Below are 57671 nucleotides of genomic sequence, written 5' to 3'. Positions count from 1 at the left end.
TGATTTGCAAGATGTTCATGGTAATGCTCCTTTGGGTTTGGACTACATTGTTCGGTGAAGATGTGCGTACTTTATATGTTCCAAATTCAGAGCGGAAGAGCGTAAAATGGATATGATTGTTCCATTTTTGAACCAATAGTATGCCCAATCAGCTTTTCAACCAGGTATTTGCAGGGCTTTATTAAAGACATCTCACTATGAATCTCGATCCTAATGATCTTTTGTTGTTTGCCCGTGTCGTCGCGGAGGGCAGCTTTAGCCGTGCCGCAGAGCGTTTGAGCATGCCCAAGTCCACCTTATCTCGCCGTATCACGGCGTTGGAAGCGCAATTGGGCGAGCGCTTACTCTTGCGCACAACCAGGAAGCTCGTCGTTACGGATTTTGGCAATGTGGTTTTGGCACATGCGCAACAGGTCACTGCCGAGGTCGAAGCAACGCTGGCTCTGACGCAACAAAGGCAGGTGCAACCCAGTGGTCGCTTGCGCGTGTCTATGCCGGCGGACTTTGCCAACGAAACGATGACCGCGTTAATCACGCGCTTTTTGCGTCAATATCCGGCCATTACTTTGGAGTTAGATTTATCCCCACGACGGGTCGATATCATTGGAGAAAATTTTGATTTAGCGATACGCATGGGCAGCTTACCCGACGATGCCTCGCTGGCAGCGCGCCAATTGGCGATGTTTTCTGCCGCCATGTATGCGGCACCCAGCTATCTGGAACAACATGGTGAACCGCAAGAGCCAGAAGCCTTAATGGAGCATCAGACCTTGCGCTTATTGGCACGTAATGCCGAGCCAGCGATGTGGCGCTTAAAAAATGGAACACAAAGTTGGGAAGGCGTGCCGCCCGGCATCGCCACTGCAAATTCGCCCGAAATGTTACGACGTCTGGCCTTAGCCGGACTTGGCATCACCTTGATTTCGGAACATTTTGCACAATGCCATTTGCATGACGGTAGCTTGATTCGGGTATTACCTGACTGGCATTCGCCTGAATTCAATGCCTGGGCGGTCTTTCCCGGTCGACGCCTGATGCCGGCCCGGACCCGGGTTTTTATTGATGCGATGGTAGAGGAATTTGCTAGTGCTAAGGATACTAAATCCTGCCGCTAAGTTTTTACGTGGGAGCACAAATGCGCACAGAGAAAGTGATTCTATGTTCGCATTCTTTATTTATACTCCCGCGCCCTACATCAGACAATAATCTTCAAAGGACTAGTCGCTTTCCAATCGCCTCGCGTGAAATCAGGGAAGACTTGAGAATTGCCCTCTTCTGCCACCGATTTTTCACTCAAAGGTCCAACCGCTGACCACAGGCAGCCTTCGTAGACATTTTGATCCAGCGGCTCCGCTTTGCGCAGGCACTCGATAATGCGGTACAACATCAAGAAATCCATGCCGCCATGGCCGCCCATTTTTTTGGACAGTTCGCCTAGGCGCACATACAAAGGATGTTCGTATTTTGCAGCAATCTCTTCCCACTCTTTGCCTTCGGCCCATTTGTGATAATTGCTGGTGATACCTTCAACTGATATCCGGTTCGGAAAGCCAGCCAATACCCCATTCACACCCATGATCATATTGTGACGCGAGTAAGGGCGTGGCGTGGTTTCATCCCACTGCACCATGATGGTTCGGCCCATCGCGGTTTTAATGATAGAGGTGTTTTGATCACCACCTTTAAAGTCCAGTTCTTTAAATTTTGGGCTGGTCAACTTCGTTGACTTTTGCGCATAGGCGGCGCGACCTTTGGCCGGTGTGGAGAAAGAAGAAATTCGTCCGAAGGTATCTTCACCACGCGCCAAATTCATATACTGTGCGACCGGTCCTAAGCCATGCGTCGGGTACAAATTACCATTGCGTTTAGCATATTCAAAAGTACGCCATGATCCCGTCGAATCACCATTCTCCATCTGGAAACGCAAAGCATGAATATACGAAGCTTCACCGTGCAACAAATCACCAAGTACGCCTTGGCGCACCATGTTCAAGTACAACAACTCTTCCCGTCCGTAATTAACGTTTTCCAGCATCATGCAATGACGCCCAGTCGCTTCGGAGGCGTCGACGATATCCCACATCTCTTTTAGCGTGGTTGCAATCGGTACTTCGACAAAAGCGTGCGCCCCGGCTTTCATAGAGGTGATCGCCATGGGTGCGTGTGTGCTCCACGGCGTCGCGATAAACACTGCGTCCGGCTTGGTTTCTGCGAGCATAGTACGCCAGCCATTTTCATCGCCGAAGTAGACTTTGGGTGTATGCCCAAATTTGACCACAGCGGCTTCGGATTTTTTAGCACGTGCCTCAACGACATCGGCAATGCCCACAAATTGCACACCTTCGATTGAAGCTAATTGTGCGGCATGACCAGCGCCACGTGCGCCGACACCAATGATGGCGACCTTTACTTTATCGAGTTTGGGGGCGACGAAGTCGCCCATGTATTTTGCGCCGCTTGCACGCTTTATTGCGCTTGTCTTATTAGACTTAGTTTGCGCATGAGCTTGCAGACTTCCCAAACTCACCAAGCCTGCTGTGAGTCCACTTAAAGTTTGTAAAAAGCCGCGACGCGCTGAGTTATTCGTTAATGTCATGGTGATATCGCATTCGTAAAGTTAACGCCAATTGGACGACACGGTATTTTTACCTTGTCTCAATACTATTAATACAGTCAGTCAATTTCTGGTACCCGCATATTCAAAATTCGTCCTTAGAAAAAATCATCCCGACTCAAACATAGCCACGCCGTAGACTTAAACTTGGCAGCATGAGCGCACGCTAACCGCCGTTTTACATAAGGACTAAATAAATTTTGTTATGATCGCTATAAATTCTACCGAAACAGGTGGCGTCGAACAGCGATTAATATTCAAGGCTACCTTTAGATAAATTTAAGGAGTAGGTATTCATTAATGCTAACCTCGATAATGCAGACTCTAATGCACTCATACTCACACATTTTTAGCCATTGATGGGACCTCCTATGCCACTCCTTAGTACCGGGCAAATCCAGGCATTCTTGCAACAAGAATTCCCACAGAGTAGTGTCATGGTCGAATCTTTAAGCGACATGGGTGCTTGTGTACGGCAACAAATTAACCAGAGTCATCTCAGGCCGGGCGGCACGGTGTCGGGCCCGGTATTAATGGCCGTGGCAGATGTCGCAATGTACGTGGCATTACTAGGGGAAATTGGCATCGTGCCCTTAGCGGTGACCACCAATCTGACGATCAATTTTTTACGTAAGCCAGCGGCCGATGCCGACATTCTGGCGCATTGTCGTTTACTCAAAGTAGGCAAAACGCTGGCGATGGGCGAGGTTAGCTTATACTCAGAAGGTCAGACTGAAGCGGTAGCACATGTGGTGACCACTTACGCGATTCCACCTAAAAAGTAGTGTCTCCGACACGCCATTTTGCAAAGTAAGCAATTGATTAAAACAATAATGCACACTGTTTTTTGACAAGCCTGTGCTGAGTTCGTATGCTCTGAGTAGCTAGCAACAATAAACAAGAACTCAGCTGCGAAGTCAGTCTCTTTTGTCATTCTAAATACTTCATCATGAAACATGTTTGCGCCGGACTCTTGCTACTCTTCATTCAGACAGGTCTATCCCAAACGACCCGGGCAAACGACGCGCTAAAACTAATGTATGAAGTACGGCAACCGATGTCATATCGGGATAGCGAGGGAAAATTAACCGGGCTATTGATCACGCCGGTGGCGCAAGCGATGACAAAAGCCGGAATCTCTTTTGTATGGGTCGAAACGCCGTTTAAACGCCAGCTCAATTTGCTAGAAGCGAATGCTGAAGCTCTGTGTGCGGTAGGCATGTTTAAGAATAAGGAACGGCAAAAAATAGCCAAGTTCTCGCATGTAGTAATACGTGATACCGCGCGTCCCTCGGTCATGTTAGCGCATCGCGACTTTAAACCAGACAAATCTATGGATTTAGTGGAAGCGCTAAGTATTCCAGGTGTCAAAATGCTGAAAAAAGAAATCGCCTCCTATGGCAGTGCAATTGATGAAGCAATTGAACGTTCACACGTCACTATCGTTCCTACCACAGCAGAATCTCTGAATATGGCAAAAATGGTTGCGGCGCACCGGGCTGATTTCATCTTTGTACCGGAAGATGAAGCAATCAATATGATCAAAACCATAGAAGATGGCGACAAGCTACATATCTTCAAACCTCGGAATATGCCGCAAGGACCTGAACGTTTTTTAATGTGCAGTCATGCGGTTCCTGATGAACTGATACAAAAATTTAATCGGGCAATTGCCAACTAAGCGCCCACCTTTTTACACTTTACACTTTACACTTTACCCCACAGCATCATGACCAGATTACGCATCAGCTCAGGCTCATCATTCGAGGAACAAATCGGCTATTCACGCGCTATCGTGCAAGATAATTGGGTCTTTGTCTCCGGCACGACAGGATTTGATTACAGTACGATGACGATCTCCGACGACATCGTCGCGCAAACCGAGCAATGTTTCAAAAATATCGCAGCCGCATTAGCGCAGGCGGGCTCTAGTCTAGCGGACGTGGTGCGCGTGACTTACGTTGTACCCGAGGCCAGCGAATTCGAAGCTTGCTGGCCCGTGTTGCGCCAGTATCTGGGCGAAACACGTCCAGCGGCCATGATGATTTCTGCGGGCTTGGCTGATCCACGCATGAAAATTGAAATTGAAGTGACCGCAATAAAAAATAGTAAATAAGGCTCTCGGCTATCACCACTTCCTGAAGACAGCTAGGGCCTGTTAACATTTAAATTGGGAGTGCGAATGCGGAAAAACGGGCACAGGGCTAGGCGTCAAGGCGCGCCGCAGTGCGAGCACTGTAAGCGACTTGCAACAACGCCATGTGCCCGTTTTACCCATTCCCGAAGGGTTCAAGCCAAAAGGCGCGATGGACAGCGTTGCAGCTCTTGCCGAGGCATCAGCCTCGGCGGCGAACTACGCCTTGCCATCCCACCTTTTGGCTTGAACGCATCTCCCGATTTAAATGTTAACAGGCCCTAGATCGCATAAGGAAAATTCCACGGCAAATGATAAAAAGAGCAAACTTGCTTTTTGCCTTTCTCTGCGTTCTCTGCGCCTCTGCGGCTAACACTTTCGACTTTCGTTTGATTTGCAATTTCATCAGATTGCCCTATTCCAGAAAGCACAGTCAGACCCCGAAGCAGTGTAAACTGTCGTCATTCAACCCAGAATTTCCGTTAAGATTTGCGATGATGACGGATGCACTTTTCGAGACAGTTTTGATGCGAATGAGGGGTCAATAGCTAGCTATTGACACGGAAGAGCAGCAAAAATGGCCGAAAATGCGCCGTCAGCACGCAAATTGCACCGTAGGTGCGCCTAATGGAAAACCTGGGTTCAACAAGGACTTGCTATGAAATTTGAACATCTGGTTGAAATCAATGATTTTAACAATCCTCTAATGACTGAAATCAGCCGCGAACAACTGTGGTGTGGACTCATCATGCGCGCTGAAATGCCCAAGCTGTTCATGCCCTACATCGACGATTGCGATATCAGTGAACGAACCGAAGTGAGCATGCAACGCAGCTTGCGTTATGGCGAATTGGTCGTGATAGATCAAGTCAGTCTGGTGCATCTACAACATGTGCATTATCAAGTGCCCGCACAAAATGATATCCCTGAATCGTCTCTACGCATGAGCATAGAAGAGCCATCGCCGGGAAGTCTATTCGTGCGTTTTGTGTACGACGATGGCCAAAGCGCTGAACAAGATGCTGCGAATGAAATGCTTAACGAATACCGTAGTTCCGCGTATCATCAGGCCGATATTGATACCATTAGTATGATTCGTGAATTAGCGGAAGCGGGACGTTTAGATGCTTTGCCTTCTTAATTTACGCCCCTCTGCCGCCCATCTATCGACCATTTTCCATTCGTATTTTTAATTGAAGTTCTCACCGGAAGCAAACACTATGTCTACTCCTGCCCCCATCCCCTTCCTCGCAAAAAAACTCAAACGCAAACAATTTGCCAGCACCGGTGACGCGCATATCCAAGGCGACTTACAAATTACCAATCAAGTCATCATCGGCGGCGACCTCTTAGTAGATGGCAATCTGGAAGCTGAAGAAGTTTTTTGTCTGGGCAAATTAACGGTGACCGGTGATATTCGCGTGCAATCATTGTATGTTGGTCAGGCGCTCGATTGCGCTGGCGATATCGAAGTTGAATTCATGCTCAAAACCGGCTGCAACGCCGAATGGATGGCGCGTTTGTTAGAACTAGACCAGGCAAAACCAGCCAAAGATGGCAGTGCCTATATGGATAAGCTGGTGCATCCAGCGATCTTAAAACGCGATGCTCATCACGAGACTTTTGGTGGTTATGGCGATATTCAGGTACTCGGTTATTTATCATGTGATGTACTCGACTGCCACGGCAATCTACAATTAGACGATGTCTTAGATGTGGGTGAAGTACAGTATGTCGGTGGTCATTTAAGCGCCATCGCGATTGCGGCTGACGGCGATGTGAATGTCAAAGGTGAAGTATTTAGCGAAACTGATATCGCCATCAATGGCGGACTGTTTGCGGGTGATGTGATTTGCCAAGGCAATCTGAGTATAGGTTCTTTACATAGCCACGGCGACATCAGCGCTTGGGGCACAATCCGCGCCACTGGTCAGATCACTAGCCTGAATGGTGAGATTCACAGCGGACGCTGGATCGCTACTAAAGGCACGATCTATGCAGCAAAATACATCAAAGCTGGCGAAGCCGTCGTCGCTGAAAAGGGGATTACTTGCGGCGCCGATTACGGCATTCTGGCGGCCACGACTTTGAAACGTTCGTTGTGGGAAGTACGCGGCTATGTGTCCGCACCAACCAAGCCCAAGTTTTTATTATCCGGCAAATTTGTCGAAGATAAAAAACTCAAACATATCGATGCCTTAGAAAAGAAACGCGATTGGGAACTCGATTGGGAAGTACCACGTCGCTTGCAGCGCGATATGATTAATTGAGGATTAACTGAGGATCAATTGAGCTAGGCATCAATACGCAAAAAGCACCGCAAATTCGCGGTGCTTTTTTTCGTCAATAGCTTAGGCCAAGCCAAACTTAGGTGCTCAATACCGCATTGCCAACTTGCGCTAAGTCAGACTCTATTGTCCTCAAGGCTGTGCAATCTCGCTCTAAACAAAACGACGTGAGCTTTTGGCCAAAACAATAAGCAGGCGCTGAGCGTACTTGCAGCGCATCGAAGTTATACGATAAGACTGCGATATTCAAGCGATTCACATAAAACCAATTGTGATTCAATAAGCTGTATTGGTGCTCGCGATAAATTGCGTGGTACAGCGTCATGGACTCAGCAAAGCAGCCAAACACACTATTCGGCGCCAGATTCAGCATGTCCGACGAAATACGTCCCATCACAAAATGTAATTCGGGTGACCAGGCATTGCCTGCATCCTGACGCACCACCACGTGTTCACAACGGGCATAGGTCGTGGCATCCAAATTAGCTGGCTCAGCGACGTCAATCACCAGCAATTTTTTATCCGCATGTCGCAAAGTTTCTATCGCATCGACGGTCAATTTTGACTGCTGACTATGGGTACAAGCAATCACCGCATCCACCTTGCCAACATGACGGATATCACTATGCAATGCAATCGGAAAGTTCGAAGAAAATTCATTCAGTAAAGTCGGGTTAGTGCCAAAACCCACCACCTCAAAACCCTGTTGCAATAAGAATTTGGTCACTTCTGTACCCAAAATTCCGTAAGGTCCAATCACCAAGATACGACTGGCGCTATTCAACTTTGCTTTCCGTAAGGCCTGCGCAATATCCTGGCACAACAACAAAGCGGTACCGTTATCACCTATCGTGAACAAAATATGCGGGAACATGGCCTTTAATTCCGCGCCATCACGACCGAATAGTCGCTTGGTCGATGCCGCCAGCAACACCACTTTAGCGCCGCGCTGATCAGCCCATTTCACTGCATTGATAAATTGTTGCTTGGCTAACTGGCGACCTGATTTGCTGAGCAATTCTTCCGCCGTAACATAGATGCCACGGATGCGACCCGCTACGCCGTTCAGGTAAATGCGAGCGCCATCGGAATGTCCCTCTTTAGGGCGTAAATTCCCCCAAAACAAATGCCGTTCCTGCTCGTCACGAATATTAGTGATGATCACCACGTCGACCGTCGCACGACCGGTCAATACACGCCAATGACAACGCCAATCCAGCACTGCCATAGTCCAACGCCATAAAGTCACTAACACTGCTGCCCACATACATCCCCCTAAATTTGTCATGTCTACGCAGCGCTGGCGCTACGTCATGCAACACAGTGTAGAGATTGGGGACAGACAAAGACATACGGAAAACACCGTATTCGTGATGAATTTACTCCAGATTCAGCTTAAATGCGGCAGCGACACTACAGCGGGATTCGCACACAAAACCCACTACCTTTACCTAATTCAGAGTGGATGCGCAATTGATAGCCGCATTGCCTGCAAAGTGTATGCACGATGAATAAGCCTAGGCCATAGCCCTGCGTGCTTTGCTGTGCTTGTGCGCCCTGTTGAAATGCTTGCGTCAAACTGGCAACGGTAGGCGCGGGAATACCCGGGCCGGTATCCCAGACCTGAATTTCTATCGCAGAGGATAGTCGTCGGACACCTAACACGATGCGTCCACGCTCGGTATAGCGAATCGCATTAGCTAATAGATTGCTCAATATTCGGTATAACAAGACACTGGAGCCGGGCAAAGTGAGCCGACAACGATGTATCGCCAGATTCAAGGCTTTTTGCTGCGCCAACATATCGAACTCTTGCGCTAACTGTGAAAAAACATCGTGCAGATCGATTTCATCAGCATTACTGGCAGCGTCGGCGGCATGCTCGTGACGAGTTTGTACAATCAATTCTTTCAACAGGCTTTGTGCGTAGTTCAGGGTATTTTCTACATGCTCGGCAATCGCTTTATTTTCAGGTTTTTGCCCTAAGGCGGCCAAGGCAAAACGCAGAGACGCCAGCGGCTGAGCGATGTCGTGACTGGCAGAGGCCAATTGCAATTGCTGCTGTCTGGCCTTATCCAAGGCTTGTAATTTACTTTGTTCTGCGTGCAGCAACTGTTCAGTTTCGGCTAAACGACGTTGGCGCAATTCAGCCTGTCGTTCGCCGAACAAACGAATCTGTTGTACCACCGCGGCGGCAAAGAACATGGCTTCTGCCAGATAACCTATCTTAGGATAAGTAAGCACCGCAAACTGAGGAAAGGGATTGCCAAAAGTGAGACTAATAAAAAGCAAACCAACGATGAAGATGACTTGCATCAAGGTGCCAATGAAATAGAAACGCGCCGCCGGTATTTGCTGTCGCAAACCACAGTAAGCGGTATACATTGCCAAGGCCGCATAGCAAGCCGACAAAGCGAGTATAACGACTTCGATATCCCAAAATAATTCCAGAAAAAATGCGGGGATAATGATCCACAAGGAGGCTATGTGCCACAAATATAAAGACAACAAGCGTTGGCGCATTTGCAAAAACTGAATCGCAAACAAGACATGCCAAAACATGACATTGCAGGCGATCAGATTAGGCATACGCATATTCCAGTCCGGCGAATCTGGCCACAAAAACTGAAAGCTATAACCTTCTATCTGCAATAAGAAAGCTAAATTTGTGATCACCAGCGCGGCATAAATCCGGTAATTGCGATTCTGTACCGATTGAAATCCCATCACCAACAAAGGAATCACTACTAGCAAAAAACCTATCACTATGCCATTCAGCAGATTGTCTATCGTATCGCGCTGCAGAAAAATTTCTCGTGGAAACAGGCGCATGAATAAGGGAGTCTTACCGTGCGTTCTATAGTGCACCAATACTTCCTGCCCACTTTCTTGTCCACCGTCTTGCGCTAATTCTTGGATGGTGAGCGGCACTAATAGTAGGCGGTGGGCCAGCAGGCGATCTTGGAACCTCGATTGCGAATTCAAGCGCATCAAATTTTGTAAATTTGCCTGCTGCAAACCAAACACCTGCACATGATAGGCATCAGGAATACCAAGATCGAGTAGATAGTCACCTGCCTTGGCATGAAATTTCACTGCGACCCATGTGCCTGGCTCGGTAATACGTGGCGCTCGCGGAAACTCTTGTGCAACTTGGGCATCGCTCAAGACTCTGGTACAGGATTGCAGTGCCAAAACCGTCGATGAATTTTCCAAGCGGCATGCGGATTGTGTCTGTGCCAGCGCTGGTGCGTAGTGCGCGAACTGCAAGCTTAAAAACAGTAATAGGAGAGAAAAATATCGCATGCGAATTTGCGCTTAAATAGAGAGTGGCAGCAGCAAGTTAGCTAAAAATAAAACCTTTTAGATCAATACCAAAGCTGCCTGTACCAAGCTAATAATCCTAGAAACCTCAGTTGACCGCTTATTGTTGTCTTGGAAGGCGCATGAGCATTTAATTTTACGGTACTTTTTCTGTTCACCAATTGGGTGGCAGCGCTACGAATTCGATTGCACACTTTTCCGCGTCTCTGGACATCGTTGCTCCAACTATCAACATGGAGCTTGCTTCGTCGTCACGCCTTGCCAGAAACACGGAAAAATGCACACTCGAACTCGTCCAACTAAGGTTTCTAGGATAATGTCGGCTACCATTCTAACATTCCGAGTCCACCAACACTTACACAATAAAGAGCCTACTGTGCCAGTAACCACTATCAAAATCTTGCTCGCTGACGACCATGCGATTTTCCGACAGGGCTTAAAACTTTTATTACAGACACAAAGTCATTATCACATCGTGGCGGAATTAGGCAATTTGGGGCAAGTGCTACCTTACTTACAAAGTGAAACGGTGGACTTGTGTATCTTGGATTACCACATGCCCGGCGGAGAATCGAGCGCGGTGCTGGCATATTGTAAACAACGCTATCCAGACATGAAAATCATCGCTTTGACGGGTGCCAATTCGGGTCTGATTTTCAAACAATTACGCGATGCAAAAGCCGATGCGATTTTGCAGAAAGAAGGATCAGCCAATCAGCTCTTAGATTGTATTGAGCAGGTTTTGGCAGGCAAACAAGTCATTCCCGAAGAAGTCCAAACACAAATTGATGCCTGTGAGACCGATCTTACGCCGCGTGAATTACAGATTCTGGCGCTGATTTACCAAGGCTTGGCCACCATAGAAATCGCCGAACAATTAAGCCTGTCGGCGAAGACGGTTGATAAGCACAGAGAAAATATCATGCGAAAATTACAGGTGAATAATGTGGTGCAGTTGATTCACAAGGTTCAACTGTTAAAGTTACTGTAAATGAAAATTTAGCCTTAGGTATAAAAATCAATAGCCGCTACTTAAGCTGAAAAAAATCTGTCTAGGCGCAATCGGAAAGCTGTTGTAGGTTCCAGCGGCAGCACCGACCACCAAAGTAGAAGTACCGCGACGATTTGCCAGATTCGTGATTTGCAAACCGACATAATTGACGCCGCCATTCCATGCAGTAGCTAAGCGATATCGCATGCCCAAGTTCATTAAAACATACGCAGGTACGCTGAGATCATTGGTATAAGTCGCATAGCGTTTGCCTACATAATCAACGGTGAATTGCCCTTCAACTTCTCGCCAATTCGCTTTCAGCATCGTTTTATTCAACCACGCTGGACTGGCGGGTACTTGTTTACCCGCCGTATTCACACGAGTTCCGCCATTCGAATAATCGTCCAGATAAGTCGAGCGATTATAGGACAGCGCGTTGAATAAGGCGTAACGAGATCCGAATTGTAGCGTCATCGCCATATCGATGCCTTGTGTTTTAACACCGCCTACATTGGCCAGTATGGGATTGCCGTTCACGATGGATGAGATCACCGGCGTTGGGCTGATTTGCAATAAACGATTGTGAAAATTCACCCGATATAAGCTCACTTGCGCGTCCAGGGTGGTCAAACCTGGGACGGGCGTGGTCTCAAGCGAAAACTGACGGCGGCTACGAATTCCGGTTTCAAAATGTATCGCCGTTTCTGGCTCAGCCGTCCGTTTAAATAGATCGAAAGCACTTTGATTATTCAAACTCCAAGGCGACGCGCCCACTGCGCCATAGGTGATAAATTGACGTACATTTTTTTGTAAATTGACATAGAGCTGATCGCCCGCCGACACGCGCCAAAGCAAGCCTAGCTGCGGCAAAAACCATTTTTTGGTGGTGATGTTTCCTTCCGGCAGTGCAGTTGATCCCCCATTAATAGCACCCACTTTGGGCTGCACCGGAAAACGGCCATCGGCGAATTGCAAACTTGACTTAAATCCGGCTTGCAAACTAAAGTCGGGCTGCAATTGCCATTCATCTTGCACATGAAATTGCAGCACTTGATTGTCGATTTCGCTGCCATATTGAGTAATCAGCGGATTTTGCGGTTGCTGATAGGGACTCAAAGGCTGCGCGGCATCAAGTGCATACCAGCGACGATAGGCGCTAGAGCGATTGCGCTCTATCCATAGTCCGGTTTGCCATTGATGCGCCCCAGTCTTTTCCTGCCAAGTCGAGATAAAACCAAGGCGATTGATGTTGTACTCTGTCGTTCTAACCGCATAGCCAGAACCGCCAAACGTTTGCTTCAAATCTTGCGTAGGAAAATACACTTTAAACAGCGCTGGCAATCCCGCGACACCGATAGGTCCTGCCACCGCACCCAAACCCTCATCGTGATGGGCATAGAGTTGATTGACCCATAGGCTATTGATCGCGATCTGATTCTCCAGCTTAAGATAAGCCAAGTGATCGCGGCGCTGGGCTACACCAAAGTAGTTGCGATAATTCGCACCATCCTGTCGTGGCGGCTCGCCTTGCGGCGTCAGGTAGGCTTGCGCAAAGCGGAAATCCGGGTAGGTCGTGGGACGGGTGTAAGGGGTAAAAGATTCAAGCGTACTATGTACCACGCTGTCTTCATTGGGCTCGGTCTTGTCCGAAAAATTATAATAGGCGGTCATCTTCGCCCTTGTCAGATGTTTGACCCACTTAGCGTTGAATTGTTCACCGCCTTGTACCGCATCAAAGTCCCAGGCACGTGCGCGTTGCCTGACTGCCGCCAGATAATAGGACTGCGATTCGTCGCCACTAGCATCGGTCGCGAACTCACCGCTGTCATATCTCAGATAACTACGACTCGCACCATAACTGCCAAAAGTCTGTGCCATTGCCCAGTTTGACTTTACCCGCGGGTCACTGGAATAACTTTCTATCGTGCCACCCAGATTGCTGGTCGATGCGGTGGACAAATCGCCCGCGCCTGAATTCATCAGCACACTACGCAGGTTTTCGCTGATCACCGCGCGCTGCGGTGACAAGCCATTGTAATTGCCATACTGCTGATCACCGAGTGGCACACCATCTAAGGTGTAACCTAATTGTTGCGCACTGAATCCATGTATGAATAAGGAGAAATTTTGTTCGTTATTACCCCAAGGATCGGCCGATTGAAATGTGACACCCGCGAGTTGATGTAAACCCTTCAAAGGGTTCATCCCGGGTAACAAACTTTGGAGTGTGCTGGCAGGTAAGCTAAGTGTGGAGCGGCTTTTTTGCGTTTGAATCAAAACCGTAGGAACTTGCTCTGCCGCTGTGTTTTGTGCACTTAATTTCGCAGCCTGATCTATCTTGACTGGCAGCTGATCGGATTGTGCTTGCGCGCCATTACTTACGAGTACAGCCACACCGCATAGCAATACGGCCTTAATTCGCTTTTGTTCAAACACGCTGGCTGAAGCAAACATAGTATCTTCAATTTAGCTTGGGTCGAAACCACAACGAGGCATCATTGAGTGGCGTTTCTTTTGGCAATAAATGATTTTTAATATGAATAATGCGACGCTTATTAAAATTCACCGACTCTATCGCCTTTCCATTATATTTCCAAAATATAGCATCGAAAGAACCGTCTTTGATCATCTTATGCAAACCCAGTTCCAGACGTTTTTGCAATTGAGGATTCGATTTTGAAACGAAAAAATAGTAAGGCCAGGGATATTGTATTAATAGATTTTCATCGATGACCAGGTCAGGATTTTGCGCTGATTCCTTATCCAATTCTGCAAAAATCTCATTGATACCGCGAGGGAAAAAGTCGAAGCGTTTGTAACTGAGCATACGAAACAAATTACTATATTTGGCCTCGACAACCTCAATACCATTGGCTTCATATAGTTTCACATCATCCCAGCCCACACCTTGTCCCACGCTGAATTTTCTCAGGTCTTGCAAGGTTTTCACATTTTTTAGCAATGCTTGTTTGTCCTTGTGTACCAACAATAAGCGATAACCCAATATGCCCTTACGCAGAGGAATACGGATAGGCAAATAATTACGCTCTTTTTCTTCGCTAGTCGAACTCCAGACCACGTTCAGATCGCTATCGTTAGCCAGGTTACTTAAATAGCGCAAACCATTGGTGTGCTGCTTCGAAGCGCGCAACTCAAACGGCCCAAATTCGGCCACGGTTTTTTCCAAGGCCAGGCGCAAAATCTCTTTCACATCATTAAAACGCGGATCACCTTTTTCTTCATCAGCAGGATGTATTACCTGAGTCACAAGGACGGGTTGCGACCGCACTGGATCACCCGCCCAAAAAAGCAATATGCAAATACCAGTAATAATTTTTGTGTGCCGGAATATGCGCATTGGATTAGTAAAGTGGTTCGATCTTGGCGAGTCAGGTATATTTAATTTTTTATCCGATAAGCACGAAAATTAATTTCATCTGAGCAAATTTAAATGTAGCACATCTATACGCACACAATTAGTCTTTGCCTAAACGCCATGATAAAAAGCCTAAATCAACCGAGTATCAAATGACTCTAAAATTAGACAATTTAGATCAACATAAGTCTTACTACATTCAATTTAAGTTGATTGATAAAAATCGTGCTTCGTCAGAGTGTGCAACAAATTTGCACACACTTGGTGCATGCGAAGCAACACGTCCACCAGTTTAGTCAATATTAGCCTAGGCATATGACGGTGACATGAAGCAAATCAAACTAGGCCAAGATGAGTTTGGCTTGCATCAAGGAACAACGATATACTCGCGCTCGTACACCTTATGAAGGAGAATAAATTGTTTAAAAAACTAGCAATACCAGTAGCTATGCTCGCGATCAGCGCCTATGCATCAGCGGATGAAGGCCAATGGCAACCCTATCAATTGCCGCAACTAAAAGCCGAACTCAAAAAAGTTGGCATCACCATACCGGCCGAAAAGTTAGCCGATTTATCCAAGCATCCAATGAGCGCGATCGTCTCGACCGGTGGCTGCTCGGCCTCTTTCGTTTCACCAGAAGGCCTAATCGTCACCAATCATCATTGCGCCTACGATGCGATACAACGTAATTCCAGCGCCAAGAAAAATTACATCACCGATGGCTTTTTAGCTAAAACGCGCGCCGAAGAATTACCTGCCGGTGCCAGCACACGCGTATATATCACCGATAAAGTGGAAAATGTGACTGCTGAAGTCACGGCTGGCTTAAACGACAAAATGTCAGGTCGTGAACGTCGCGAACTGATACAAAGTAGAGTGAAAAAAATCATCGCCGATTGCGAACAAGATAAGGCCTATCGTTGCTCCGTGCCTAGCTTCCATCGTGGTCTGGAATACTATCGCATACGCCAAATGATGATACGCGATGTGCGTCTGGTGTATGCGCCAGCCGACATGATAGGTAACTACGGTGGCGATATTGATAATTTCGAATGGCCACGTCACACTGGTGACTTCTCATTCTTGCGCGCTTATGTCGGCAAAGACGGTCGTCCGGCTGATCCATCGCCAGACAATGTGCCGTATAAATCCAAAGACTTCTTGGTGGTTTCCGCCGAAGGCTTAAAAAATGGTGATCCTATTTTGTTGGCGGGTTATCCAGGACGTACTAGCCGTTATAAATTACCTTCAGAAATCCGTTTCGCTCGTGATACTGATTACCCATTACGCGCAGCTGAAATGTTGGCCGATATCGCGACCATCGAAGCCGCAACCAAGGGCAATGCGGATGATGAAGTGCGTTACGCCAGCGTGGTCAAAGGCATCAATAATCGCTTGAAAAAGACCCAAGGTTTGATCGATGGTTTTGCCCGTAAAGACATCGCCGCGATTAAAGATGCGCAAGATGCTGAATTCCGTAATTGGTTGATCAGTTCTGGCAAAAATTCTGCCGAGGCCAAAGCCTTGCTAGCGAAACTTGATGCCGTGATTGCCCAAGACATGGCCTTGTCGCAAGAGGAATTGGCGTACGCCGTGGCGACCAATAGCGATTTGTTCTCCAGCGCACGCAGTCTGTATCGTTTGGCTTTAGAAAAAGAGAAGCCCAACGCGCAGCGCGAAAGTGGATATCAAGAGCGTGATTTAGCTTTTATCAAAGGCCGTCTCACGCGTTTGGAGCAATCCTTTGTGACCAAGGTCGATCGCGCTCGATTGACTGCAGGCCTGTCCCGCTATGCGAAGTTGGCAGTACACCCGGCGGGTTTAGATGCCTTGTTACCTTCAGCTGAAACTGCCGCTGCTTTGTACGAAAAAACACAATTGACGGATACCGCAAAACGTTTGGCTTGGTTGGACAGAGATAAGACGGCGTTTGCCCAGTCTGACGATGCCTTTATCCAGCTCGCAGTGAAATTGCACGATGTCGGCATGTCTTTAGAAAACCGCCGTAAAGAAGTCGACGGCAATCTTGATTTCATCATTCCGCAATACATGCAAGCCGTGATTAATTGGAAAAAATCGCAAGGCAAACCAGTCTATCCGGACGCCAATTCCACCTTGCGCGTGACCTTCGGCAATGTCGGTGCGTATTCACCAAGAGATGGCTTGACCAAGGGACCTTTCACTACGGTCGAAGGTATCGTTGAGAAACACACGGGCAAAGATCCTTTCATTGCACCAGCACCTTTACTGCAAGCGATCAAAGAAAAACGCTATGGTGTGTTTAAAGACAAGGTGCTGGGCACAGTACCCGTCGATTTCCTATCTAGTGCAGATACCACGGGCGGCAATTCTGGCTCGGCGGTAATGAATAAACGTGGTGAATTAGTCGGCTTAAATTTTGATTCCACTTATGAGTCGATTACTAAGGACTGGTACTTTGATACGGCGATTACTAAGGCAATTCACGTCGATATTCGCTACATGTTATGGGTCATGAAAGAAGTCGATCATGCGGATAATGTGTTGAAAGAGATGACGATTAAGTATCCGAAATAGAGCTACGCACGCTTAGAAAATAGCGGCTGCCCCGTGGTCAGCCGCTATTTTTTTGTGCGTGATTTTTTGATTGGTGAATTGATCATCGCCAAAGGCCTGGCCTGACTAATCGCCAACACTGCTGGGTGAGTAATCTTACGCTGTACAGAAATAGCATAGAACTGTTCTTGAATATCATCTGTACTACCGACCAATTCCAAATCATATTGACGCATCACCATATCGGCAATTGCACTAGGCTTGGCAAAGAAGCCCACCCCGGCTTCGCCAAATGCACTCATCAAAGCGCTATCGTCAAATTCGCCAGCGATGCGTGGGCGTACTCCTTGTAATTCAAACCAATGCATCAAACGTGAACGCAAAGCAGAATCTTCTCCTGGTAACAGAACGGGAGCGCCGTCTAAACATGCGGGAAAAGTCTGCGGATACTGTTCACGTAAAGCCTTAGTGGCGAAAAAACTGAGACCGCATTCTCCTAATGGATGATTAAAGCCACGCACATTAGCACTTGGGGGCATAGGCGTATCGGTGATCACGATATCGAGCTTATGTCGCGCTAATTCCGCTAGCAAATCTTCAAGCTTACCTTCGCGGCAATTAATCCTAAGTGTTTGCGGCAAACTAAGTGCCGGCTCGAGCAATTTGTAGGCCACCGCTTTGGCCACAGCATCCGAAACGCCAACCCGTAATTGCACCGTGCGTTCTGTAGGGTGATGTTGCAATACTTGTTCTAACTCTTGACCGAGTAGAAAAATTTCCTCAGCGTATGCCAACACCAAACGACCGGCTTCAGTTAATTCTAAATTACGCCCAGATTTTTCAAATAAGGCTTCGCCCTGCAAATCTTCAAACAAACTGAGTTGCCCGCTAATGGTTTGTGGCGTGACGTGTAATTGTTCACTGGCACGGGCAATACTACCGGTTTTCGCCACCACCCAGAAATAGTGTAAATGCTTGTAATTTAAACTTGCCATAACTTAGCCCATTGATAGCTCATCGTTTGCGCACTGTTAGCTAACCGATAGGCACGCTAACCTCTGTCAATACATCGTGTTTTTCGATCTATATTGCAATTATATTCGACTTTTCTTTATAAATAATGTGGCCTACACTTGCCGCACCCAAATTGGGACAAGATTCAATATTGAATTTAGGAGAGAACCATGAGTATCTTAGACCGTAGCACGATGCGCGATGCGCAAACAGTTGATTATGTAGATAGCAACGCGATCAGCGGACATAAAGTACTACGCAACACCTATATGTTGCTGTCTATGACTTTATTATTTTCTGCTTTCGCCGCCGGCCTCAGCGTCGTTTTTGCGTTGCCGAGTATGGGCATAATTGTGACCTTGATCGGCTATTTCGGCTTATTATTTTTAACGACTAAATTACGTAACAGCGCTTGGGGCATCGCTTCCGTGTTTGCCTTGACAGGCTTCATGGGTTTAACGCTAGGCCCTATCATCAGCCGTTATTTAGGCATGCCAGGCGGTAGTGGCATCGTCATGAGTGCCATGGGTTTGACCGCGGTGATCTTCTTAGGCTTATCAGCTTATGTATTGGTCAGCAAGCGTGATTTTAGCTTCATGGGTGGATTCTTGACAGTGGGTATCTTAGTTGCATTCGTCGCAGGCTTGGGTGCATTCTTCTTCGAGGTACCAGCTCTGTCCATCGCTGTCTCTGCCGCCTTTGTGCTGTTGATGTCTGGTCTGATTTTATTCGAGACCAGTAATATTATTCGTGGCGGCGAAACCAACTACATCATGGCGACTGTGACTTTATACATCGCTATTTTCAATCTCTTCACCAGCTTGTTGCAAATTCTCGGCTTTATTGAAAAAGAATAAAACGAGAAATGCTAATGGCTTGTCAGTAAAAGCAGCGTAGTCATCGTAGTAATAGCGGATTGGTGAGATGTACCGGCATCTCACCAAGAAGCTTCAATAAGAATCATAAAACAGAAAGAATTCCATGTTAGAAACAGTCGCACAACCCTGGATGTGGGCCGCGTTTATTGCCTTCGTTCTTAGCATGCTAGCACTCGATATTTTTGCGCTCGGTGGTTCCAAATCGCATAAAGTCGGCGTCAAAGAAGCCGCGATCTGGTCCTTGGTGTGGGTGTCTTTGGCCTTACTATTTAACGCCGGGATGTATTTCTATTTAAAAGACATCATCGGTGAAACAGCCGCGATGACTAAGTCTATGGAGTTTCTCACTGGCTATGTGATAGAAAAATCACTGTCCGTAGATAACGTCTTCGTCTTCTTATTGATCTTCGGTCACTTCGCAGTACCAGAACAATATCAGCGCAAAGTTTTACTGTACGGTGTGCTTGGTGCCATCGTGATGCGCATCATTATGATTTTGGCGGGCAGTTGGGTGGTTTCTCAGTTCGCCTGGGTTCTGTATGTGTTCGGTGTTTTCTTGGTAATTACCGGTTTGCGTATGTTGGTCGCAGCGGAGAAAGAGCCTGACTTAGAGGCGAATCCGGTATTGAAATTCGCGAAGAAATTACTGCCATTCACCAAAGATTTTCACGAAGAAAAATTCAGCATCATCGACAACGGCAAACGTGTTTTCACACCGCTCTTGTTGGTATTGATCTTGATTGAGATTTCTGATGTGGTGTTTGCAGTCGATTCGATACCCGCGATTTTCGCGGTGACGACCGATCCTTTCATCGTCTTCACTTCAAATATTTTTGCCATCATGGGCTTGCGTGCTTTGTATTTCTTGCTGGCCGATATGGCAAATCGTTTCCATTTATTGAAATTCGGTCTGGCTTTTGTCTTGATGTTCGTCGGTACCAAAATGTTGATCGTGAAATGGGTACATGTTCCGACCAATATTTCTTTGATGGTAATCGGCACGATTTTGGTCAGCTCAGTGGCGGCTAGCTTGATCGCGACCCGCAAAAAAGCCAGTTAAGCATTACAAAGTTTTTTTAGATTGGTCGTGTCTTTCTAGGCTAATCGTCTCAGTTCCCTCCTTGGGGCGCATCGCTGTTATGGCATGCGCCCTTTTTTTTTGCAAATTCTGGAAAAAGTGGCCAGTCTATAGAGCGATCATTCTTAGATTCAGATTAAAATTCTCTGATCGCGATACCTGATTTGATCGAGTTAGAAACTAAAACCCCACAACGCCGAGGCGCTGAGACGCAGAAAAAACGAAAAAAGAGGAAGCTAGGACTCATCAAGCTTTTCTCAGCGCTCCTCTGCGCCTCTGCGCCTCGGCGTTTAGGGATTTTGACTTTTGGGTAGCCAGAGAAACCCAATAATTTCCTTATATCTTTTTTCTATTAACAAATAAGACAAGTCAAAACCAGACAGAGCTAAGCAGCTGTTCATGGGGAACTTCATAGGGAGTTTCAGAACTTACTAACGAACAACAATAGCAATTACGCAACAATACCCGCCTTAGGTGCTTCTATCGAAATAAAGTATAATTTCAGCTTGTTTTCCTGCGCCGATTTGAGACTCAGATTGCGGGCGCGTAATAAGTGCAGCTAAAGGTAGTAATTTTTTACCAAATCGCACACTCATTACCCGATCCGCTTTTGTCAGCCTGATCGGGTTTTTTGTTTTTAGCGATTCATCAATCCACATACTATGTCCACCGTTCTGAAATCTTCCGCCATCGAAGCGCGTTTGCGCGAGCTACTTCAACAACGCATCCTGATTCTCGATGGTGCGATGGGAACGATGATACAACGCTACAAACTTGACGAAGCCGACTATCGCGGCGAACGCTTTAAAGATTTCACGGGGCCAGCAGGTGTGCGTGAACTCTTCGTCAAAGGCAATAATGAATTGCTGTCTTTAACGCAGCCGCACGTGATTCAAGAAATCCACGAGCAATACTTAGCGGCGGGTGCAGATTTAATCGAAACGAATACTTTCGGTGCCACCACGGTCGCACAAGACGATTACCACATGGCGCATCTGGCGTATGAGATGAATGTCGCGTCTGCCAAAATCGCGCGTGCCGCTTGTGATAAATATTCCAGCGCTGATAAACCACGTTTCGTCGCCGGTGCACTGGGCCCTACGCCTAAGACTGCATCGATTTCACCGGACGTGAATGATCCTGCGGCACGCAATGTCACCTTCGATCAATTAGTCGCCGCCTATCACGAGCAAGTACGTGGCTTAGTCGAAGGTGGTGCCGATGTCTTATTGGTCGAAACCATTTTCGATACCCTCAATTGCAAAGCGGCCTTGTTCGCGATTGATCAGTATTTTGAAGAAACTGGCAACACTTTGCCCATCATGATTTCCGGTACAGTGACGGATGCCTCGGGGCGTATTTTGTCAGGCCAAACTGTGCCCGCCTTTTGGAATTCCGTACGTCACGCCAAACCACTGACCATAGGTTTGAACTGCGCACTCGGTGCGGCATTGATGCGTCCGTATGCGGAAGAGTTATCAAAAATTGCTGATACCTTCGTTTGCATTTATCCCAACGCCGGTTTGCCTAATCCCATGAGCGACACGGGCTTTGATGAATTACCTGCCGATACTTCCGCACTGTTAAAAGAATTTGCCGAAGCTGGCTTCATCAATATCGCCGGTGGCTGCTGTGGCACCACGCCAGCGCACATCAAAGCGATTGCTGATATTCTCAAAACGCAAACGCCGCGCGCGATTCCAACCATAGAACCAGCGATGCGTTTGTCCGGCTTAGAACCTTTCACGATTGATGCGCAATCGCTGTTCGTGAATGTCGGTGAACGCACCAACGTCACCGGCTCTAAAGCGTTTGCCCGTTTAATTTTGAACGAGCAATACGACGAAGCCCTAGCGGTCGCACGTCAACAAGTTGAAAATGGCGCGCAAGTCATCGACATCAATATGGATGAAGCGATGCTCGATTCGCAGGCAGCGATGACACGCTTCTTAAATCTGATCGCCTCGGAACCCGATATCGCACGCGTGCCTATCATGATCGATTCTTCCAAATGGGATGTGATCGAAGCAGGCTTAAAGTGCGTACAGGGCAAGGCCATCGTCAATTCGATTTCCATGAAAGAAGGCGAAGCGCAATTCCTGCATCACGCCAAACTTTGTAAGCGTTATGGCGCTGCGGTGATCGTGATGGCTTTTGATGAAAAAGGTCAGGCTGATACTTACGAACGAAAAATCGAAATTTGCAAACGCGCTTACGATTTATTGATCAGTGCTTGTGATTTCGATCCTTACGATATTATTTTTGATCCGAATATTTTCGCGGTCGCGACCGGTATCGAAGAACACAATAACTACGCCGTCGATTTCATCGAAGCGACACGCTGGATACATCAAAACCTGCCAGGTGCAAAAATCAGCGGTGGTGTCTCTAACGTCAGTTTCTCTTTCCGCGGCAATGATCCAGCGCGCGAAGCGATCCATACGGTATTCCTGTATCACGCGATTCAAGCAGGCATGACCATGGGTATCGTTAACGCTGGAATGATAGGTGTGTATAGCGAACTCGATGCGGAATTGCGCGAACGTGTGGAAGACGTTGTTCTCAATCGCAGAGAAGACGCGACCGAACGCATGATCGAGTTCGCCGCAACGCTCAAAGCAGGTGGCAAACGCGAAGAAGCCACGCTGGAGTGGCGCAATGATCCGGTAGAAAAACGCCTGGCGCATGCGATGGTGCATGGTATTACCAATTGGATCGTAGAAGACACCGAGGAAGCGCGCGTGAATGTATTGAACGCAGGTGGTCGTCCTATCCAAGTCATTGAAGGTCCATTGATGGCGGGCATGAATATCGTCGGTGACTTGTTCGGCCAAGGCAAAATGTTCTTGCCGCAAGTCGTCAAATCTGCTCGCGTAATGAAGCAAGCGGTCGCGCATTTGGTACCCTTCATCGAAGAAGAAAAGAAACGCAGCGGCGACAATAAACCGAAAGGCAAAATCGTTATCGCGACTGTCAAAGGCGACGTGCATGACATCGGCAAAAACATCGTCACGGTCGTCTTGCAATGTAATAATTTTGAAGTCGTGAACATGGGCGTCATGGTGCCGTGTTCAGAAATTCTGGCAAAAGCCAAAGCCGAGAATGCTGACATCATTGGCCTCTCTGGATTGATTACGCCCTCATTGGAAGAGATGGCTTACGTCGCCAAAGAAATGCAACGTGATCCGCATTTCCGCATGTTGAAGATTCCACTTCTGATCGGCGGTGCGACGACGAGCCGTGCGCACACCGCAGTCAAGATCGCGCCAAATTATGATGGTCCAGTCGTGTATGTAGCGGATGCTTCACGTTCTGTCTCGGTAGCGCAGTCTTTGCTCACACCAGAAAGCCGTGAGCAATACATCGCCGAACTCGGCACTGATTACGAACGCGTACGTACCTTGCATGCGAATAAAAAAGCTACGCCTATGGTGAGCTTGAAGCAGGCGCGCGCGAACAAAATGAAGGTCGATTTCACGGGCGATAGAGCGCCGGTGCGTCCTAAATTTATCGGCCGCCGTATTTTCAAAAACGTCGATTTGGCCACGATTGCGAATTACATCGATTGGGGACCGTTCTTCCAAACCTGGGATTTGGCTGGTCCATTCCCTGCGATTTTGAAAGATGAAGTCGTCGGTGAAGCCGCCAGCAAAGTGTTTGCTGAAGGTCAGGCGATGCTGAAGAAAATCATCGAAGGTCGCTGGCTCACGGCCAATGGCGTGATCTCTCTGTTACCAGCGAACACAGTCAATGATGATGACATAGAAATTTATACCGATGAGTCACGTAAAGAAGTTGCCTTCACTTATTACGGCACGCGTCAGCAAACGGAGAAAGCTATCATCGACGGTGTGCAGCGTCCAAATCAATGTTTAAGTGATTTCATTGCGCCCAAGGATAGCGGCATCCAAGACTACATCGGTATGTTCGCGGTGACCGCGGGCTTAGGCATAGAAAAGCACGAAAAACGCTTCGAAGACGCGCACGATGATTACAGCAGCATTATGTTGAAATCGCTCGCCGATCGTTTGGCAGAAGCTTTCGCCGAATATCTGCATGAACGTGTGCGTAAAGATTTGTGGGGTTATGCGCCTGACGAAGCTTTGAGTAATGCTGATCTGATTCAAGAAAGCTATTCAGGCATACGTCCTGCACCTGGTTATCCTGCTTGCCCTGAACATACGGTGAAGACCGCGATGTTTAAGCAGATGCAATGTGAAGAGATTGAGATGTTCATTACTGAATCATGGGCGATGATTCCTGGTGCTGCAGTGTCGGGTTTCTACTTTGCGCATCCTGAGTCTAAGTATTTTAGTGTTGGGAAGATTGCTGAGGATCAGGTTGAGGATATGGCTTTGCGGCGTGGGGTTGATAAGAGTGACGTTGAGCGGTGGTTGGCACCGAATTTGTGATTTTATTTCGTGAGGGTTAGCGATGAATTTTGTGATTGGATTTTTCATTGTGTTAGGCCTGATATTGATCGGCCTAAATGTATACGCTATTCGATCACTGTTTTCTAAAGACGCTTATGCCAAAGAGCAAATTCCATTTTTGATTGGAGTAATTATTTTTGTGCCTTTTGTCGGAGCTAGTCTGGTTCTTTACTTGGCTAGGAATAAGTATGAAGGTTCTATTTCTAGACATCCCAGCGTTGATGATGACGCTGAAAACGTGCATTTCGCCAGTAATTACAATATTGACGGATCTGAATAGTCCGTAAGTCGTAATATTTTCGTAGGGTGGGTTAGCGTTAGCGTAACCCACCGCTCACGGCTTCAGTCACGTTTATCGCTTGCTTTTCCTCTTGCGAACGAGTCACTGAATTTTCGCTTTTGACATTTACCTTCACGCAAATTCATCATTCACAGGTCGGGTGTGGCCCGACAGCCAGTTACCTTTTTTGCTTCGCCAAAAAAGGTAACCCAAAAAAGGCGACCACGCTGCCACTGGCCTTCGGCTTCCCAATTGTGCAAGACAAAAAATGGGAAAGCTTCGAAACTCGCCTGCGGCTCAAACAACGAAGCTTTCTTTACCCATTTTCTGTCCCGCACAATTGGCAGTGTCAGAAGTGGAACGGCGTTAAAGTCAAAAGCAACAGCAACACCAAAACAAACAGTATCGACCATCACGGCATTCAATTAGGCCGGAAAATCGAGGCGTCATCCCTGCGTAGGCAGGGATCCAGTGACGTTTGGCTTTTACGCCGCTAGATTCCCGCCTACGCGGGAATGACGATATATAGCGTTAGGTATCGCAAAAAGGATCATATTATCTACGGGCTCACATTTTTCCATTAGCCGTTGATGGTCGTTGTTTTTGACTTTGCTTTTGACCTAACCCCGTTCGAGACGATGTAATTTGTGCCTCACAGAAAATGGATAAGAAAGTGTTGTGTTTGAGCGCAGCGAGTTTCAACACTTTCCCATTTTTTGGGATGCACAAATTATGCTGAAGCGTAGCGTAAGCACCCCGAAGGGGCGAGTCTACGGTCGCCTTTTTTGGATTACCTTTTTTGGCGAAGCAAAAAAGGTAATTGGCTGTCGGGCCACACCCGACCTGTGAATCTAATTGCGCCGTGAACACATTAGACAAGTAGTGTCAAAAGAGTGCAGCGCTAAAGCAAATTTCTTATGTTCGCCATCTTGCAAACACCCTCATCCCCAACCCTTCTCCCGCTTGCGTGAGAAGGGGGCAAGTCGGCATTATTGTTGAACGTAAGCTTCTTACAAAAAGTAACCGGCGATCGGCTTCATCAATCTAAAAACCCTATGCAAGAGCTCGTAGGTTTTTGCTTTTGATGTTACTTATGGCCCACGAAGCCTCCTACACCTCGCCCACATGTAAGAGCCCAGACTAAACCCAACCAATGGGAAACGCGAAAGAAAAGTTGGCGATGCTTAAAGCTAATTTTTCAATTTTTTTGAGTGCGCCTAATCACCCGACATTCACACTCAACACCGATCAAATATACGACTAGCAAATACTGCTTGTCTCGCATCTTAAAGCGTGGTTTTCGTGTTGAAAACGCATGGCACTTTGCGAGTCTGCGCTTAATTCCAGATAGTAATGTTGACTATGCCGACCTATACTGAATTATTGAATTATTGAATTACTGAATTACTGAATTGGGTCTTTTGTCGTTCGACTTCCTGTTTTTTTGAAATGGCAGGTCTATTATGGATATGCTAAGAAATCTCAAAGTTTCCCATCGACTTAGCTTACTCGGTCTTGTTTTTACGATAGGTTTGTTGATCTATGGCGCGTGGTCCTTCAGAACGCTTTCTGAATTTAAGGTTAATGGTCCCGTCTTTAAGAATATTGTGCAAAGTAAGGATTTGATTGCGGATATTTTGCCGCCGCCTGAGTACATTTTAGAATCTTACCTGGTGAGTTTTCAATTAAGTACGTCCGTCGATGCAACCGAACAAGCGAAGCTAGAAGAGCGCCTGAAAGCCTTAAAAACAGAATATGAATTAAGGCATGCTTTCTGGGAGAAAGAAGCGCTACCGCCAGCCATGTCGGATTTGATTTTGAAACAAAGCTATACCCCGGCCATGGCTTTTTATAGCCTCGCTTTTAAGGAATTGCTGCCAGCGGTGCGCCTGCAAGATAAGGCGGCAATTGAGAGCGCCATGCAGAAGTTGAAATCGCTTTATGAGCGGCATCTGCTCGCTATCAATCAATTGGTGAACTTAACGACTAAACATGCGGAACAAGTTGAGGCGGACGCGGTTAGCGCGATTCAGTGGTCGACTACCGCATCAATTACCATCTTATTGGTGTTCGTCATTTTGGGTGTAATTCTGGCACGGGCGATTCAGTTTAGTATTACCCGACCTTTAGAGCAGGCGGTAGATATTGCTGAACGAGTAGCACAAGGTAATTTGACTATGCATATTGAAGTTGATCATCAAGATGAAATTGGACAGCTATTTTTGTCGCTCAAGAACATGGTGGCGAGTTTATCGGCAACTTTAAGCCTGGTGCATGGTAGCGCGATCACCATCTCGCATGCCTCAAAAGAAATTGAATCTGGCAATATGGATTTGTCTGCACGCACTGAAGATCAGTCGCATTCTTTGGATGCAACCTCTTCTACGATGGAAGAGCTGACCAGTACGGTGAAACAAAATGCCGACAATGCAGATCAGGCAAATCAATTGGTGCTGGCAACGACCGGCGTCGCGATTAAGGGCGGTGAAGTGGTTGATAATGTCGTGCGCACCATGGGTTTGATTACACAAAGTTCACGCAAGATCGTCGATATTATTGCCGTGATCGACGGGATCGCGTTTCAGACCAATATCCTCGCCTTAAATGCTGCAGTAGAAGCCGCTCGCGCCGGAGAGCAAGGACGTGGATTTGCCGTGGTGGCATCGGAAGTACGCAGTCTGGCACAACGCTCCGCTGCCGCCGCTAAAGAAATCAAAGAACTCATCGCGGACTCGGTTGCGAATGTCAATGCGGGTAGTCAATTAGTCGGTGCGGCCGGTGAAAATATGCAAAAAATAGTGAGTTCAGTGCAGCAGGTGGCAACGCTGATGAGTGAGATTGCAGCAGCCAGCCGGGAGCAAAGTCAGGGCATAGAACAGATTAATTTATCCATCGTGCAAATGGATGAAGTCACGCAACAGAATACCGCCTTAGTTGAGGAGGCCGCTGCAGCTTCTAGCAGTCTGCAATTAGAGGCTCAAAAATTGATGCAAGAAATGACGAATTTCAAACTCTCAACGGCGTAGAAATTAATGCATGATCATAGCTAAGCAGTCACACTTAAAGCTTAAATCCCAAGCAAGGTTCGCCAAACCGCTAGACGAACACGTCCACCTGAGTCCCCAAGATTGCACTGATCAAACCCCAGCTTTTTTCCAAAGCCTTCTGCTCCAGAATTTGCTCTTCGGTACTTAAGGCTTTTACCTCCACCACATTGGCTAGGTCTTGCTTGGCGTCCAGATGCGCCTGTGCCTCCGCGCTTAGTCTGCTTGATTCGACTGCAGGCTCGCCGCGTTGTTTGATTTGTTGATAAGCCCGCATGGCATCGTTACCGATGGGGGATAAACCCATGCTAATTGACATCATGACTCCATAAACGATGAAGTTCATAGATTAACGTCAATGTGCCAACCAGCAAGCCAGAAACAGAGGGGCGTTCTAAGGCATGTTTCTGATTTGCCGCAACTTTGTTAACAAGCTAGTTACGTGCATGCGACAAATGAAACTTCTCTACGCCTTTGAATTTAGCCATATTTTCAGCCACCAAAGTCAAGGGCGCGCCACTTTTGCGACTCAATGCCAGCACGACAAAATGCCATTCAGGACGTTCCTCTTCATAACTGATACGTAGCGAACCGCCGGCCAATTGATAGCCGTGTGCTAAGGTGAATTGCTTAATTTCATCCACCTGCGGCATATGCCCCTTATCGAAACGTATCATGACGGCCACCGCATGGCGGGATGGTAGCCAATATTCTATTTTACTAATCCACACCATGCAGATGGCCGATAAGGCGGCCAATAATATGCCTGCCATATAGAAGCCAACACCGATCAATACCCCGACCACGCACACCGCCCACAAGGATGCCGCCGTGGTCAGTCCACTGATATTAAAGCCCTCTTTCATGATCACACCTGCACCGAGAAAGCCTATGCCGGTCACTATGCCCTGCACAACGCGCGTGGGATCGACCATAGGCACGTTAGCGACGTGACCACCAAACCAAAAGCCCGGATAGCCAGAAAATACCGTGAGCGCCGCGGACGCCATACACACCAAACCATAAGTACGCATACCTGCTGCGCGGCCATGATAGGAACGTTCATAACCGACCAATAAGCCTAGGATGAGGGCGCCAAGAATATTGAAGAAAATCAAAAGATTGGTGGCGACTTCGGCACTGGACCAATATCCAGCCATTGCATCGAGTGAGAGCATGATGACGTCCTTTCTTATCTTTTCTATTAGGATCTGAGCTTGCTTCTGAACGAAGCTCGCATAGGCATGCCAGACGACGATCTAAGCTTGCTGGGATGTCATTTCATCTTAGTCCAAATTTTTCAACAAGAAAGCTCAGCCTAAAACTGGGTGGAAATGTGGTACTGCTCGGTGTTGTTTTGTCGTGCTGTGTATGAAAATACGGGCGGGGGATACAAGCGGGGATAAAACAGAAGTGAGAGCGCGCTGTTCTCACTTCCTCATAATTCATTTAAAACTAAGCATCCAGCTCGGTTTGCTGCACAATGATACGCGACACCAAACCGTATTCTTTGGCTTCCACCGCACTCATCCAGTAATCGCGCTCGATGTCTGCAGTGACTTTCTCCAAAGTCTGACCGGATTCTTTGGCTATCAAAGCAGCAATACGTTCGCGAATTTTAACGATCTCACGAGCTTGAATCGCGATATCGGTGGCCTGTCCACCGGCACCACCGCTAGGTTGATGAATTAAGAAACGCGTATTTGGCAAGCAAACACGACGCTCTTTTGGCACAGATAAGAAAACGTTCACGGCAGCGCTACCTACCCAACCTGTACCGACCACACGCACGGGCGCATCAATGAAGCGAATGATGTCGTGTATCACATCGCCGGATTCCACGTGTCCGCCGGGGGAAGAGACTAGCAAAGTGATAGGATCTTTCGATTCTGCGGACAAAGCGATCAAACGTTTGCTGACGTCTGCCGCCACTTTATCGTTGATCGTGCCAAATACCAAAACGGTACGTGACTTAAAAGCTTTTTCTTCTAAGAAGGGGCTACGTGCTTCGTTATTGTTTTCTTTTTCTTCGGACATAATAAACTTCCAGTTAAATGGCGTTGCGCTAAATTGCTCTACGCTGCTCTGAAGTGAGCTGAAATTGCAGGAACCACATGCTACCCGATTTTCCTGTTTTTGACTCGTAATGACCCACAATGACTCATAAGCAAGTTAAATGTAAATAGGTACAACTCCCCAATTTTCAAGCTTAGCTTGCGCATGTGGACTCCTGTTTATAGCCTAGATCCTAACGCTAAGGCATGGCGAGCCAGGCTTGCTCTGATTGCCATTTTTCGCACCAAGTCAAAAATTCATCGGCCGGCATAGGGCGGGCTATGCCATACCCTTGTGCCAGATGGCAGCCTAATTTTAGCAAGGCCGCACCATGATCCAGAGTTTCTACGCCCTCTGCGATGACTTCGCGGTTAAAAGCCTTCGCCAGACGAATCACGCCTTCGACTATCCCCAGATCCTCATTGTCCTGCAACATATCACGCACAAAACTTTGATCGATTTTCAGTGTGTCTATAGGCAATTTACGCAAGTAAGTCAGTGAAGAATAACCGGTACCAAAATCATCCAGCGAGAAATGCACGCCTAGTTGACGGCACTGCTGCAAGATTTTTACGGCTTGATCGATGTCAGCGATCGCCGCTGTTTCTAACACTTCCAATTCAAAGCAAGACGAAGGCATATCGGGATAGCATTGCAAAGCGAGTGCCAGACGTTCACAAAAATCTCGCTGCAATAGGTGTGCAGCACTAATGTTGACGCTGACACCCAAGTGCAGATTTTGCCTGTGCCACGCTTGCCCTTGTATCAAAGCTTGCTCTATCACCCATTCACCTAATTGTTGATCAAGTTGATTGCCCTGGATATGCGTCAAAAATTCAACCGGCGCTAACAAGCCACGTTCTGGATGCCGCCAGCGAATCAAAGCTTCGGCACCAATAATACGTCCATCCGACAAATCTACTTTGGGCTGATAGTACAGAACAAACTGATTTTCATGTAATGCTGTACTCAGCGAGCTCACATAAGCGCGATGTTCCTGGGCTTGTCGGTCGCCCTCAGGATCGAACAGCTGATAACGATTTTTACCGGCATTTTTTGCCATATACATGGCCTGATCTGCGTGTCGCAACAAACTATCTGCATCTGAATTATCGTCGGGAAAAATACTGACACCGATACTACTGGTCAGATGCAAGGACACTTCATCGATCTTAACCGGACGACTGGCGGCTCCCAAAATACGATCTAATATCTGCATGCATTCTACCGACGAATGCATATCACACAGGAGAATCACAAATTCGTCGCCACCCAGGCGCGCCAATGTATCGTTAGCGCGCAATACCTGACGCAAAGAATGGCTGACACTAATTAGCAGCTGATCTCCGACTGCATGTCCATGTTGATCATTGACTGCTTTAAAACCATCCAGATCGAGAAAACAGACAGCCATTAAAGTTTCGCTACGTTGCGCCCGAATAATCGCCTGACCCAAACGATCGCCCAATAAGCGACGGTTAGGCAAATCGGTCAAGGTATCATAATGCGCAATCCTGTCTAACTCTGCTTCGTGGGCTTTAAATTGACTAATGTCTGAAAAGACACCTATGTAATGCAAGGGCTCGCCAAATTCATCACGTACGGTTGAGATCGACAATAACTCAACAAAAATGTCGCCTGACTTGCGTCGATTCGTAATCTCCCCACGCCAAAAGTCGTTTTGAGATAAGTCATGCCACAGTGACTGATAAAATGCCTCTTCTTGCTGACCGGATGAAAGTATCTTCGGACTCTTGCCTACCACTTCTTGCTCGCTATACCCGGTGATACGGGTAAATGCCGGATTGACTTTGGTGATCAATCCCTCGGTGCTCACCACCATTATGCCTTCGTAACTGCTGGTAAACACCGTGGTGGCATCCTTTTGCACCTGCTCAAATTGTTTTCTTTGTGTGATGTCGGTATGCGTACCGGACATAATCAATGCTTGTCCATCCACGTCTCGCTCTACCACACGACCCCGCGTCAATATCCAACGCCACTCACCCGACTTTGTGAGACATCGCATTTCGATTTCATGCGATGGTATCGAACCCGCCAGATGTCTCTGTGCCGACTCCAAGACTTTAGGAAAATCTGCGGGATGAACATACTTATTCCAATTGTCCGGATGTACTTGCATCTCACCCGGCTCATAGCCAAGCATCGTTTCCCAGCGGGCGCTCACCTGAAACTCATTGGTTTTGATATTCCAATCCCAATAGCCTTGATCAGTTCCCGCCAAGACCCTTGCCAATTGTTTTTCACGTCGGCTCAAAGCCTCCTGTGCCACTTGTTCCTCGGTCAGATCCCGCCCAAAGGCGATGTAACGGCCATCGGGCAAGTGTTCCATACTCAAGGCGACATCGACCAGACTGCCATCCGCACAGCGTAAAGCCCAAATATTTTTGGCATGTTTTTCCAAGGTCAACTTATGTAATTCACTCTCTAGTACCTCCGACTCAGAAGGTGGCAACAGATCGATAAATCGCATCGTTTGAAACTGTTCCAGGCTATGTCCAGTCAGGTGGCAAGCAGCGGGATTGGCGAATGAAAACTCGCCATGTTCGTTGGTGATCCAGATGGCATCTCCCGCGTGCTGCAGCACCAGTCGTAAATCTTCATCGTCACGTCGACGCTCGGTAATGTCACGCGAGATACCGAATAATCCAAACACTTTGCCGGAGGCATCGAACACGGGGCCTTTGGTGGCAAGGAAGACCATTCTTCGCCCAGTTTGGGTGGTCACATATTCATTCGCGGTCTGTATCGTTCCCGACCGCAGTACCGACTCGTCAAGAGCGCGTATTGTTTGTGCACTCTCTGTCTGAAATATTTCAAAATCGGTACGTCCAATGATCTGCTCGCGCGTCTTAGTAATCAAGGCGCAAGCCGCTTGATTTACCAACAAATAGCGCCACTGCAAATCCTTCACAAAAATCGCATCGGAAGTACCGGACACGATGGAATCCAATAAGCGCTGCTGCAATTCATCCTTACTTTTGGAACGTTGCAATAGTTCACTCAAAATACTAATCGACACGCAGTTGATTACAAAAAACAACCAGCGTATCTTTTCGTAAGGATCGCTCACTTGTTCGTCAGTGCTCCCGTCAAAGCTAAGGAAATTAACTGAGACCGACACGATTAAGGTAGAAATTATGCCGGTCCAAAAACCACCTAGCATCGCACTCAGAATCACAGGGAAAATGAACAAAATCAACATCGGCCGGACATCCATCCCACGCAATAAGTAGTGATGTAAAACCAGCATAGAAATCGTAATGCCAAGACTTAAGCCCATCACCAGCCAAAATGAATGTTTGCCTTTATGCGAGCTGCTCAAGTTATTGAGTAAATTCGCTGTGTCATTGTCCTTGCCTGCTGGTACGGTACGCAAAGCAAAATAAAATAGTGCGGAAGTCGCGATCACAAAGAAAATACCTTTGACTGTGGACAGCCAGACCATAGAGTCAAGATCCGTAAACAGCGCTAGCAACTGATCCGACAGAAAAATCCAGAGCAGTGATACCACAGCGTATGCCAGAGTAGCGATCACAATAAAGCGCTGACGAGCAGATCCCATGCCAAATCTCACTTGATAGAAATTAGTTGTATGATGCCTTAGCTTAATAATATTGTGAGCTAGAAATTTTATAATGCGCTAAAACTACCGCGCTGCGCACTGAATTTGTTCATTTATGCGACATTTTATGCGACATTTAATGGCTGTTTACGTGACGATCAGACAATGTCCGGCAAAAAGCACTCTGATAACAAACGCGCCATGGAACTTTCGACCTAAGCGTGATTCAAAAGTAGAAATCCACGTCAAGACAATCAAACAATGAAAAACATTCGCGCATTCCTGCTAAGGCTGTTAATCACGAGCTATTGCGGCTTAGCCCTGCAACAAACTGGTCTCGCCCAGCAAAATGCGGACAACGCCCGTGTTTCCGCTCCGTTACTCACCGAGGACAAACTGCAGGTCGATGAGAGTTTGTATGAAACACGGCTGTTCGAATGGACCGATCCAAGCCGCAATCGCGCCGTTCCCGCCAAACTCTATTTACCGCGCGTATCAAGTGTTGAACAACAGTTGCCATTAGTGATCTTTTCGCATGGTCTGGGAGGCTCACGCGAAGGCTATAGCTATCTCGGCAAATACCTCGCTAGTCACGGTTATGCCAGCTTACATCTACAACATGTTGGCAGCGACCGGAGTTTGTGGGCTGGCAGCAGATTCACCTTATTATTCCGGCTAGCGGATGCCGCCAGCGACGCGGAAGCGATAGCCCGCGCACGTGATACCAGTTTTGCGCTAGATCAAATTCTGAGCAGTGAGCTTGTCAATCAATTCGATACCGAACAAATATTTATGGCGGGCCACTCCTTTGGGGCTAACACCACGATGCTGATCGCCGGTGCCAGCGTGGCAGAAAATAAGGTCGACAACGGACAAACACTGCAGTTCAGCGATAAACGCATCAAAGCCGCCATCCTGATTTCGGCACCGCCGTTTTACGGCAAAGGCAATGTAAAAAACATACTGGCGAATATTAATATCCCTAGCTTACACATCACCTCCACCAAGGACGACATCAATATTCCCGGCTATGGCTCTGGTGTCGAAGACAGGATCAAGGTATTTCAAGCGATGGCGATGCAAACCCAGGTAGAGAAAAATCTCTTGGTGTTTAAGGATGGTTCTCATAGCATTTTCACCGATAGAATGAATACCGGTGGCGAAGACCTTAATCCCAAAGTCAAACTGGCGACGCGTAGCGCGATTCGAGTTTTTTTAGATCATCTGCGTGCCAAAAGTGAACTCAACTTAAAAAACTGGCAGCAAGAATATGCTGGATTGTTAGCACAGTTTGAAATCAACACAAAGTAGAAAAAATATGAGCTTACAAATACGCCGTGCCACCATCAACGATGCCGATGCCATCAGTGCCTTAGTGCATAGCGTGGCGCACTATTTCACCATCCATGCCGATGGTCAAGGTGCTGAAGCATTTTTCAAATCGATCACAACTGAAGCGATACGCGGCAATTTAGAATCGGATCAGTATGTATATTGGGTAGGCAGTTGCGAACAAGAATCCGAGCAAGCGCAGGGAGAGAATCGCATTATCGCTGCAATTGCCTTACGCGATAATAGTCATCTATACAATCTCTTCGTCGCCAGCGAACAGCAGTCGCGAGGTTATGCCAGACAGCTGTGGCAACATCTACAAACACATGCGGCACAGAACGGCAATCCCGGCAACTTTACTGTCAATGCCTCACTCTATGCAGAGAAAATGTACGAAAAATTTGGTTTTACGCCTACGGCTGAAGTACAAGAAATGCATGGCCTGCGATTTATTCCTATGCATAAAAGGATAGATGCGAATTGAGGCGCATGAGCACCAACGCAGGTAGTGACTACGTAGGCAGAATTTATCGATTGCGTTTATGATGAGTACCTCTATCTCCATCTTGGTTCATCATGCCGCCTCTCTCGTCTGATTCACGGAAAATCTTATCTATCTTTACTCGCGCACTACTTGGATTGGCATTGCTGAGCCCATTGGTGCAGGCACAGGTCTTAACTCAGGTGGATAAGGACTTAGGTCATGGATTCCACTCACAAGAATCTAAGCAGATTAATGTCCCAGGACGCTGGCATAGTAATCAGAGTTTCAAGTTCCTGTATTTTGAAAAACGCCACCTTTGTCAGTGCAGCGAGTTTAGTATTTCACCGACCGGCCAGATCGCACTATTTCAGGATGCCTCGACGAAAGTAATTAGTAGTTTTAATGTGAACAAAAACAGCATCGTAGCTTACCCAAAACTGCCGACAGGAAAATTACAAAATGTGACCTGGCTGGCGAAAGAAAAGCAAGTAGAACTGCAACTACTGACAAAAATCAATGGCGCAGAAACGATAATAAAAAAACGCCTGCATTTAAAGAAATAGGCAATAGGCGACTTAAGATAGAAGAAAGGAAGTTAACATGAAAACTTTAGGCTTAATTGGCGGTATGAGTTGGGAATCAACGATTCCTTACTATCGCGAAATCAATCAAACGGTGAAACAAGTATTAGGTGGACTGCATTCCGCGAAGATAATTATTTTCAGTGTTGATTTCCATGAAATCGAAGTACTACAACGCAGTGGTGATTGGGACAGCGCTGGAAAAATTCTAGCTGATGCGGCACAAGCATTGGAACGCGCCGGTGCCGACATGCTGGTGCTCTGTACGAATACCATGCACAAGGTCGCGCCAGCAATTGAAGCGGCGGTCAGTATTCCACTGTTTCACATCGCTGATCCCACCGCAGAAGAAATCAAAGCGCACGGCTATCAACGCGTCGCTTTACTAGGTACACGTTTCACGATGGAACAGGCTTTTTATAAAGATCGGCTACAACAAGCGCATGGACTCGACGTCATCACGCCCGAGGAAGCAGATCGCCACATCATACATCGTATTATTTACGAAGAATTATGTCTGGGTAGTATTCAAGAAGCATCGCGCCAAGAATACATACGCATCATCGCTGGCTTGATTGCGAACGGCGCACAAGCCATTATCCTCGGCTGCACCGAAATTTCTTTGTTAGTCAATCAAAGTCACGCCAGCGTGCCGCTGTTTGATACGACGGCATTGCATGCACGTAAGGCGGCGTTGTGGGCTTTATCCTGAAATTAGGAAATTATTTTCACGTGATCTTACGTGCTTAAGCTAAACCAAGTTTGATTGGAGTGATCATGAACAAACCCAGACAACCCGCCATCTTCCTCGGTCACGGCAGTCCCATGAATGCCTTGGAAGACAATCAATTTACCCGTTGCTGGGCGCAGCTTGGTCTTGAATTTGCTCAGATTACCAACAAGCCGAAGGCGATACTTATGATCTCTGCGCATTGGATGAGCGAGGGGGTAAAAGTCACGGCGATGACGCAACCTAAGACCATTCATGACTTTGGTGGTTTTCCTCCCGCGCTGTTCGCGATGCAATATCCGGCACCTGGTAGCCCCGAATTAGCCCAGCGTATTGCGCAAGTGTTGGCACCGCTGCCAGTCTTGCAAGATCAGGATTGGGGACTCGATCATGGCACCTGGTCGGTCTTGGTGAAAATGTTTCCTGAGGCGGATATTCCGGTGGTACAGCTCAGTTTAGATTTGAATAAAAACGAAGCATTTCATTATGAATTGGGACAAGGCCTGGCCAGCTTACGTGAAGAAGGTGTGATGATTATGGCGAGCGGTAATGTGGTTCACAATCTGCGTCGCTTAGATCCACGCGTTACTAGCTTCGATTGGGCGCAGCGTTTTAATAGTGTCATTCGCGACGCCATACTCAAAGAAAACTTTGAGGACGCCGTCAATTATCATCAATTTGGCAGTGACGCACAACTTTCCGTGCCGACCAGTGAGCACTATCTGCCATTGTTATACGTCCTCGGCGCCAAACATCCCGATGATCAGATCAGAATCGAGAGCGATGACATAGTCATGGGTGCGATTAGTATGATGTCTGTGATATTGAATTAAAGTTTGCGTGATGTGCAGAGTGTGCCGTACGCACCATCGTCGTTGACATAGCCAATTTTGAACTTCAATACAAAATCGTTTATGCTCTGAAGCATCTCTAAATTCTTGTGAAAGACTACGATCAATAAGTAAACCGTAGTTCCCACGCTTCTGCTCAAAGATCCTCTCTATGAATTGTCGATTATTGCTTCGTACCCTCACTTGTTCTGCATTCAGCTTGTCACTGCTGTGTCATCCTGCACAAGCGCAAGTAAAAACCGATGAGGACAGTATCAGCAGTAAGCAAACCTCTTCCGCTGCACAAAAATTATATAGCGCTGCGAAAAACGACCTCTTACAAATTCGCGTCTTAGTCAAAAATGGACGCACACAATCTTCGGTAGGCTCGGGTTTCATGATAGGTCAAAGCGATCTGGTCGTGACCAACTATCACGTGGTATCACAAATCGCGTTAGAACCCGAAGTCTATGTGGGTGAATTTGTCGATACCAATGATCAACGTGGCACCGTAGAATTATTGGCGGTCGATGTATTGCATGATCTGGCCGTTGTGCGCATCAGCCGTCGTGGTACAGGTTTTTTTCAAATCCCGGAAGACAGCGCGCAATTACCGAAACTCAATCAAGGTCAGTATCTCTACTCATTAGGCAATCCCTTAGATTTGGGCTTTGCCATCTCCGAAGGTGCATACAACGGCATCATAGGGCGGGCGTTTTATGACCAGCTCTTGTTCACTGGCTCGATCAACTCCGGCATGAGCGGCGGCCCCAATGTCACACCATCGGGTGCACTCGCAGGTGTGAATGTGGCAAAACGTACGGATGGTGAGCTGGTTAGTTTCTTGGTACCGGCGCGCTTCGTGGTGGAATTACTCAACAAAGTCAAACAGCAAAAAACGACCCCAAGCAATTTTAATGAAGAAGTAGGCCGGCAATTAATCGTGCACCAAAACCTGATGCTGGATAAATTACTCGAACATCCTTTGAATAACAAAGAACTGGGCCCCTATCTGGTACCGGTACGCGAATCAGAACAAATGCGTTGCTGGGGTAGCTCGAATACCAAAGAGCAAGCCAGTTTTAGCGAGGACAAAATCAGCTGCAATATGGAATCCGCTATCTATGTTTCAGGCAAACTGCAAACCGGGCATGTCGCGATCACTCACAGTTTTTCCAAGAGCAAGAACCTGGATGCTTTACGCTTCTCGATTGCCATGAGCGACAAGTTCAAGAATCAAATCTATGCGGGCAATAAACAGAGCAATCTGACCGGCCCAGCCTGTACGGAAGAGTTTATCAAGAATGATCAGCTTTCACTACGCGCCGTCATCTGCGCCCGCGCTTATCGTAAATTTGCTGGTATCTACGACTTCCGTCTGATCACTTACAGCATGGATCAAGACAAGGAAGTGCTGCAAAGCCTGTTAAGCGCAAAAGGTGTTTCGTATGATAATGGCTTGCGCCTGACCCGCCAGTTTTTGCAAATGATAGGCAGAAAACCGCAGCTCACGGCCACTGTGGTACCGACCGCAACGTCATCCAATGGGAGCAAAAAATGAGCGCCCAATATTTTCTGGAAATTTTGTCGCGTAGCGGTGAAGTTGAACATCGTCATCGCTTTGACAGCTTACCGATACGCATAGGACGTGCGTATAACAATGAACTCATCCTGGACGACCCGCATACCGCAGCCCATCATGCACAGATAGAATTGAATGAACAGGGCAATTTACAAATTCGTGATCTGGATAGTCGCAACGGTCTGACTTATCAAAACCGTCGTCATACCACCCTAGAGCTGGATGGCAATCGAGTCCTTCGTCTCGGGCAAACCTTGCTCAGAGTGCGTGATAGTCATTTTGTGGTCGAACCAGAAGTGCTCGATGCCAACAATTATCGCTGGGAAGGCTGGCGGCCGACCTTAGCCGCGTTCTTACTGATTACCCTACAGTCGGTCTTCACGAAATGGATGTCGCAAACCGAGGCCTTCAGTTTCACGGTGTACGCCCAGTACGCAATCAGCATGTTGCTATTTGCTCTGATTTGGGCGGGCTTATGGGCTGGTGCGAATCGCTTATTTGCACGACATCCACGCTTCGGCCGGCATTTCTTTATTGCCGTATGCGGTCTCTTAGCGATGCAACTCTGCACTATGCTGGCGACACTTAGCGGCTTCATTTTTTCCTGGGAAGAACTGCCACGTTATCGTAGCCATGCGCAAATTTTGTGTATAGGCTTTATGGTCTATTTTCACCTGGTCACCATCAGCACCCGTTCGGCACGTCGCAAATTATGGGCCGTCATGTTCTGTGCCGCACTCGCCTCCGGTACCATGTTAATGTCAAAATATAAGAACACGGGTAGCTTCGGTGATGACTTGTATATGGGCGACCTATTCTCACCAAGTTTGCGACTCAGCAAAGATATCAGCCTAGAAGAATTTAGCAAAGACGCCGCGCAATTGAAAGACAAACTAGATAAGGAGCGACTAGAAGCCACACCGAATATCGAAGACGATGATGATTAAACTTACTCAAACCAGACGATAGAAAGCGAACGATGATCCTCTACGAAGTCAGTGTCAGCATACGTGCCGATTTAAGCGAACAATTCGAACGATATATGCGTGAAAAACATATTCCCGAAATTTGGGCGACCCAATGTTTTGAAAAAATTCGCTTCGACAAACTAGATACTGCACATTACCGTACCTGCTATCAAGCCAATAGCGCTGCCGACTATGAACGCTATTTAGCCGAATTTGCCAGCGCCATGCGGGCCGATTTTATGCGACACTTCCCCGAGGATTGCGTGCCTAGCCGGCTGGTATTTGAAACTTTGCAAAACTGGGGATAATTGCGATTTTGAGATGTCTTGAGAGGCAAACCAAGCGGCGAAGCCATGTGTAAATCCAAGCTATCTATGCTATTTATCCCAAGAAAAAACACACTTTGAGCAAGTCACACCGTGTTGGCATTTTTCTGACTCGAGCCGGTAATCGCCACGCTGATAAAGAATTGATCTGCGCGATATGAGGTCAACCAAGCTGAGGAACTTAATGCCTAGTTGAGCCCTTTGGCTGTTGCTACGCTCGCGAAATTCTACGGTGTTTCTGATTCAGAATTCGACAAAATTTTTCTCTGGATCGACCAATCTGTATCCTGTTTTTCGCCCATCAACAAGCCTATTTACATATCAGCGCAGAGTAAAAGTCACAACTGAACGAGATGGATGGCTTCATTTCTATAAAACGATTCCAAAGTCTAAGCGATCCCGGAAAACGCTTATCACTCTCGTTTTGGCGCGATGAAGATGCTGTGAAAACTTGGCGTAATCTTGAGGCCCATCGCGCCGCGCAAGTCACGGGACTTCAGCACATTTTTTTCTAACTACCGCCTGCGCATCGCCTCGGTCATGTGTGAAATCAAAGCGCATTAATATCAATGATAGCGATAGAGGATGTTTTGATAACTCCCATCACTACGCATATTCTTCAGTACGGTATTGAATTGGTCGCGCATGAGTTTGCTAGTGAAGGCAGCGGCAAATCCTGTCTTTGTTTTGAAAATGTCGTGAAAAACCAATTCCTCATTGACTGCTAGTTCGCCCTTTTCCAATTGCCTGCGATACCATTGGAAAATAGTAGAATCAATCACGATTACTTCCACACGTTTAGCAAAAAAGATGCGGGTTTGAGCCTCTTGTGTGCTGGCTTGGGAGTAGTTCTGACGAAAATGCCCGCGCTGATCTGGCCGGTATTTTTTCTTAAATTCATCACCTAAATCATCCCAACCACGTTGCCAGATCACGAAATGGTAGTGATCTAAATCTGCGATTTTTTCTATGTTTAATTTACTCGCTTTGCGGCTGATGGCGTAATTTTGGTAATGTATAAAATCGTCGGAAAAAAATAGAGTATCGGTGTCGACGCCTTGTACTGAAGCTGCGATCGCGGCCTCGCCATTGCTAACGGCGGTAAGTAAGCGTGCTTTCGATACACTAATCGCTTTCATACTATGTCCTAAGCGCTGTATAGCTTCTTTCATTACATCGACTTCGATACCGACTATATTTCCCGCTGGATCTGTAAACGCAAAAGGTGGCTTGTCAGTATTGAAGCTCACACGCAATTCATCGGCCTGCCCATTCATAGGCAGGCCGATGGCGCTGAGTAACAGGAAAAGACAGGAAAAGCGAGAACGCATGTACCCACCTTGACTGAGGTCGAAGATCTAGTTACTTTCCTATGCAAAACCGAGAGAAAATGACGCCGAGTAAGTCATCCGATGTGAATTCGCCAGTGATGCTGTTGAGTCTATCCTGCGTTAAGCGCAGTTCTTCCGCAAACAAATCAAGAGACTGATCATTTTGTGCGGCGTACGCGGCGGCTTGTTCTAAATGTTCGTGCGCATGTTTAAGTGCGATCAAATGACGTTCACGCGCCAAATACAAAGACTCGCCAGTTTGCTGCCAACCAGCGATGCGTAGTAATTCTTGACGCAAAAGATCCATGCCCAAATGTTCTTGCGCCGACAAATACACTTGAGTCAGATCACCGACCGTATCGACACTGGCATGATGTCCTGAGATATCAATCTTAGTCCAGACGCAGATCACCGGTACTTCTGCGGGAAAACGCGCCGCGATTTCTTCATCAGCACGGGTAGGACCGCGACTGGCGTCTAGTAAATGCAAAATCACATCGGCCTTTTGTACTTCGTTCCAGGTGCGTTCTATCCCAATCCGTTCAACGGCATCAATCTTATCGACGACTTCACCAAACTCAGGTTCGTCGTGATCATGACGGATACCAGCTGTATCAATAATATTGAGAGGAATTCCTTCAATGTGTATCGTCTCTGTGACCTTATCGCGCGTCGTACCGGCAATCGGTGTGACGATAGCGATGTCGTCCCCCGCCAATGCATTGAGCAAAGACGATTTGCCGACATTCGGCTGTCCAGCCAACACGACGTTCAAACCTTCGCGCAGTAAAGCACCTTGCGCGGCTTGTTCAAAAACCGCGCGTAAAGATTTTTGGATTTCGCTGAGCTGACCACGGGCGTCCGATTTCTCAAGAAAATCAATTTCTTCCTCAGGAAAATCTAGAGTCGCTTCGACCAGCATACGCAGATGAACGACCTTCTCAACCAGCGCATGAATGACTTTGGAAAACGCACCCGACATCGATTGCGATGCCGATTTCGCGGCGGCTTCAGTCGAGGCTTCGATCAGATCCGCAACTGCTTCCGCCTGCGCCAGATCGAGCTTGTCGTTCATGAATGCGCGTTGCGTGAATTCGCCCGGTTCAGCCAAACGCAAGCCTTGTTCTTTACCGGCTTCTAAACAACGCGTCAGTAACATCTGCATCACCACTGGGCCACCGTGACCTTGCAGCTCCAGCACTTCTTCACCGGTATAAGAATGCGGCGCGTTGAACGCGATCGCCAAACCTTGGTCTATCACGGTGCCATCCGCTTGTGTGAAATCCAAATAAGTGGCGTGACGAGGCTTTAAAACGGCGCTGCCAAACAGAGCGCGACGGATCTCATTGAGGTCTTTACCAGAAATGCGCACCACGCCTATGCCGCCGCGACCCGGCGCAGTGGCGATGGCAACGATGGGAGTACTGTCATAAGTATGTGTCATTGGGAAATTCTAACCTTGTGATAGGGAAAGCTGTGAAAAATCAGCAGCGTTTGATACTGACAGATGTATCGTAAACACGACATGATCTGCAGCAAAAAAAATGTGCGGCCTTAATAAAAAAGCCCATGAACCATGGGCTTTTTTGAATAAATGCTATTAAATTTTATCGATGTTCAGGTGGAACAATTTTGTTATTAATCACCCATTGTTGACCGATAGACAAAACGTTATTGACTACCCAATACAACACCAGACCGGATGGGAAGAACAAGAACATTACCGAGAACAACAAAGGCATAAACAACATCATCTTGGCTTGTACCGGATCCGCTGGGGCTGGGCTAAGTTTTGTTGTGATGTACATAGAAATCGCATACAAAACTGGCAAAATAAACCAAGGATCAGGCTTAGACAAATCGGTAATCCAGCCCATCCACGGCGCGCCGCGCATTTCGACGGAAGCCTGTAATACCCAGTACAAAGACAAGAAAATAGGCATTTGAATCAAGATAGGCAAACAACCACCGAGCGGATTAATCTTCTCAGTTTTGTAGAGCTCCATCATGGCCACATTTAACTTCTGCGGCTCGTTTTTGTATTTCTCTTTCAAGGCGGTCATTTTTGGTGTGACCACTTTCATCTTGGCCATACTGCGATAACCAGCCGCCGACAAGGGGAACAAGGCTAATTTGATCGCAATCGTAAACACCACAATAGTCCAACCCCAATTGCCCAAGACACTATGGATCAATTCCATAATCCAGAACATAGGCTTGGCGATCATGGCGAAGTACCAATAATCTTTGACTAATTCCATACCCGGTGCGACTTTTTCTAAAATCGCAGATTCTTGCGGGCCAGAATACAAACGTGCATTGGAAGATACAGAGGCGCCTGGTGCAACACTACCCAGAGCAATGACTGAGCTCACCGAGTAGATATTGTCACGCACACGTTCGGTACGGATTTCACGTTTTACTTTGTCTTCAGGAATAAAAGCCGATACAAAGAAATGCTGAATCATAGAAACCCAGCCGTTGTCAGAAGTCGTTTCGTGATCGGGCTTGACATCGGCTTTGCCGTGACGCTTTTCAATATCTTCAAAGCTCAACTTCTGAAAATGCTTGGCTTCAGTGTATACCGCAGGTGCATAAAACTCAGTTTGACCTGAGAACATACCGCCAGACGTTGGCTTATTGCCATCATGGATCAGTTGCAAATACACAGATGGTGTAATTGCTGCTGCCGTATTGTTAGCGACGGTGTGTTTTACATCGATAACATAACTACCTTTTTTAAAGGTCAAAGTCTTGATCAACTTCACACCAGCTTGTTCTGATTCCAATACCAAATTCAATTCATTCGCGCCATCCAAAGAGCGTGGCCCTGGCAAAGCGACAAAACCGGATTTGTGATTAGGGAAGTTACCACCCAACAAACCAGTTTGGGCGGCATAAGTGCGGGCTGGAATAGGGACTGTCTTAGTTCCCTTGAACAAGCCAAAGAATCCTGTCTCCTCAATCCGTGTCTTGCCAGTATGACTGTCAAACAAAACCACGTTTTTCTTAGGATCATCGCTATCTGGATATTTGAGCAATTCCAAGCGTTTGATTTCGCCACCAATAGTATCAATGTCGGCTTTGATCAGATCGGTTGTAATCGTAATCGTTTCGCTTCTGATCACAGGCGCGAAGATTGCGGCCGTATCGGTAGCGGCAGCAGTGGCACTCGCGCTGGTCGCAGCGCTGGCTGGCGTAGCAGTCGCCGAAGCACTGGCATTTTTAGCCTGCTGTGCAGTCGTTGCGGGGAAAAACATCGATTGTTTTCCATTGTGACGCATCCAGTTATCCCACAGGAGTAACAGAGACATCGAGAAAATAACCCAGAGGACGGTGCGCTTTATATCCATTTTATCCACTTGTATAGGTGTTGATATATGTTAAAGATCGGAGAGTTTAATTACTTAATTACTTATTTGGCTGCTTAATTTTGTAGCATCGTGGCTACTTAATTGGACACCATCATGAGTGCCATCGGATGTGGGGGTATTTGTCGATTTTTCATCCCCAGCACTTGCAGTTATTTCCCAGGACTTGGGAGGAACCAGATCAATACCGCCCGGATGCCAGGGATGACACTTGCAAAGTCGTTTGCCTGCCATCAAGGAGCCTTTGGCCGCACCATATTCACGAATTGCTTCCATCGCATACTCTGAACAGCTGGGATAAAAACGGCAATTCTGACCCAGCATAGGACTAATTGCCAGCTTGTATCCACGCAAGATCAGCAGCAGCAAGGGTTTCATGAGGAGGACTCGGGAACGGAGACAGCTTGCACGGTGAGAACAGACTTAGCTGCCCGTTGCGAAACGAACAGACGTAAGACTTCGTCCCGCAAAGCGCGCTTCAATTGCGCGTTAGTGGCAGGACCGGCTTTGCTATTGACTGGCTTAGATAAGCGCACAATGCAATCCACATTCATCAGTTCAGACTGTCGAAAAATCTCACGTGTGACACGCTTGATCATATTGCGCGTAGCAGCGCGCGGTGCGAAACGTTTTGCAGCCACCACACCAAGGCGGGCATGCGGCAAAGCATTAGAGCGCGCATATAATACAAAATGCGCCGTTCTTTGCACAGGGCGTAAACGAAAAACGGATGAAAACTCATCCGTTTTAAGTATTCGTCGCTCCCGCGCAAAATCACCGCCGGACAACTGGTTTTGAGCTAGGTCAGGAGTTGTAGTCAAATTAGTCACAATAATATTTAAACCTATTGAATCAACTAACTGACTAGATACTAGACCAAAGCGCGATTCAGAAATTCAATTATAGGGATGCAGATCTAGGCGCAAAGCACAGCCATACACAAGTATGGCGAGCATTTGTAACGACGAGATGCGCCCTAGAATTGGATTTATGTTCGCGATTAAGCTGCGAGGCGTTTACGGCCCTTGGCGCGGCGTGCGTTCAAAACTGCGCGGCCACCACGTGTTGCCATACGAGCGCGGAAACCGTGAGTGCGCTTACGACGAACTACGGAAGGTTGATAAGTACGTTTCATGTTGATCTCACTATTTGAGCAAAAAATAAATCGGAATTACGGGTAATAGTGCATTGCGCCGTTGCTTTGATGATGCCCCGTTATGGAAGAGCACATATAAACAATAGCAACACGCTATTCACACGATTACTGCCCCAAAACCGCTGCTCATGCTTAGTTTCATCTTGTGGCCTCGCTCTGGCAATCAACAAACTATCAAGATAGCGTCAATGCAATAAAAGCACACATCTAACAAAACAGGGTAGGGAACCCGTAATTAGACACCATTTTCCAGCCGACTGTCAATCCATTTACCCGTTTTTCTTCGTTTTCCAAAAGTGTTGATGAAAAGAAATTTACCCTCGCCTGTGGATAACTATGCCCACGAAGGGTAGAATAGCGGGGTCTGAAGTATTGCCGCATGCAATCATTATTTCAACATTTATTTAATGCAAAGTTAACGATAAAGAGTTCAAATTGCTCCGTTATAATCGTCCAAACTAGCAGTTAACCGCTGTTATCAATTGCGCCATTTCACGGTTGCGCAATGACATAAGAGCCGCTGAGGATAAGCTGAATGAGCGATCGCGCGGCATAGCAGGCAATAGTAAATATTGAGCAATACCCAAAAAATCGATATCGTCTGGTGATCCTGGGCTTGGTCGGTTTTGATAAGAACAAAAACCTAAGTAGTAAGTAAATAAACAGTAAAGCGATTCATGGAAAATTTCTGGCAAGCCTGCTCCTCACAACTTGAACAGGAACTCACGCCTCAGCAATTTAGTGCTTGGATTAAGCCTTTGACGATGGTTGACTTTGAAGAAGGTCATCTGCGCATAGGCGCGCCTAATCGCTTTAAATTAGATTGGGTCAAAGCCCAATTCGCCAGCCGCATCGCCGAATTTGCAGCGCAATTTTGGGATGACACCGTGGATGTTGAATTCATCATCGATCCACGTGCAGGCAAAAAACCAATTTCAACCACGACTGCACCTACCAATTCAGGTCAAGGCAATGGTGCAGATCACGGGCAACGTACATCTCAAGCAGCGCAGACCGACGGCATCCCTAACGAACCACCGCCAGAATCTGCGCCGCGTCGTGACAATGCGCGCATTAATTTCGATCTGACATTTGATAGCTTCGTTACCGGTAAAGCCAACCAATTGGCACGCGCGGCAGCGATACAAGTAGCGAATAATCCGGGCGTTTCTTACAACCCGCTGTTTTTATATGGCGGCGTTGGTCTAGGCAAAACGCATTTGATTCACGCAATTGGCAATCAGATTTTGCACGACAAACCGAACGCAAAAATCCGCTATATTCACGCCGAACAATACGTACGCGATGTAGTGACTGCGTATCAACGCAAAGGTTTTGACGAATTTAAACGCTACTATCATTCACTCGATTTATTGCTGATCGATGATATTCAATTCTTCGGTGGCAAGAGTCGTACGCAGGAAGAATTCTTCTACGCGTTTGAAGCCTTGATCGCCGCGAAGAAGCAAATCATTATCACCAGCGATACCTACCCGAAAGAGATCACGGGCATGGATGATCGCTTGATCTCTCGTTTTGATTCTGGTTTAACGGTCGCGATCGAACCGCCCGAACTCGAAATGCGCGTCGCGATTTTGCTGAAGAAAGCATACACGGAAGGCGTCAACTTCTCAGATGACGTGGCCTTCTTTGTTGCCAAACATTTGCGCTCGAACGTCCGTGAACTCGAAGGTGCTTTGCGTAAGATCTTGGCGTACTCACGTTTCCACGGCAAAGACATCACGATTGATGTTGTCAAAGAAGCGTTAAAGGATTTGTTATCAGTACAGAACCGTCAGATCTCAGTAGAAAATATTCAGAAGACAGTCGCCGACTTTTTTAATATCAAAGTCGCTGATATGTATTCCAAACGTAGGCCAGCGAATATCGCCAGACCACGTCAGATTGCGATGTATTTAGCCAAAGAATTGACGCAAAAAAGTTTGCCGGAAATTGGCGAACTCTTCGGCGGACGCGATCACACCACGGTTTTGCATGCAGTACGCAAGATCACGGCGGATCGTGCTAAGAGTCCTGAGTGCAACCATGAGATTCATGTGTTGGAGCAGACTTTGAAGGGGTAGTTTGAGGCTTGAATATCCCCTCTCCCGCAAGCGGGAGAGGGCTAGGGTGAGGGTGGTTCAGCAACGAAAAAGTGTTTTGGTATTGTGAACTTTAAAGATCGATTTTTTTAAGCTAGACGATATCTTTACTAGATTCTGAAACGCCCTCATCCCCAACCCTTCTCCCGCTCGCGGGAGAAGGGAGTAAAGACAGAAGTAAGTAGTAATTAGCAGCAAAACCCGGCGTAGGATTTACGTAAAATTGGCCACACTAATAATGGGCAGTTTTTCGCAAGTCCTCCCAATGCAAAGAAGTAATGAGTTGCGATAGATGCAGCATCCTTTAACATTGAATTCATTAGTGAGGATATAAAAATGCAATTGGTAAAAACTCACAGGGATACCCTATTACGGCCCCTGCAAATCGTGAGTGGTATTGTCGAGCGTCGGCACACATTGCCGATTTTGGCCAATATCCTCATCCGCAAAGACGGCGAAAAAGTGTCCTTCTTATCGACTGATATCGAAGTGCAGATCACGACGCACGCGGAAATTGGTTCTGGAGGCGAAGTCACCGCAACCACGGTCGCAGCACGTAAGTTACTCGACATCTTGCGCGCGCTGCCAGATGACAATGACGTCACGCTGAAACTCGACAATAAAAAGATGACAGTGCAGTCAGGCAAGTCACGCTTCTCTTTGCAGACTTTAGCAGCGGAAGAATTCCCAACGGTCGCCCAAGCTGAGCATTTCAACGCCAGCGTGAGTCTGCCGCAAAAAGCTTTAAAGCATTTGTTCAACATGGTGCATTTCTCCATGGCGCAGCAAGATATTCGTTATTACTTAAACGGCTTGTTATTAGTCGTCGATGGTAAAAACGTGATTGCGGTTGCGACTGACGGTCACCGTTTGGCGTATGCACAAGTCGAAGTAGAACAAGAATTCGCACGTCAAGAAGTCATTATTCCACGCAAAACCATTTTGGAATTACAACGCTTGTTGGAAGACAAAGACGAACCAGTCCAACTCGACATCGCCAACAACCAAGTCAAATTGACGTTTGCTGATATCGAATTGATTTCCAAATTGGTCGAAGGCAAATTCCCTGACTTCAACCGCGTGATTCCCAAAGGTTACAAAAACAATTTCACCTTAAGCCGTGAAAAACTCCTACGCTCTTTGCAACGCGTCGCGATTATGACCTCCGACAAATTCAAAGGCGTACGTTGTGTAATCGAACCAGGTTTAATGCGCGTCTTGTCCACGAATGCAGATCAAGAAGAAGCCGTTGAAGAAATCGAAATCGATTACGGCGGAGATAGCGTCGATATCGGTTTCAACGTCACGTATTTATTAGATGTATTGAACAACCTCAAAGTCGATCAAATTAATGTTGCTTTAGGTGATTCCAATTCATCAGCCTTGATCACGATTCCTGAGAATGGTGATTTCAAATACGTAGTCATGCCGATGCGGATTTGATGTCCTACCCCCTTCTCCCGCGAGCGGGAGAAGGGTCGGGGATGAGGGACGTTCAGCAAGCCATGAATTTCTGAAATGCCTAGGTATGTATTTCATCGCATATTCAGGTGATTCGAATACTTAACCACCCTCACCCCAACCCTCTCCCGCTTGCGGGAGAGGGAGTATAAAAAATAAATGTAGGGCGGGTGCAACCCGCGCCGCCAGACGATTGAACATCTGAGCAGCGCGGGTTACACCCGCCCTACAAAAGAAGCAAACAATGCACGAATGAAGGACTGCTTAAGCAGTGTTTCAAAAAAATCGCAGCCAAAAACTGCTCGTTAATTTCAGAAGGTAGCCATGTCCGAGAATACCCAAGACAACACAGCAACGCCAGCAAACGTACCAGCAACTGAGTCCGCCACATCCGCTGGCTATGGCGCATCGTCCATTCAAATTCTTGAAGGTCTCGAAGCCGTACGTAAGCGTCCCGGCATGTACATCGGTGACACCTCTGATGGCACAGGTTTGCACCATTTGGTATTCGAAGTCTTGGATAACTCCATCGACGAATCCTTAGCTGGTCACTGTACAGAAATTAATGTCACGATTCACACCGATAACTCGATTTCCATTACCGATAACGGTCGCGGTATTCCGACTGGCATCAAGTGGGACGACAAACACGAACCTAAGCGTAGCGCAGCTGAGATCGTCATGACCGAATTGCACGCAGGTGGTAAGTTCGATCAAAACTCCTACAAAGTTTCTGGTGGTTTGCACGGTGTGGGTGTGTCTTGCGTCAATGGCTTATCCAAATTATTGAAACTGACCATTCGTCGCGATGGTAAAAAATACGCGATGGAATTTGTACGTGGTGTTCCGCAAAATCGCGAAACAGAAATGATCGATGGCGTACTCTGTTCCCCGATTAAAGTGATCGGCGATACAGAAAAACGCGGTACCGAAGTGCATTTCTGGGCTGACGAAGAAATTTTCACGCACGTCGAATTCCACTACGAAATCTTAGCGAAACGTATCCGCGAACTCTCCTTCCTGAATAACGGCGTACGCATCAAGTTGAACGATCACCGCACAGGTAAAGAAGAATTGTTCGCGTTTGAAGGTGGTACCCGCGGTTTCGTTGAATACATCAACAAAAACAAATCGGTCTTGCATCCAACGATTTTCCAAGCCACTGGCGAAAAGATGTCTGACCAAGGCACCAACATCACGGTCGACGTTTCCATGCAATGGAACGACGCCTACAACGAACAAGTGCTGTGCTTCACCAATAATATTCCGCAACGCGACGGTGGCACACATCTGACCGGTTTGCGCGCAGCGATGACACGCGTCATCAACAAATACATCGACGAACACGAATACGCCAAGAAGGCAAAAGTGGAAGTCACTGGCGACGATATGCGCGAAGGTTTGACTTGCGTACTGTCCGTCAAAGTGCCAGAACCAAAATTCAGTTCACAAACCAAAGACAAACTGGTTTCCAGCGAAGTGCGCGGCCCGGTGGAAGAAATCGTCACTAAGACTTTGACCGACTATTTAGCAGAACGTCCAAACGACGCCAAAATCATTTGCGGCAAGATCGTGGAAGCCTCGCGCGCTCGTGAAGCTGCCCGCAAAGCGCGCGAACTCACACGTCGTAAAGGCGTCATGGACGGTTTAGGATTGTCGTCTAAACTCGCCGACTGCCAAGAAAAAGACCCAGCGCTGTGCGAACTCTACATCGTCGAGGGTGACTCTGCGGGTGGATCTGCGAAACAAGGTCGTGATCGTAAATTCCAAGCGATCTTGCCACTGCGCGGTAAAGTCTTGAACGTAGAAAAAGCCCGCTTTGAAAAAATGTTGTCCTCCGAGCAGATCACGACACTGATCGCCACACTCGGCACCAGCATCGGCCCAGATGAATTCAACGCCGACAAATTGCGCTACCACCGCATCATCATCATGACCGATGCGGACGTCGACGGTGCTCATATTCGTACGCTGTTATTGACCCTGTTCTATCGCCAAATGCCACAATTGGTAGAACGCGGCCACATCTACATCGCACAACCACCTTTATACAAAGTTAAAGCAGGTCGCGACGAACGCTATCTGAAAGATGACGCCGAGGAAGCGGTCTACATGACTACCGTTGCATTGAACGGCGCATCGCTCACACCAAGCACAGGCGCAGAGCCTATCGTCGGCGAAGCACTCGGCGAATTAGTACGTCAATTCAACCTTGCCAACGCCATCATGACACGCTTAACACGCGTCATCGACCGCGCTGCATTGACCGCGATCATGACCGGTGTCGCACTGAAAATGGACACGCCAGAAAACGCTGAATTGTCCGCGCAAGAGTTGACCAAAACCATGAACGATCCAGCCGTCAAAGCCGTCGTTCGCAGTGACGAACTCTCAGGCATGCTCAGCCTGCGCATAGAGCGCATGTACCACGGCAACGTCAAAGTCAGCAGCATCGACGCCGACTTTGTCGAAAGCAGCGATTACAAAGTATTAGAAAACGCCGCACAAACCTTCAAAGGCTTGTTAGGCGAAGGCGCTTTCATCCGCCGTGGCGAAGGCGAGCGCATGAAAGAAATCGCAGTACAAGACTTCCACCACGCCATGCTCTGGCTACGCGAAGAAGCCGAACGCGGCGTCTCCAAACAGCGCTACAAAGGATTGGGCGAGATGAACCCAGACCAATTGTGGGAAACCACGATGGACCCAAAAGTACGCCGTTTGCTCAAAGTGCAGATCGAAGACGCGATTGCTGCGGATCAGATCTTTACGACTTTGATGGGCGACGATGTTGAACCGCGTCGTGCGTTTATTGAGTCTAATGCTTTGCGGGCTGGGAATATTGACGTTTGATGTTTGTTTGAATCTGAAAAAGCCCAGCATTTTGTTGGGCTTTTTTGTTGGGTTATGAATTTCGGAACTGAAAGGGAAATGTTTAATTGTTAGAACTGACCCCAGGTTTAAGAATGCGATGCTGACCCCTTTGATTATAAATTTACTTAATACTTTTCATGCAAATACAAAATATAGCAACATTATTGCAAAGATCTGATGACCAAGAAACAACCGAAAATAACGGTGCATTTCAGAATGCAGGTTGGTATTCCTACTCGGATGAATCTGATGTTGCAGTGGTCTTTGTACATGGATTCAATTCTGACTCGCAAAGTTGCTGGACTAATTGTAGTGGAACTTATTGGCCCGATATAGTAAAAAGGGATGATCGAATTCCGAATGTTTCTATTTTCCTTGGTGGTTATTTCACAGGGGTGGATTCAGATGACTACGGCGTACTAGATTGTTCAAACGAATTGTATTTATTGCTTTCGACCAAGCAGTCTGGCGGCCGAAGAACACCATTAAATTTTGCAAATATTATCTTTGTTTGCCACAGTCTTGGCGGCATTATTACGAGATACCTACTTGACAATAAAAGAAATAGCCTAGCTAACAAATCGATTGGACTTGTGCTTATTGCTTCTCCGTCTTTGGGGTCCGAATATGCAAACATACTTGAAGGAGTTTCAGAATTTATTAAAAATAGAGCTGGAAAACAACTAAAAAAAAATAGCGAATTACTTCGAGATTTAGACAATCGTTTCAAATCTTTTCTCGACGATGAACAGAATTTTAAGATAGTCGGTATTGAGGCTATTGAAACTCAAGGGTATTTGCACACCAAATATTGTCGATTTTTGGCGCCAATTGTTACCAGAGAATCAGCTGGCCGATACTTTGGTAATCCACAACTAATTGCAAAAACAAATCATTCAAATATTGCCAAACCTTCCGATCAAGAACACGCAACGCATCGATTATTGGTGAATTTTTTTGACCATAAATTCTCTAAAATTATTCAGGTGAACACTCCTGTTATCGATTCTATCCAAGTCAATTCTCGATTATCCGAGGTCAATTCTTTGCAGCATCAGGCAAATAAGGTACTTTTCGATGTTTATGACTCATCGTGCAGAGAGTATTATTTTGAACGAAATATAGATTCAGAAATTTCACAAGTATTGAATTCGTCTAGCTTGTGGCTTACAGGTCCAAGCGGAACTGGAAAAACATCTCTAATAAAGCATTATTTAGAGTTGAACGGCAAGAAACCTATACAACTTTCATTCTCACAATTGGTTGACGACTTTTCTCCCAAGTCGTGTTTAAAAGAGATCGCAGAGACGTGCGTTCAAATGGAAATCGGGGGGTGTACAAATACACCAACAACTCTATCTGCGCTATCCAATCTGCTAGCTAATTATGCAAAACAATCTTCGATTGTGCTTTACTTGGATGAGGTGCCGATAAACGAGAAGCGAGATAATGAAGTACAAAACTTCTACCAATTTGTTCTGGATCTAATGAATTCGGTCAAACAAAACTCAGAGGCAGGTACCAAATTTATTATTTCATCAATTGAAGACCCTAGCTTTATTGCTAGCAGTAAGTTCAAGGAATATATGGCTATACGTTCGATTCCAATTTGGGCTGAAAGTGAATTAGAAAAATTGTATTTTCTAATTATTGATAGACTCCCTTTGCTTGCAATTCAAACAGATTTTTTGGGAACTTTACTTTTGGAATGCAAAGGTGCTCCGAGATTTCTTAAAGCATTTTTAAGACATAAGTCAAATGATTTGCCGTATGCCACTGCGGATATTTTAATTCTACAAAAAACAATTCGTCAATTTGATTGGTAGTGAAAATGAATACTAAACGCTTACGTGCGCAAACGATTATTCCTGATAGCCTCTATGTTAGGAGAGCAGCTGATAGACAACTAAAACAGATTATAGAGGATATGGGCAGGCCAGGTTACGTCTTAGTTGCCCGGCAAATGGGCAAAACCAATTTACTTTTAAATGCACGCAGAGAGTTTTCGACAGAACAAGATATTTTTACGTATCTCGATGTTTCCAATGACTATCCTGATCTTCAGAGTTTTTTTAGAAATGTCATTGATGTCATTCTTGATTCTTCCGAATCAAAGTTATTTGAAATTGGAAAAAGAATTCATGAACAAAGAATTTTAAGCACATTGTTACCCCATAAAGAACATGAAGTCGAATTGCTTTTGATCTTACGTGCGATCACGGGAAAACTTGTGATATTTTTAGACGAAATAGATTCACTTACGAAGACCACATATTCGGATCAAATATTTTCGTTAATTCGAAGTATTTACTTTTCTGGTCGAGCAAACTTCGTCGAATTCTCTCGGATTACATATGTTTTGTCAGGAGTTGCGGAACCGACGGAAATCATAAAAAATAGAGAAATATCTCCATTTAATATTGGTGAAAAAATTTATCTTGAGGATTTTTCATACATAGAATTTGAAGAATTTATCATTCGATCTAAGCTTAATTTCACCGAAGATATAACTGAATGTATTTATGAATGGACCAATGGCAACCCGCGTATCACTTGGGACGTCTGCTCCGCGGTTGAAGATCACATCTTGGCACACTCACAGATTAAACGTTCCGATGTTGAAACAATAATTAAAAAACTTTATTTAACAAGCTTTGATCTCCCTCCGATTGATCACATAAGGACACTTGTTGAAGATGACAAAGACATCCGTACTGCCATAACGTCAATTTATCATGGTTATTCTGAAACAATCTCAGATCCACTAAGAAATCGTCTATATCTGTCGGGAATAAGTCGATTAGATATAAATACACGGAAGGTATTTATAAAAAATAGAATTATTGAACTTGCTCTGTCTGATGATTGGATTCGTCAAGTAGATCGCCAGAAATTCTCGGTTGTCCAATTGGCACAAAAGTATTTTGACGAAGGAAATTATTCCGAGTCTATTAAAGCAAATCTTGAATATATTTCACAGACGACAGAGAACGTTTTGAAGGATATGCCGTATTACTATGTTGGTGTGAGTTCATACTACTTAGAAAAATATGTCGATGCCATTCATTACCTTTCATTGCAACCGTTGAAGAAAAGATATGCAGACTTCTATTTTTTTAGCAAAAGAATATTGGCCTTATCCTATTATCGAATAAAACAATTCGAAGCATCGGCGAAGGCTTTTAATGAGGCACTTGAGGGAATTGAACAGAGTGAGTCGCCGTATCAATACTATGATTGTATGTCAATGCTTGCGGCAGTATTGTTTGAAATTGGCCCTATCAATAGTGAAAAAGTGCAGGGGATGTTTAGAGAGATTATTGAAGCTTCACAAAAATTTATCGCACAAGAAAATGATGATATTAATTGGTTGCCACTTCTGTCCAGGGCGAGATCTAACTTGATAAATATTTTGGTATCGTTGAACGATATTGAGAATGCGAAAAAAGAACTTAATGTCGCCATCGACCAAAATAACGCGCCGGAGATGCCGAGCCTTTTAATGTTTATGGCGGATTTAGTCGAAGACAAAAACGAACGGCTAGAACTTATATTTTCGGCATGCGAATGCATTCTGGAACATAAGTTATTAATCCAAAAGCAAAGCCACACTGCCGATAATTGGGCATTGACACCCATCGTAATAAATTCAATTTTAATTAATCTTGCAGACCAAAATCAGCTTGCTAAAGCAGATTCAATATTTGAACATATATTGACGAATTTATCAGAACATAGTACTGATATTCGAGAAATTACGGATTACTTATTTGTTAAAATAATTGACTCGGGTAGGGCCGAATTGGCTATGTTGTTTCTCAAAAAATTGTTGAACTTAAATGCAGAAATTATCGAATCAAATATTAGAAGAAAATTGTTGGCCCTTGGTATCGTAGTCGATATTAGTCATTGGGCCCTCTATGAACAAGCTTATTTAGACTTATTGGAGACCGATACTTTCGAAAAAGATGAATTTGACTACAGTGCAATTTATTCGCTAGTCTATATTTATTTAGAGAGGTGTGATTTTAATCGTGCAAACGAAATTCTGTCCTTCTGGGATAAAGCACCCGACAACATTAAAGATATTGAGATTGCAAGGATAGGGAATATTGTAATCAGATACATACGTGCTCATGTATTATTACTAGCTAACCATGATGCGGCTAGCGTGAAATATGCAATGTCAGTTTTGGATGTCATAAAAACCATTTCAAACATGCAATTGCTACATTTTCCTGAAAATTTTCCAATAGTGATGCGAGCCTCAATTATTCATTTATTGAAAAATACGACTAAAGCTGTAATTTCTCAAAAACCCCTCGTGAGAAGTCAAGAAAAAATAGGCAGGAACGACAAAGTTGTGGTTAGATTTAAAGATGGGAGGATCGAAAAAATGAAATATAAAAACATCGAAGTTTCTCTAACGAATGGTGATTGTGTGCTTATAACGGAGCACTAACGAAAGAGCAATGATAAGCTTTCATAACGATAGGGTCAGTCTCAATTATTTTTTGGAGTTGACACATATGTAGCTTCCAATCACCCCAACGAACGAAAGGGGTCAGCATCAATTAATTTTTATCGATGCAACCCCTTTTAGAGCACTCTCAATCTAGATGCAAAACCCAACGCATAAACTCTATAAACTCTATAAACTACCGAATTCCCCTAGGCCCCCCAACTCCCGCTCAACCAAATGCCGCAGCATGGTCCCATTCTGATAACCAACACGCTCTGCGACTAACTGGATGGATAAGTCGGTCGACTCTAACAAATGCACCGCCGGCATCAATTTTCATCTTTGAATAAATTTGATAGTCGAGTCGCCTGTGTGTAACCCTCCCGTAAAATCAAGCCATGCATAACTAGAGATCTTGAGGCAAACTTATGTGCCAAAGGAGAACAGAAA

The 57671-nt window shown here is 46.4% G+C and carries 46 protein-coding genes (1 of these 46 running past the window's edge); 27 read left to right on the top strand and 19 right to left on the bottom strand.

The window, feature by feature from the left end:
- Positions 1-19 carry the beginning of an FMN-dependent NADH-azoreductase gene (locus tag AC1RR2_RS14530; RefSeq protein ID WP_493222983.1) on the bottom strand. The gene continues 581 nt to the left of window position 1, outside the view, so the window shows 19 of its 600 coding nt (coding positions 1-19); the start codon lies at positions 17-19; the stop codon falls past the left edge of the window.
- 178 nt (positions 20-197) lie between these two features.
- Between AC1RR2_RS14530 and AC1RR2_RS14525 the strand changes: the two genes are divergently transcribed.
- Positions 198-1115, top strand: coding sequence for a LysR family transcriptional regulator (locus tag AC1RR2_RS14525; RefSeq protein ID WP_493222982.1), 918 nt, complete (start codon positions 198-200; stop codon positions 1113-1115).
- Positions 1116-1195: 80 nt separating this feature from the next.
- Here AC1RR2_RS14525 and AC1RR2_RS14520 read toward each other — a convergent pair whose 3' ends face one another.
- A complete protein-coding gene (locus AC1RR2_RS14520) occupies positions 1196-2596 on the bottom strand; it encodes a Gfo/Idh/MocA family protein (protein ID WP_493222981.1) in 1401 nt (466 codons plus the stop codon).
- Between the two features lie 389 nt (positions 2597-2985).
- Between AC1RR2_RS14520 and AC1RR2_RS14515 the strand changes: the two genes are divergently transcribed.
- The 5 genes from AC1RR2_RS14515 to AC1RR2_RS14495 all read left to right on the top strand — a co-directional run bounded on the left by AC1RR2_RS14515 (position 2986) and on the right by AC1RR2_RS14495 (position 7018).
- A complete protein-coding gene (locus tag AC1RR2_RS14515) occupies positions 2986-3399 on the top strand; it encodes a PaaI family thioesterase (protein WP_493222980.1) in 414 nt (137 codons plus the stop codon).
- A 164-nt stretch (positions 3400-3563) separates the two neighbouring features.
- On the top strand, positions 3564-4295 hold the full coding sequence (locus tag AC1RR2_RS14510) for a substrate-binding periplasmic protein (protein ID WP_493222979.1): 732 nt from the start codon (positions 3564-3566) through the stop codon (positions 4293-4295).
- A 48-nt stretch (positions 4296-4343) separates the two neighbouring features.
- Positions 4344-4730: a RidA family protein gene (locus AC1RR2_RS14505; protein WP_493222978.1), complete on the top strand. Its 387-nt coding sequence runs from the start codon at positions 4344-4346 to the stop codon at positions 4728-4730.
- 676 nt (positions 4731-5406) lie between these two features.
- On the top strand, positions 5407-5889 hold the full coding sequence (locus tag AC1RR2_RS14500) for an AtaL-like protein (RefSeq protein WP_493222977.1): 483 nt from the start codon (positions 5407-5409) through the stop codon (positions 5887-5889).
- A gap of 79 nt (positions 5890-5968) precedes the next feature.
- Positions 5969-7018, top strand: a complete 1050-nt coding sequence (locus AC1RR2_RS14495; protein ID WP_493222976.1) for a polymer-forming cytoskeletal protein — start codon at positions 5969-5971, stop codon at positions 7016-7018.
- Positions 7019-7115: 97 nt separating this feature from the next.
- Here AC1RR2_RS14495 and AC1RR2_RS14490 read toward each other — a convergent pair whose 3' ends face one another.
- Both AC1RR2_RS14490 and AC1RR2_RS14485 read right to left on the bottom strand, forming a co-directional pair.
- A complete protein-coding gene (locus tag AC1RR2_RS14490; RefSeq protein ID WP_493222975.1) occupies positions 7116-8324 on the bottom strand; it encodes a hypothetical protein in 1209 nt (402 codons plus the stop codon).
- 125 nt (positions 8325-8449) lie between these two features.
- A complete protein-coding gene (locus tag AC1RR2_RS14485) occupies positions 8450-10342 on the bottom strand; it encodes a sensor histidine kinase (protein ID WP_493222974.1) in 1893 nt (630 codons plus the stop codon).
- 394 nt (positions 10343-10736) lie between these two features.
- On the opposite strand from AC1RR2_RS14485, the gene AC1RR2_RS14480 reads away from it, so the two are divergent.
- A complete protein-coding gene (locus AC1RR2_RS14480) occupies positions 10737-11351 on the top strand; it encodes a LuxR C-terminal-related transcriptional regulator (protein WP_493222973.1) in 615 nt (204 codons plus the stop codon).
- Between the two features lie 27 nt (positions 11352-11378).
- Here the strand turns inward: AC1RR2_RS14480 and AC1RR2_RS14475 are convergent, their stop codons facing one another.
- Positions 11379-13808 (bottom strand): TonB-dependent receptor, encoded by a 2430-nt coding sequence (locus AC1RR2_RS14475; protein ID WP_493222972.1) that lies wholly within the window; start codon positions 13806-13808, stop codon positions 11379-11381.
- Between the two features lie 7 nt (positions 13809-13815).
- Entirely contained in the window at positions 13816-14643 is an 828-nt protein-coding gene (locus tag AC1RR2_RS14470; protein WP_493222971.1) for a substrate-binding periplasmic protein, read from the bottom strand.
- Between the two features lie 535 nt (positions 14644-15178).
- On the opposite strand from AC1RR2_RS14470, the gene AC1RR2_RS14465 reads away from it, so the two are divergent.
- Positions 15179-17287: a S46 family peptidase gene (locus tag AC1RR2_RS14465; RefSeq protein ID WP_493223028.1), complete on the top strand. Its 2109-nt coding sequence runs from the start codon at positions 15179-15181 to the stop codon at positions 17285-17287.
- 44 nt (positions 17288-17331) lie between these two features.
- Here AC1RR2_RS14465 and nhaR read toward each other — a convergent pair whose 3' ends face one another.
- Positions 17332-18261, bottom strand: a complete 930-nt coding sequence (gene nhaR / locus AC1RR2_RS14460; protein ID WP_493222970.1) for a transcriptional activator NhaR — start codon at positions 18259-18261, stop codon at positions 17332-17334.
- A 189-nt stretch (positions 18262-18450) separates the two neighbouring features.
- Here nhaR and AC1RR2_RS14455 point away from each other — a divergent pair, with 189 nt between their 5' ends.
- Together AC1RR2_RS14455 and AC1RR2_RS14450 are read left to right on the top strand one after the other, a co-directional pair.
- Positions 18451-19137, top strand: a complete 687-nt coding sequence (locus AC1RR2_RS14455) for a Bax inhibitor-1/YccA family protein (protein WP_493222969.1) — start codon at positions 18451-18453, stop codon at positions 19135-19137.
- 124 nt (positions 19138-19261) lie between these two features.
- A complete protein-coding gene (locus AC1RR2_RS14450) occupies positions 19262-20218 on the top strand; it encodes a TerC family protein (RefSeq protein WP_493222968.1) in 957 nt (318 codons plus the stop codon).
- Between the two features lie 488 nt (positions 20219-20706).
- On the opposite strand, the gene AC1RR2_RS14445 is transcribed toward AC1RR2_RS14450, so the two are convergent.
- Complete coding sequence (locus AC1RR2_RS14445) at positions 20707-20895, bottom strand: hypothetical protein (RefSeq protein ID WP_493222967.1); 189 nt, start codon at positions 20893-20895, stop codon at positions 20707-20709.
- A gap of 3 nt (positions 20896-20898) precedes the next feature.
- Between AC1RR2_RS14445 and metH the strand changes: the two genes are divergently transcribed.
- Positions 20899-24648, top strand: coding sequence for a methionine synthase (gene metH, locus AC1RR2_RS14440; RefSeq protein WP_493222966.1), 3750 nt, complete (start codon positions 20899-20901; stop codon positions 24646-24648).
- 22 nt (positions 24649-24670) lie between these two features.
- A complete protein-coding gene (locus AC1RR2_RS14435) occupies positions 24671-24949 on the top strand; it encodes a hypothetical protein (protein WP_493222965.1) in 279 nt (92 codons plus the stop codon).
- A gap of 149 nt (positions 24950-25098) precedes the next feature.
- Here AC1RR2_RS14435 and AC1RR2_RS14430 read toward each other — a convergent pair whose 3' ends face one another.
- Positions 25099-25365, bottom strand: a complete 267-nt coding sequence (locus tag AC1RR2_RS14430) for a hypothetical protein (protein ID WP_493222964.1) — start codon at positions 25363-25365, stop codon at positions 25099-25101.
- A gap of 1047 nt (positions 25366-26412) precedes the next feature.
- Here AC1RR2_RS14430 and AC1RR2_RS14425 point away from each other — a divergent pair.
- Positions 26413-27975: a methyl-accepting chemotaxis protein gene (locus tag AC1RR2_RS14425; RefSeq protein ID WP_493222963.1), complete on the top strand. Its 1563-nt coding sequence runs from the start codon at positions 26413-26415 to the stop codon at positions 27973-27975.
- 70 nt (positions 27976-28045) lie between these two features.
- Here AC1RR2_RS14425 and AC1RR2_RS14420 read toward each other — a convergent pair whose 3' ends face one another.
- From AC1RR2_RS14420 to AC1RR2_RS14405, 4 genes are all read right to left on the bottom strand, one after another.
- Entirely contained in the window at positions 28046-28312 is a 267-nt protein-coding gene (locus AC1RR2_RS14420; protein WP_493222962.1) for a hypothetical protein, read from the bottom strand.
- A gap of 115 nt (positions 28313-28427) precedes the next feature.
- On the bottom strand, positions 28428-29171 hold the full coding sequence (locus AC1RR2_RS14415) for an MgtC/SapB family protein (protein ID WP_493222961.1): 744 nt from the start codon (positions 29169-29171) through the stop codon (positions 28428-28430).
- Between the two features lie 277 nt (positions 29172-29448).
- Positions 29449-30030, bottom strand: coding sequence for an ATP-dependent Clp protease proteolytic subunit (locus tag AC1RR2_RS14410; RefSeq protein WP_493222960.1), 582 nt, complete (start codon positions 30028-30030; stop codon positions 29449-29451).
- 217 nt (positions 30031-30247) lie between these two features.
- Positions 30248-33634 carry an EAL domain-containing protein gene (locus AC1RR2_RS14405; protein WP_493222959.1) on the bottom strand — a complete coding sequence of 1129 codons (3387 nt, stop codon included), beginning with the start codon at positions 33632-33634 and terminating at the stop codon, positions 30248-30250.
- A gap of 261 nt (positions 33635-33895) precedes the next feature.
- On the opposite strand from AC1RR2_RS14405, the gene AC1RR2_RS14400 reads away from it, so the two are divergent.
- The 9 genes from AC1RR2_RS14400 (at position 33896) to AC1RR2_RS14360 (ending at position 40982) form a co-directional block, all read left to right on the top strand.
- Positions 33896-34945: an alpha/beta hydrolase family protein gene (locus tag AC1RR2_RS14400; protein ID WP_493222958.1), complete on the top strand. Its 1050-nt coding sequence runs from the start codon at positions 33896-33898 to the stop codon at positions 34943-34945.
- Positions 34946-34952: 7 nt separating this feature from the next.
- Entirely contained in the window at positions 34953-35450 is a 498-nt protein-coding gene (locus AC1RR2_RS14395; RefSeq protein ID WP_493222957.1) for a GNAT family N-acetyltransferase, read from the top strand.
- Positions 35451-35542: 92 nt separating this feature from the next.
- Complete coding sequence (locus AC1RR2_RS14390; RefSeq protein WP_493222956.1) at positions 35543-36013, top strand: hypothetical protein; 471 nt, start codon at positions 35543-35545, stop codon at positions 36011-36013.
- 37 nt (positions 36014-36050) lie between these two features.
- Positions 36051-36743, top strand: coding sequence for an aspartate/glutamate racemase family protein (locus AC1RR2_RS14385; protein ID WP_493222955.1), 693 nt, complete (start codon positions 36051-36053; stop codon positions 36741-36743).
- Between the two features lie 65 nt (positions 36744-36808).
- Positions 36809-37594: a 4,5-DOPA-extradiol-dioxygenase gene (gene ygiD / locus AC1RR2_RS14380; protein WP_493222954.1), complete on the top strand. Its 786-nt coding sequence runs from the start codon at positions 36809-36811 to the stop codon at positions 37592-37594.
- Positions 37595-37763: 169 nt separating this feature from the next.
- Positions 37764-39152, top strand: coding sequence for a S1 family peptidase (locus tag AC1RR2_RS14375; RefSeq protein ID WP_493222953.1), 1389 nt, complete (start codon positions 37764-37766; stop codon positions 39150-39152).
- The gene (locus AC1RR2_RS14370; RefSeq protein ID WP_493222952.1) at positions 39149-40120 is read left to right on the top strand and encodes an FHA domain-containing protein; all 972 of its coding nucleotides are present in this window, start codon (positions 39149-39151) and stop codon (positions 40118-40120) included. The genes AC1RR2_RS14375 and AC1RR2_RS14370 overlap by 4 nt, the downstream gene beginning before the upstream one ends.
- Before the next feature lie 32 nt (positions 40121-40152).
- Positions 40153-40449, top strand: a complete 297-nt coding sequence (locus AC1RR2_RS14365) for a DUF4286 family protein (RefSeq protein ID WP_493222951.1) — start codon at positions 40153-40155, stop codon at positions 40447-40449.
- Positions 40450-40820: 371 nt separating this feature from the next.
- Entirely contained in the window at positions 40821-40982 is a 162-nt protein-coding gene (locus tag AC1RR2_RS14360) for an antibiotic biosynthesis monooxygenase family protein (protein ID WP_493222950.1), read from the top strand.
- 51 nt (positions 40983-41033) lie between these two features.
- Here AC1RR2_RS14360 and AC1RR2_RS14355 read toward each other — a convergent pair whose 3' ends face one another.
- From AC1RR2_RS14355 to rpmH, 6 genes are all read right to left on the bottom strand, one after another.
- Complete coding sequence (locus tag AC1RR2_RS14355; protein WP_493222949.1) at positions 41034-41798, bottom strand: substrate-binding periplasmic protein; 765 nt, start codon at positions 41796-41798, stop codon at positions 41034-41036.
- A 31-nt stretch (positions 41799-41829) separates the two neighbouring features.
- The gene (gene mnmE / locus AC1RR2_RS14350; protein ID WP_493222948.1) at positions 41830-43242 is read right to left on the bottom strand and encodes a tRNA uridine-5-carboxymethylaminomethyl(34) synthesis GTPase MnmE; all 1413 of its coding nucleotides are present in this window, start codon (positions 43240-43242) and stop codon (positions 41830-41832) included.
- A gap of 163 nt (positions 43243-43405) precedes the next feature.
- Complete coding sequence (yidC, locus tag AC1RR2_RS14345) at positions 43406-45151, bottom strand: membrane protein insertase YidC (RefSeq protein WP_493222947.1); 1746 nt, start codon at positions 45149-45151, stop codon at positions 43406-43408.
- Between the two features lie 54 nt (positions 45152-45205).
- Positions 45206-45547, bottom strand: coding sequence for a membrane protein insertion efficiency factor YidD (gene yidD, locus AC1RR2_RS14340; RefSeq protein WP_493222946.1), 342 nt, complete (start codon positions 45545-45547; stop codon positions 45206-45208).
- Positions 45544-45999, bottom strand: a complete 456-nt coding sequence (gene rnpA, locus AC1RR2_RS14335) for a ribonuclease P protein component (RefSeq protein ID WP_493222945.1) — start codon at positions 45997-45999, stop codon at positions 45544-45546. Before rnpA ends, yidD begins: the two co-directional genes overlap by 4 nt.
- 170 nt (positions 46000-46169) lie before the next feature.
- Positions 46170-46304: a 50S ribosomal protein L34 gene (gene rpmH / locus AC1RR2_RS14330; protein WP_061535510.1), complete on the bottom strand. Its 135-nt coding sequence runs from the start codon at positions 46302-46304 to the stop codon at positions 46170-46172.
- Between the two features lie 698 nt (positions 46305-47002).
- Here rpmH and dnaA point away from each other — a divergent pair.
- The 5 genes from dnaA (at position 47003) to AC1RR2_RS14305 (ending at position 57221) form a co-directional block, all read left to right on the top strand.
- Entirely contained in the window at positions 47003-48409 is a 1407-nt protein-coding gene (dnaA, locus tag AC1RR2_RS14325) for a chromosomal replication initiator protein DnaA (protein WP_493222944.1), read from the top strand.
- 354 nt (positions 48410-48763) lie between these two features.
- Positions 48764-49870, top strand: coding sequence for a DNA polymerase III subunit beta (gene dnaN, locus AC1RR2_RS14320; protein ID WP_186891296.1), 1107 nt, complete (start codon positions 48764-48766; stop codon positions 49868-49870).
- Between the two features lie 342 nt (positions 49871-50212).
- Positions 50213-52738: a DNA topoisomerase (ATP-hydrolyzing) subunit B gene (gene gyrB / locus AC1RR2_RS14315; protein WP_493222943.1), complete on the top strand. Its 2526-nt coding sequence runs from the start codon at positions 50213-50215 to the stop codon at positions 52736-52738.
- Positions 52739-52896: 158 nt separating this feature from the next.
- A complete protein-coding gene (locus AC1RR2_RS14310; protein WP_493222942.1) occupies positions 52897-54585 on the top strand; it encodes an AAA family ATPase in 1689 nt (562 codons plus the stop codon).
- A gap of 5 nt (positions 54586-54590) precedes the next feature.
- Entirely contained in the window at positions 54591-57221 is a 2631-nt protein-coding gene (locus AC1RR2_RS14305; RefSeq protein WP_493222941.1) for an AAA-like domain-containing protein, read from the top strand.
- Positions 57222-57671: the final 450 nt, after the last annotated feature.

Source organism: Undibacterium sp. GW821-FHT11H02, assembly GCF_058808015.1.
This window is presented reverse-complemented; position numbering and strand designations above follow the sequence as displayed.

Excerpts from the sequence above, each read along its gene's own strand:
- AC1RR2_RS14475 (WP_493222972.1), bottom strand. The coding sequence starts at position 13,808 with ATGTTTGCTTCAGCCAGCGTGTTTGAACAAAAGCGAATTAAGGCCGTA.
- AC1RR2_RS14510 (WP_493222979.1), top strand. The coding sequence starts at position 3,564 with ATGAAACATGTTTGCGCCGGACTCTTGCTACTCTTCATTCAGACAGGT.
- mnmE (WP_493222948.1), bottom strand. The coding sequence starts at position 43,242 with ATGACACATACTTATGACAGTACTCCCATCGTTGCCATCGCCACTGCG.
- AC1RR2_RS14360 (WP_493222950.1), top strand. The coding sequence starts at position 40,821 with ATGGATGGCTTCATTTCTATAAAACGATTCCAAAGTCTAAGCGATCCC.
- AC1RR2_RS14400 (WP_493222958.1), top strand. The coding sequence starts at position 33,896 with ATGAAAAACATTCGCGCATTCCTGCTAAGGCTGTTAATCACGAGCTAT.
- gyrB (WP_493222943.1), top strand. The coding sequence starts at position 50,213 with ATGTCCGAGAATACCCAAGACAACACAGCAACGCCAGCAAACGTACCA.
- AC1RR2_RS14425 (WP_493222963.1), top strand. The coding sequence starts at position 26,413 with ATGGATATGCTAAGAAATCTCAAAGTTTCCCATCGACTTAGCTTACTC.
- AC1RR2_RS14365 (WP_493222951.1), top strand. The coding sequence starts at position 40,153 with ATGATCCTCTACGAAGTCAGTGTCAGCATACGTGCCGATTTAAGCGAA.
- AC1RR2_RS14305 (WP_493222941.1), top strand. The coding sequence starts at position 54,591 with ATGAATACTAAACGCTTACGTGCGCAAACGATTATTCCTGATAGCCTC.
- AC1RR2_RS14375 (WP_493222953.1), top strand. The coding sequence starts at position 37,764 with ATGAATTGTCGATTATTGCTTCGTACCCTCACTTGTTCTGCATTCAGC.
- AC1RR2_RS14390 (WP_493222956.1), top strand. The coding sequence starts at position 35,543 with ATGCCGCCTCTCTCGTCTGATTCACGGAAAATCTTATCTATCTTTACT.
- AC1RR2_RS14410 (WP_493222960.1), bottom strand. The coding sequence starts at position 30,030 with ATGTCCGAAGAAAAAGAAAACAATAACGAAGCACGTAGCCCCTTCTTA.
- AC1RR2_RS14465 (WP_493223028.1), top strand. The coding sequence starts at position 15,179 with ATGCTCGCGATCAGCGCCTATGCATCAGCGGATGAAGGCCAATGGCAA.
- AC1RR2_RS14355 (WP_493222949.1), bottom strand. The coding sequence starts at position 41,798 with ATGCGTTCTCGCTTTTCCTGTCTTTTCCTGTTACTCAGCGCCATCGGC.
- AC1RR2_RS14500 (WP_493222977.1), top strand. The coding sequence starts at position 5,407 with ATGAAATTTGAACATCTGGTTGAAATCAATGATTTTAACAATCCTCTA.
- AC1RR2_RS14415 (WP_493222961.1), bottom strand. The coding sequence starts at position 29,171 with ATGCTCTCACTCGATGCAATGGCTGGATATTGGTCCAGTGCCGAAGTC.
- AC1RR2_RS14435 (WP_493222965.1), top strand. The coding sequence starts at position 24,671 with ATGAATTTTGTGATTGGATTTTTCATTGTGTTAGGCCTGATATTGATC.
- yidD (WP_493222946.1), bottom strand. The coding sequence starts at position 45,547 with ATGAAACCCTTGCTGCTGCTGATCTTGCGTGGATACAAGCTGGCAATT.
- AC1RR2_RS14395 (WP_493222957.1), top strand. The coding sequence starts at position 34,953 with ATGAGCTTACAAATACGCCGTGCCACCATCAACGATGCCGATGCCATC.
- AC1RR2_RS14455 (WP_493222969.1), top strand. The coding sequence starts at position 18,451 with ATGAGTATCTTAGACCGTAGCACGATGCGCGATGCGCAAACAGTTGAT.
- AC1RR2_RS14385 (WP_493222955.1), top strand. The coding sequence starts at position 36,051 with ATGAAAACTTTAGGCTTAATTGGCGGTATGAGTTGGGAATCAACGATT.
- AC1RR2_RS14450 (WP_493222968.1), top strand. The coding sequence starts at position 19,262 with ATGTTAGAAACAGTCGCACAACCCTGGATGTGGGCCGCGTTTATTGCC.
- metH (WP_493222966.1), top strand. The coding sequence starts at position 20,899 with ATGTCCACCGTTCTGAAATCTTCCGCCATCGAAGCGCGTTTGCGCGAG.
- rpmH (WP_061535510.1), bottom strand. The coding sequence starts at position 46,304 with ATGAAACGTACTTATCAACCTTCCGTAGTTCGTCGTAAGCGCACTCAC.
- AC1RR2_RS14515 (WP_493222980.1), top strand. The coding sequence starts at position 2,986 with ATGCCACTCCTTAGTACCGGGCAAATCCAGGCATTCTTGCAACAAGAA.
- AC1RR2_RS14485 (WP_493222974.1), bottom strand. The coding sequence starts at position 10,342 with ATGCGATATTTTTCTCTCCTATTACTGTTTTTAAGCTTGCAGTTCGCG.
- AC1RR2_RS14445 (WP_493222967.1), bottom strand. The coding sequence starts at position 20,895 with ATGTGGATTGATGAATCGCTAAAAACAAAAAACCCGATCAGGCTGACA.
- AC1RR2_RS14520 (WP_493222981.1), bottom strand. The coding sequence starts at position 2,596 with ATGACATTAACGAATAACTCAGCGCGTCGCGGCTTTTTACAAACTTTA.
- AC1RR2_RS14370 (WP_493222952.1), top strand. The coding sequence starts at position 39,149 with ATGAGCGCCCAATATTTTCTGGAAATTTTGTCGCGTAGCGGTGAAGTT.
- AC1RR2_RS14420 (WP_493222962.1), bottom strand. The coding sequence starts at position 28,312 with ATGTCAATTAGCATGGGTTTATCCCCCATCGGTAACGATGCCATGCGG.
- AC1RR2_RS14505 (WP_493222978.1), top strand. The coding sequence starts at position 4,344 with ATGACCAGATTACGCATCAGCTCAGGCTCATCATTCGAGGAACAAATC.
- AC1RR2_RS14525 (WP_493222982.1), top strand. The coding sequence starts at position 198 with ATGAATCTCGATCCTAATGATCTTTTGTTGTTTGCCCGTGTCGTCGCG.
- yidC (WP_493222947.1), bottom strand. The coding sequence starts at position 45,151 with ATGGATATAAAGCGCACCGTCCTCTGGGTTATTTTCTCGATGTCTCTG.
- dnaA (WP_493222944.1), top strand. The coding sequence starts at position 47,003 with ATGGAAAATTTCTGGCAAGCCTGCTCCTCACAACTTGAACAGGAACTC.
- dnaN (WP_186891296.1), top strand. The coding sequence starts at position 48,764 with ATGCAATTGGTAAAAACTCACAGGGATACCCTATTACGGCCCCTGCAA.
- nhaR (WP_493222970.1), bottom strand. The coding sequence starts at position 18,261 with ATGGCAAGTTTAAATTACAAGCATTTACACTATTTCTGGGTGGTGGCG.
- ygiD (WP_493222954.1), top strand. The coding sequence starts at position 36,809 with ATGAACAAACCCAGACAACCCGCCATCTTCCTCGGTCACGGCAGTCCC.
- AC1RR2_RS14310 (WP_493222942.1), top strand. The coding sequence starts at position 52,897 with ATGCAAATACAAAATATAGCAACATTATTGCAAAGATCTGATGACCAA.
- AC1RR2_RS14495 (WP_493222976.1), top strand. The coding sequence starts at position 5,969 with ATGTCTACTCCTGCCCCCATCCCCTTCCTCGCAAAAAAACTCAAACGC.
- AC1RR2_RS14490 (WP_493222975.1), bottom strand. The coding sequence starts at position 8,324 with ATGACAAATTTAGGGGGATGTATGTGGGCAGCAGTGTTAGTGACTTTA.
- AC1RR2_RS14405 (WP_493222959.1), bottom strand. The coding sequence starts at position 33,634 with ATGGGATCTGCTCGTCAGCGCTTTATTGTGATCGCTACTCTGGCATAC.